Source organism: Kitasatospora sp. NPDC086801, assembly GCF_044745805.1.
In the GTDB taxonomy this organism is placed as follows: Bacteria; Actinomycetota; Actinomycetes; order Streptomycetales; family Streptomycetaceae; genus Kitasatospora.
Window position 1 is genome coordinate 1 of record NZ_JBIVAX010000013.1, and the last position, 47,860, is coordinate 47,860.

General features: G+C 70.8%; 35 protein-coding genes and 3 pseudogenes. 10 read left to right on the forward strand and 28 right to left on the reverse strand.

Annotation, left to right across the window (positions count from 1 at the left end; all coding sequences use genetic code 11):
* On the reverse strand, nt 1-1,220 hold a 1,220-nt coding region (locus ACIPLC_RS16775; RefSeq protein ID WP_400473727.1), incomplete at its 3' end, for a type I polyketide synthase.
* 232 nt (nt 1,221-1,452) lie between these two features.
* On the opposite strand from ACIPLC_RS16775, the gene ACIPLC_RS16780 reads away from it, so the two are divergent.
* Complete coding sequence (locus ACIPLC_RS16780; protein WP_400473728.1) at nt 1,453-1,896, forward strand: SRPBCC family protein; 444 nt, start codon at nt 1,453-1,455, stop codon at nt 1,894-1,896.
* A 172-nt stretch (nt 1,897-2,068) separates the two neighbouring features.
* Here the strand turns inward: ACIPLC_RS16780 and ACIPLC_RS16785 are convergent, their stop codons facing one another.
* From ACIPLC_RS16785 to ACIPLC_RS16795, 3 genes are read right to left on the reverse strand one after another with little or no spacing between them, the layout of a single operon-like run.
* Nucleotides 2,069-3,466 carry an NAD(P)/FAD-dependent oxidoreductase gene (locus ACIPLC_RS16785; RefSeq protein WP_400473729.1) on the reverse strand — a complete coding sequence of 466 codons (1,398 nt, stop codon included), beginning with the start codon at nt 3,464-3,466 and terminating at the stop codon, nt 2,069-2,071.
* Nucleotides 3,463-4,272, reverse strand: coding sequence for a glucose 1-dehydrogenase (locus ACIPLC_RS16790; protein WP_400473730.1), 810 nt, complete (start codon nt 4,270-4,272; stop codon nt 3,463-3,465). The genes ACIPLC_RS16785 and ACIPLC_RS16790 overlap by 4 nt, the downstream gene beginning before the upstream one ends.
* Nucleotides 4,273-4,310: 38 nt before the next feature.
* On the reverse strand, nt 4,311-5,513 hold the full coding sequence (locus tag ACIPLC_RS16795) for a cytochrome P450 (RefSeq protein ID WP_400473731.1): 1,203 nt from the start codon (nt 5,511-5,513) through the stop codon (nt 4,311-4,313).
* Between the two features lie 406 nt (nt 5,514-5,919).
* Between ACIPLC_RS16795 and ACIPLC_RS16800 the strand changes: the two genes are divergently transcribed.
* Nucleotides 5,920-7,494 carry an MFS transporter gene (locus ACIPLC_RS16800; RefSeq protein WP_400473732.1) on the forward strand — a complete coding sequence of 525 codons (1,575 nt, stop codon included), beginning with the start codon at nt 5,920-5,922 and terminating at the stop codon, nt 7,492-7,494.
* Between the two features lie 146 nt (nt 7,495-7,640).
* Here the strand turns inward: ACIPLC_RS16800 and ACIPLC_RS16805 are convergent.
* Nucleotides 7,641-7,808: pseudogene (locus tag ACIPLC_RS16805) on the reverse strand (IS701 family transposase); the annotation flags it as partial.
* Nucleotides 7,809-7,955: 147 nt separating this feature from the next.
* On the opposite strand from ACIPLC_RS16805, the pseudogene ACIPLC_RS16810 reads away from it, so the two are divergent.
* Together ACIPLC_RS16810 and ACIPLC_RS16815 are read left to right on the forward strand one after the other, a co-directional pair.
* Nucleotides 7,956-8,165, forward strand: a pseudogene (locus tag ACIPLC_RS16810) (IS5/IS1182 family transposase); the annotation flags it as partial.
* 39 nt (nt 8,166-8,204) lie between these two features.
* The gene (locus ACIPLC_RS16815) at nt 8,205-8,816 is read left to right on the forward strand and encodes a TetR/AcrR family transcriptional regulator (RefSeq protein ID WP_400473733.1); all 612 of its coding nucleotides are present in this window, start codon (nt 8,205-8,207) and stop codon (nt 8,814-8,816) included.
* Nucleotides 8,817-8,884: 68 nt separating this feature from the next.
* On the opposite strand, the gene ACIPLC_RS16820 is transcribed toward ACIPLC_RS16815, so the two are convergent.
* A complete protein-coding gene (locus ACIPLC_RS16820; RefSeq protein ID WP_400473734.1) occupies nt 8,885-10,138 on the reverse strand; it encodes a cytochrome P450 in 1,254 nt (417 codons plus the stop codon).
* A 307-nt stretch (nt 10,139-10,445) separates the two neighbouring features.
* Between ACIPLC_RS16820 and ACIPLC_RS16825 the strand changes: the two are divergent.
* A pseudogene (locus ACIPLC_RS16825) lies at nt 10,446-10,590 on the forward strand (transposase); the annotation flags it as partial.
* An 83-nt stretch (nt 10,591-10,673) separates the two neighbouring features.
* Here the strand turns inward: ACIPLC_RS16825 and ACIPLC_RS16830 are convergent.
* Complete coding sequence (locus ACIPLC_RS16830) at nt 10,674-13,463, reverse strand: AAA family ATPase (RefSeq protein WP_400473735.1); 2,790 nt, start codon at nt 13,461-13,463, stop codon at nt 10,674-10,676.
* 773 nt (nt 13,464-14,236) lie between these two features.
* On the opposite strand from ACIPLC_RS16830, the gene ACIPLC_RS16835 reads away from it, so the two are divergent.
* From ACIPLC_RS16835 to ACIPLC_RS16845, 3 genes are read left to right on the forward strand one after another with little or no spacing between them, the layout of a single operon-like run.
* Nucleotides 14,237-14,503, forward strand: a complete 267-nt coding sequence (locus ACIPLC_RS16835; protein ID WP_400473736.1) for a transposase — start codon at nt 14,237-14,239, stop codon at nt 14,501-14,503.
* Complete coding sequence (locus tag ACIPLC_RS16840) at nt 14,503-15,192, forward strand: DDE-type integrase/transposase/recombinase (RefSeq protein WP_400473737.1); 690 nt, start codon at nt 14,503-14,505, stop codon at nt 15,190-15,192. The genes ACIPLC_RS16835 and ACIPLC_RS16840 overlap by 1 nt, the downstream gene beginning before the upstream one ends.
* Nucleotides 15,095-15,511, forward strand: coding sequence for an RHS repeat-associated core domain-containing protein (locus ACIPLC_RS16845; protein ID WP_400473738.1), 417 nt, complete (start codon nt 15,095-15,097; stop codon nt 15,509-15,511). The genes ACIPLC_RS16840 and ACIPLC_RS16845 overlap by 98 nt, the downstream gene beginning before the upstream one ends.
* A 1,131-nt stretch (nt 15,512-16,642) precedes the next feature.
* On the opposite strand, the gene ACIPLC_RS16850 is transcribed toward ACIPLC_RS16845, so the two are convergent.
* From ACIPLC_RS16850 to ACIPLC_RS16945, 20 genes are all read right to left on the reverse strand, one after another.
* Nucleotides 16,643-18,208, reverse strand: coding sequence for an MDR family MFS transporter (locus tag ACIPLC_RS16850; RefSeq protein ID WP_400473739.1), 1,566 nt, complete (start codon nt 18,206-18,208; stop codon nt 16,643-16,645).
* 25 nt (nt 18,209-18,233) lie between these two features.
* The gene (locus tag ACIPLC_RS16855) at nt 18,234-19,604 is read right to left on the reverse strand and encodes a carboxylesterase family protein (protein ID WP_400473740.1); all 1,371 of its coding nucleotides are present in this window, start codon (nt 19,602-19,604) and stop codon (nt 18,234-18,236) included.
* A gap of 87 nt (nt 19,605-19,691) precedes the next feature.
* The gene (locus ACIPLC_RS16860) at nt 19,692-20,795 is read right to left on the reverse strand and encodes a phenazine antibiotic biosynthesis protein (RefSeq protein ID WP_400473741.1); all 1,104 of its coding nucleotides are present in this window, start codon (nt 20,793-20,795) and stop codon (nt 19,692-19,694) included.
* Nucleotides 20,785-22,221: an MmgE/PrpD family protein gene (locus ACIPLC_RS16865; protein ID WP_400473742.1), complete on the reverse strand. Its 1,437-nt coding sequence runs from the start codon at nt 22,219-22,221 to the stop codon at nt 20,785-20,787. Before ACIPLC_RS16865 ends, ACIPLC_RS16860 begins: the two co-directional genes overlap by 11 nt.
* Nucleotides 22,221-23,036 (reverse strand): cyclase family protein, encoded by an 816-nt coding sequence (locus ACIPLC_RS16870; RefSeq protein WP_400473743.1) that lies wholly within the window; start codon nt 23,034-23,036, stop codon nt 22,221-22,223. The genes ACIPLC_RS16865 and ACIPLC_RS16870 overlap by 1 nt, the downstream gene beginning before the upstream one ends.
* On the reverse strand, nt 23,033-23,911 hold the full coding sequence (locus ACIPLC_RS16875; RefSeq protein WP_400473744.1) for an HpcH/HpaI aldolase/citrate lyase family protein: 879 nt from the start codon (nt 23,909-23,911) through the stop codon (nt 23,033-23,035). The genes ACIPLC_RS16870 and ACIPLC_RS16875 overlap by 4 nt, the downstream gene beginning before the upstream one ends.
* On the reverse strand, nt 23,901-25,109 hold the full coding sequence (locus ACIPLC_RS16880; RefSeq protein ID WP_400473745.1) for a CaiB/BaiF CoA transferase family protein: 1,209 nt from the start codon (nt 25,107-25,109) through the stop codon (nt 23,901-23,903). Before ACIPLC_RS16880 ends, ACIPLC_RS16875 begins: the two co-directional genes overlap by 11 nt.
* A 675-nt stretch (nt 25,110-25,784) precedes the next feature.
* Nucleotides 25,785-27,110, reverse strand: a complete 1,326-nt coding sequence (locus ACIPLC_RS16885) for an MFS transporter (RefSeq protein ID WP_400473746.1) — start codon at nt 27,108-27,110, stop codon at nt 25,785-25,787.
* Nucleotides 27,059-29,614 carry an alpha/beta fold hydrolase gene (locus ACIPLC_RS16890; RefSeq protein ID WP_400473747.1) on the reverse strand — a complete coding sequence of 852 codons (2,556 nt, stop codon included), beginning with the start codon at nt 29,612-29,614 and terminating at the stop codon, nt 27,059-27,061. Before ACIPLC_RS16890 ends, ACIPLC_RS16885 begins: the two co-directional genes overlap by 52 nt.
* Before the next feature lie 19 nt (nt 29,615-29,633).
* A complete protein-coding gene (locus ACIPLC_RS16895; protein ID WP_400473748.1) occupies nt 29,634-30,461 on the reverse strand; it encodes an aminoacyl--tRNA ligase-related protein in 828 nt (275 codons plus the stop codon).
* A complete protein-coding gene (locus ACIPLC_RS16900; protein WP_400473749.1) occupies nt 30,458-31,669 on the reverse strand; it encodes an acyl-CoA dehydrogenase family protein in 1,212 nt (403 codons plus the stop codon). Before ACIPLC_RS16900 ends, ACIPLC_RS16895 begins: the two co-directional genes overlap by 4 nt.
* Entirely contained in the window at nt 31,666-31,941 is a 276-nt protein-coding gene (locus ACIPLC_RS16905; protein WP_400473750.1) for an acyl carrier protein, read from the reverse strand. Before ACIPLC_RS16905 ends, ACIPLC_RS16900 begins: the two co-directional genes overlap by 4 nt.
* Complete coding sequence (locus ACIPLC_RS16910; protein ID WP_400473751.1) at nt 31,938-32,837, reverse strand: hypothetical protein; 900 nt, start codon at nt 32,835-32,837, stop codon at nt 31,938-31,940. The genes ACIPLC_RS16905 and ACIPLC_RS16910 overlap by 4 nt, the downstream gene beginning before the upstream one ends.
* Complete coding sequence (locus ACIPLC_RS16915; protein ID WP_400473752.1) at nt 32,830-33,468, reverse strand: phosphopantetheine-binding protein; 639 nt, start codon at nt 33,466-33,468, stop codon at nt 32,830-32,832. The genes ACIPLC_RS16910 and ACIPLC_RS16915 overlap by 8 nt, the downstream gene beginning before the upstream one ends.
* A gap of 27 nt (nt 33,469-33,495) precedes the next feature.
* The gene (locus tag ACIPLC_RS16920; RefSeq protein WP_400473753.1) at nt 33,496-34,305 is read right to left on the reverse strand and encodes a class I SAM-dependent methyltransferase; all 810 of its coding nucleotides are present in this window, start codon (nt 34,303-34,305) and stop codon (nt 33,496-33,498) included.
* A gap of 2 nt (nt 34,306-34,307) precedes the next feature.
* Entirely contained in the window at nt 34,308-39,059 is a 4,752-nt protein-coding gene (locus ACIPLC_RS16925) for an amino acid adenylation domain-containing protein (protein ID WP_400473754.1), read from the reverse strand.
* Nucleotides 39,049-40,032 carry a TauD/TfdA family dioxygenase gene (locus tag ACIPLC_RS16930; protein ID WP_400473755.1) on the reverse strand — a complete coding sequence of 328 codons (984 nt, stop codon included), beginning with the start codon at nt 40,030-40,032 and terminating at the stop codon, nt 39,049-39,051. The genes ACIPLC_RS16925 and ACIPLC_RS16930 overlap by 11 nt, the downstream gene beginning before the upstream one ends.
* Nucleotides 40,025-40,246, reverse strand: a complete 222-nt coding sequence (locus tag ACIPLC_RS16935) for an MbtH family protein (RefSeq protein ID WP_400473756.1) — start codon at nt 40,244-40,246, stop codon at nt 40,025-40,027. Before ACIPLC_RS16935 ends, ACIPLC_RS16930 begins: the two co-directional genes overlap by 8 nt.
* Nucleotides 40,247-40,294: 48 nt before the next feature.
* Nucleotides 40,295-43,666 carry an amino acid adenylation domain-containing protein gene (locus tag ACIPLC_RS16940; RefSeq protein ID WP_400473757.1) on the reverse strand — a complete coding sequence of 1,124 codons (3,372 nt, stop codon included), beginning with the start codon at nt 43,664-43,666 and terminating at the stop codon, nt 40,295-40,297.
* The gene (locus ACIPLC_RS16945) at nt 43,663-44,484 is read right to left on the reverse strand and encodes a phytanoyl-CoA dioxygenase family protein (RefSeq protein WP_400473758.1); all 822 of its coding nucleotides are present in this window, start codon (nt 44,482-44,484) and stop codon (nt 43,663-43,665) included. Before ACIPLC_RS16945 ends, ACIPLC_RS16940 begins: the two co-directional genes overlap by 4 nt.
* Nucleotides 44,485-44,804: 320 nt before the next feature.
* Here ACIPLC_RS16945 and ACIPLC_RS16950 point away from each other — a divergent pair, with 320 nt between their 5' ends.
* Together ACIPLC_RS16950 and ACIPLC_RS16955 are read left to right on the forward strand one after the other, a co-directional pair.
* The gene (locus ACIPLC_RS16950) at nt 44,805-45,047 is read left to right on the forward strand and encodes a helix-turn-helix transcriptional regulator (RefSeq protein WP_400473759.1); all 243 of its coding nucleotides are present in this window, start codon (nt 44,805-44,807) and stop codon (nt 45,045-45,047) included.
* The gene (locus ACIPLC_RS16955; protein WP_400473760.1) at nt 45,047-45,688 is read left to right on the forward strand and encodes a hypothetical protein; all 642 of its coding nucleotides are present in this window, start codon (nt 45,047-45,049) and stop codon (nt 45,686-45,688) included. The genes ACIPLC_RS16950 and ACIPLC_RS16955 overlap by 1 nt, the downstream gene beginning before the upstream one ends.
* A gap of 63 nt (nt 45,689-45,751) precedes the next feature.
* On the opposite strand, the gene ACIPLC_RS16960 is transcribed toward ACIPLC_RS16955, so the two are convergent.
* On the reverse strand, nt 45,752-47,581 hold the full coding sequence (locus ACIPLC_RS16960; RefSeq protein WP_400473761.1) for a glycoside hydrolase family 15 protein: 1,830 nt from the start codon (nt 47,579-47,581) through the stop codon (nt 45,752-45,754).
* Nucleotides 47,582-47,860 lie beyond the last annotated feature (279 nt).

Sequence of the window (47,860 nt, forward strand, 5' to 3'; positions counted from 1 at the left end):
CAGTCGACGTTAGGACTCGGCTCATCCACGTGCAGCGTCATGGGCAGCACCCCGTGCCGCATCGCCATGACCATCTTGATGATCCCACCGACACCCGCCGCCGCCTGCGTGTGGCCGATGTTCGACTTCAACGACCCCAACCACAACGGGCGCCCGTCGAGCCGCTCCTGACCATAAGTCGCCAGCAACGCCTGCGCCTCGATCGGATCACCCAACGTCGTGCCCGTCCCATGGGCCTCCACAACGTCCACCTGGGCAGCCGTCACCTGCGCATTGGCCAGAGCCTGCCGGATCACCCGCTGCTGCGACGGACCATTCGGCGCAGTCAGGCCACTACTCGCGCCGTCTTGGTTGATGGCGGACCCTCGAACCAGCGCAAGTACCGGGTGTCCCGCGCGCCTGGCGTCGGAGAGGCGTTCGAGCAGCAGCAGGCCGGCACCCTCACCCCAGCCGGTGCCGTCGGCGGCCTCCGCGAACGACTTGCATCGGCCATCCGGTGCCAGCCCTCGCTGCTGGCTGAAGTCGACGAACGTCTCGGTGGTGCCCATCACGGTAACCCCACCGGCCAGCGCCAGCGAACACTCGCCCAAACGCAGGGACTGAGCAGCCAGGTGCAACGCCACCAGTGACGACGAGCACGCCGTGTCCACGGTGACAGCAGGCCCCTCCAGACCCAGCGTGTACGCGACACGGCCGGAGGCGACGCTAGCCATGCCACCGGCACCGTTGTTCATCGCGTAGTCGTGGTAGACCACCCCGGCGAACACGCCGGTCTGACTGCCTCGCAACGAACCCGGGTCGATAGCCGCGCGTTCGAGGGCCTCCCACGCCGTCTCCAGCAACAACCGTTGCTGCGGGTCCATGGTGAGGGCTTCTCGTGGGCTGATGCCGAAGAAACCGGGGTCGAACTCACCGGCGTCGTGCAGGAAGCCGCCCTCGCGCGAGTACGTCTTGCCCGGGGCGGCCGGCTCCGGGGCGAAGACGCCATCGGTGTCCCAGCCCCGGTTTTCCGGGAAGCTGGAGATGCCGTCCCGCCCCTCGGCCACGAGATCCCAGAGGTCCTCCGGCGAGCGGACCTCGCCGGGGTACCGGCAGGCCATACCGACGATCGCGATCGGCTCGTGCTCACGCCGTTGGTATTCGGCCACACGCTTCCGGGCTTCGCGCAGATCAGTGGTCGCTCGCCTGAGATAGTCGACCAGCTTTTCCTCGTTTCCCACCCAGGCCACCCCAAAGAGTAGTGTTCCACGCCCGCCCCACAACAGGGCTCAACACGCGTACGCTACGGGTCGGTGCGCGTCCTAAACACCCCTATCAGCCCCTAGGTCGAACATTTGCGAAGCCTGATTTTCCATCACGACTTCAGGAGCCTATCCTGCTTGCGTGTCTTTGGCGGCCTCGGTACGGTACAGGCGCGGCATCAACCCTTCCAACAATTCCTGGGAGTTCATTATGTGGGAGTACGAGCACATCATCACCACGACCGCGTCTCCGGCGCAGGTCTGGGCCTACTACCTGGACACCAATGCATGGCCCGAGTGGAACGTCACCATGGAGAAAATGCAGCTCGACGGCGCCTTCAAGGCGGGAACCACTGGGGTCATCCTGGCTAAGGAGATGGGCGGCCACTCTGCCGACCCCGCCCCGTTCAAGCTGCTCGAGGTGGCCGAGAACGAGGGTTTCACCCAGGAGACCGAAATTACGGCCCAGGTCAAGATGCATTCGACTTCGAAAATCACCCCGTTGTCCGACGGTGGTAGCGAAATCCAGCAGAAGATGGTGTTCATCGGCGAGGGCAGCGAGGCGATGGGCGCCGACCTCGGCGAGCTGCTCAAGCAGAATCTCATTACCGGCCTTGAGGCGTTCAAGAAGGCCGTCGAGACTCGCTCCTCCTGACGTTGCCGAATGCGAAGAGCCAGCTTCATCCACCACTGGTGGGAGCTGGCTCTTCGCATTTTCGTTTTCCTGACTCCACTCCGGGACATTAACGCGTTCGAGCAGGTGGACAGGTTGACAGCGGGGCCCCGGAGCGTCTGGGGTGGCTCCGGGGCCCCGCTTGTCAGTAACGTCAGGACACGGTCGAGATCGGCTTGCGCACGTCCCCCAGTTCCGGGTACTGCGCCAACGCCTGCTCGGTGGTCAGCGGGGGCAGCTTCGAGCCGCGCAACGCGCTGAGCAACACCGACGGCTTGGACAGCTGGGCCGGTGACGCGCTCAGCGTGGTCACGTCGAACAGGGTCCGCGAAAGAGCCGCATCACAGGTCGCGGTCCGCGCGATCCGAGCGCTGAACCGCTGAGCCATCGGGCCGCCGGCGCGTCCGTGGTTCGCCTTCACATCCGGGAACCACCGATCAGTGGTGGTCGCCATCGTCCACGCGGGCGTGCCCACCCGAACGATCCCGGCTTGCAGTCTCCGGGTCGACGCCGCAGCCAGCCCCCTCTTGCGCAACCGCCTGTCCAGGTGGAACGCGCAATGGGCGGCCACGGACATGCCGTGCCCGTAAATCGGGTTCAGCGCTGTGACTGCGTCGCCGACCGCGAGGAAGCCCTCCGGCACCGGCAGCTTGTCATAGCGCCGCCGGCGATTGGCCGTGGCCCGGTAGCCCCGGATCTCGCCGATGGGCTCGGCCGAGGCGATGATCTCGGCGACGATCGGGTTCCGGGTGGTTCTGGCGAACGCAAGGAAATCCTCGTCGCTGGTAGGCGGCTGAGCGCCACGCGTACCGTACAGCGCCACGATCCAGCGCCCGTCCTCGATCGGGAACACCGACGCGCCATGACCCGGCTCGCCGGTGCCCGCCTTCGGCTGCACCATCACGGCCGGGAACTGCTCGTGCACGCCGCCGGGGGCCTGGTAGAGCCGCGTCGCATAGGCCAGCCCCGGATCGACGATCTCCTCGCGCACCGTGGGCAGGCCCAGGGAGGCCAGCCACTGCGGCGCCTTCGACAGGCGCCCCGTCGCGTCTATAACGAGGTTCGCGGGCAGGGTCCGCTCTTCACCGTCCTGTTCGACCCGCACCCCGGAGATCCGCGCCGAGGTGCCGGCCAGGCCGACCACCTGGGTCTTCTGCAGCACCTTGATTCCGGCGGCGGCGGCGAACACCTGCTGCCGCACGACGTGGTCGAGCAGGTCCCGGCTGCAGGAGATCAGATGGGCATCGGAGTCCCGATGCCGTCGGTACCAGCCCTCGGCCGAGTAGGTGACGATGCCCCAAGGCATGCCCCGGCGGTGCGCACCGGCAGCGTACAACGCATCGGTGGTACCAGGCAGCAGCGCGTCCATGGCGCGCGCCCCACCCGCCATCAGCATGTGGCTGTGCCGACTCTGCGGCAGTCCCTTGCGCGGCTGCGGCGAGTCGGGCAGTGTGTCGCTCTCGACCACCGTCACCTCGGCGGCGTACCGGGACAGCGCGGTAGCAGCAAGAAGCCCGGAAAGCCCGCCACCGAGCACGACGACGCGGCTCACCGGGTCCCCGCTTCCTCGATGACGTCCTCGGGCGGGTTGGCAATGCCACTGCCGCCAGGCGGCATCAGCCCGATCTCACCCGCGGTCCAGCCACCGTCAACGGCGAGTTCCGCACCAGTGATGTAGTAGGAGGCATCGGAGATCAGGAATGCGACCGCCTCGGCGACCTCGTCGGTTGTGCCGACACGGCCCAGTGCGGAGGACGGGAAGGTACCCTCGCCCAGCTGCGCACCAAGCGGGGCGGTCATGTTCGTGTAGATCCAGCCTGGGTGCACCGAGTTGACTCGGATCTTGTCGTGCGCCAGCTCCACCGCGGCGATCTTGGTGATGCCCCGCACGCCCCACTTGGCCGCGCTGTAGGACGCGGTCGCCGGGACACCGGTAAGCGCGGTGGCCGAGGACAGGTTGACGATTGATCCGCCACCGGAGGCGCGCATCGCCCGGATCACGGACTTCATGCCGAGGAAGACACTGCCGAGGTTAACCTCGACAACCTTCATGAAGGTTTCGTAACTCTCCTGCTCGATGAACGAGTTGGTGTTGATTCCGGCGTTGTTCACAAGCCCGTCGATCCGGCCGTAGTCGGCGACCACTCGAGCCAACACCTCGCTCCACGACGCCTCGTCGGAGACGTCATGCCGTAGGAAGATGCCACCGATGTCCGCGGCCGTCTTCTCGCCGTCCTCTTCGAGCAGGTCGGTGACGATCACCTTCGCGCCGGCCTTGGCGATCCGGGCGGCGGTCGCCGCCCCGATACCCCGGGCCCCACCGGTGACAACGACAACCTTGTTCTTCAACCCAGTCATATTCGGAGTCCTTCGTTGGTGCGGGAAGAGGAACGGGGTTACCAGCGCACCGGCAGGCCGACCGGACCGCGCTGGAAGAGGCCGATCTTCCAGACCACCTCGTCGGCGGGAACCGCCAGCGAGAGCCCTGGGTAGCGCTTCAGCAGCGAACTCAGCGCCAGCTGCAGTTCCAGCCTGCCCAGTTGAGCTCCAAGACAGAAGTGCGCTCCGTGGCCGAACGCGAGGTGCGGGTTCTGCTCACGGGCTAGATCGACCTTGTCGGCATTCGGAAAAACGTCCTCGTCACGGTTGGCCGAACTGTGGCTGGCGAATACCGCGTCACCAGCCTTGATCCGCACCCCACTCAGTTCGAGGTCCTCGTTGGCTACAGCGGAGAACGTCCCCTCGGAAGCCAGCGGGATGTAGCGCAGCAGCTCTTCCACGGCGCTCGGCACCAGTTCCGGATCGGCCAACAGCCGCTCCCAGTGCTCCCGCTGAGTCATCAGCACGTAAATGAAATTCGCGATCTGATTTGACGTCGACTCGTAACCGGCGAACAGCAACGTCGCCGCAAAGTTGATCAGCTCTTCCTCGCTGAGCCGGTCGCCCTCATCCCTGGCCTCGATCAGCGCGCCCAGCAGATCGTCGGACGGCTCGGCGCGGCGCCGGCCGATGAGCTCGACGAGGTAGCCGAGGGCGATGTTGCGGGCTTCGACGATCTGCTCGCGACTGTGGGCGCCAGTGGACAGCGCGGTGTCGGTGAACCGGCGAAACCTCGGCTCCGCCTCGACCGGCACGCCGAGCAGTCGACAGATCACCGACAGCGGCAGCGGCTGGGCGAGGTGAGTGACGATGTCGCCGGGCCGGCCATCCTTCTCCATCTGATCGAGCAGGGCGTCGATGGTGCCCTGAATGTCCGAACGCATCTTTTCGACGCTGCGTGCTGCGAAGGCCTTGGTGGTCAGGCGGCGCAGGCGGGTATGCTCCGGCGCATCCATCGCGAGGATGTTGCCGCTGGGCATCGGTTCCGGCGTCACGCGGGGCATGTCCTCACGTCCGAACGCCTTGGCACGGCAGAACCTCGGGTCGGAAAGAACCGCCTTGACGTCCTCGTGGCGGGTTACCAGCCAGCCTTCGCCACCGAACGGCAGAGCAATCCGGACCACGGGTTCGTCTCGGCGCAGCGCCGCATAGCGCGGTTCCTCGTCCAGGGCCATGGGCAGATCGAAGGGAAACTGCCGTGCCTGATCCTGGCTGGTCAATGTCACTCCTCAAGAACTTGATGGGCTGAATGATCCGAGGATCCGAACCTGAAGCACCGGAGCCGCGTCCGCACTCAGCAGAACTTGGCCAAATGCCCTGCAAAGCAAGAGGTTTGCAGCGGATGCTACCGACAGCGGATAGACCGGAGCACCTCCTAGCAGCCCCTAAAAGGCGCGCCCCGCCCACAGTGGCCGGAGGCGGCTGAGGCGGCGGGAGCACCACTCTCCCCAGCCCGAGGATGGAGGCTGACGCTCCATCAGGAGGTGCCGCCCGCCCCGTAGGGGGCGCGGCGACCCCTCCAAGCCCCTCCCTGCCCACCGGCAGCCCCACGGCGGCACCGTCAGCACACAACTTCCAAACAACCGTCTAGATCTAAGGTCTAAGACCAGCGTATAGTTCGGCGCTATGAGCCAACCGACCTCGTCGGCGAGCGCCAAGCCCTGGATCGGTCTCGCCGTCCTAGTGCTCCCTGCTCTGCTGATCTCGACGGACCTGACTGTCCTGAACTTTGCTCTGCCTTCCATTGCCGAGGATCTACACCCCACGGCCACCACGCAGCTGTGGATGATCGACATCTACGGATTCGCGCTGTCTGGGCTGCTCGTGACGATGGGGGCGCTGGGTGACCGGATCGGCCGCCGACGGCTGCTGCTGACTGGCGTGCTGCTGTTCAGCCTCGCCTCGGTCCTCGCCGCCTATTCGCATGACATCCATATGCTCATCGCCGCCCGCGCGCTGCAGGGCATCGGCGGCGCGACCGTGATGCCTTCCAGCCTCGCCCTGATCCGCAACCTGTTCCAGAACGAAAAGCAGCGCGGCACAGCCATCGTGGTGTGGAGCATCGCCCTCACCACCGGTGTGGCGATCGGCCCGTTGCTGGGCGGATTGCTGCTGAGCAGTTTCTGGTGGGGCTCGGTGTTCCTGATCAACGTGCCGTTCATGCTGCTACTGCTGGTCATCGGTCCCCTGCTGCTGCCCGAGTTCCGCGACCCGAACGGGGGACGGCTCGACCTGTTCAGCGTCGCGCTCTCACTAGCCGCCGTGTTCCCGGTGATCTACGGGCTCAAGCGCATCGCGGTGGAGGGGTTCAGCGTCACTCACCTGGTCGTCATGGCGATCGGCCTGGCGCTTGGGGTGTTGTTCCTGATCAGGCAGGCCAGACTGCAGGTGCGGCTGATCGATATCAAGCTGTTCCGCAACGCCGCGTTCACTGGGTCCGTCGGATCCAACCTCGTGGCCTACCTGGTGTTGATCGGATTCTCCCTGTTCGGCACCCAGTACCTCCAGTTGGTGCTGGGCATGAGCCCGCTGCGCTCGGCCCTGTGGACACTGCCCGGCGCGCTCGCCGCCAGCATCGGATCTCCTATCGCGATCGCCCTGGCCCGCTCGGTTCGCCGCGGATACGTAATCAGCGCCGGCTTCCTCGTCTCGGTCGTCGGCTTCGTCCTGCTCGGCCGGCTGTCGACGGAGCGCGACATGCTGATCTACGTCACGGCCGGGGTCATCATGACCGTCGGGCTGAGCGCTGTACTGACCCTCATCACCGACATGGCGATTGGCGCGGTCCCAGCAGAGAAGGCTGGCGCAGCCGCCGGCCTGGTCGAGACCGGCCAGGAGTTCGGCGGCGCGATCGGCATCGCCCTGCTGGGCAGCATCGGTGCTTCGGTCTACCACCAGAAGATGGCCGGTATGACCGTGCCCGGACTCCCCGTCGACAGCGCCGATGCCGCGCACCAGAGCATTGGTGGCGCATTCAGTGTGGCCTCAAGGCTGCCGGCGTCAGCTGGGTCGTCACTGACCGCCAAGGCAAGCGAGTCGTTCGTCGATGGCCTTCATACGGCGGCCTACGCCGCTGGCGGTATCGCCTTGCTGGCCGCCGTAGTCTTCGCTGTGCTGCTCAGGCGGATCGGCCCGACTCCGCCGAACGAGAGTGACGAGGGGGAGGCCACCGCCGCGGCGGTGAGCAACGCGGCCGTGTGAGGTGTACGGGCCCGCTCCGAACGGTCAATTCGCCGCCGTCCCAAGGAAGGTGTTTCCCACGTAGTGCTTTGTCAGGTCGGGGCTGGTCTTGGCCTGGTGATCGCTCGGTGGCAGGTCGGGGCATGTCCCGCTCCAGGTGGCCAGGAGGTGCTGGAGGGCTCTGACGGTCTGGTGGAGGAACATGCCCGAGCAGGCACTTTTGGGCGGCTCCGGGTGAGGGTCACGAAGAGGTGAGCGGCGGTGACGAGGGAGACGTGGCGGTGCCAGCCGGTCCAGGAGTGGCCCTCGAAGTGGTCCAGGCCCAGGGCTCGCCGGCCAGACGGTCGCGCGAGCCGCCCCGCCAGGTCACCGTGTGGGCCGCCGGGTACCCGGCGGCCCACACGTGCTCAGCCACCGCATCGACTTCGCCGCCCGTCCAGTAACAGGCCACGAAGGTAGCTCAGGCCCTCCTGAAGAAGGTCGACCAGGCGGCCAGCCGTCGCAAGCGCGGCAGCGCCGGCGGTCGGCCACCCCACTTTGACACTGAACGGCACAAGAAGCGCAACACCGTCGAGCGGGTGATCAACCACCTGAAGAACTTCCGTGCGGTCGCGACCAGATACGACAAGCGCGCCTACGTCTTCCTCGGCACCGTCACCGCAGCATCCCTCGTGATCTGGCTCAGCTCGTGATCGCCAGGACAGTGCCTAGCAGAGTAGTAGGATTGCTTTATGGGGCATCGGGAAGATCTGCTAATTGGGGCAAAGCGCTGTCTTCAGGAGCGAGGCTATGCACACACCACGGCTCGCGATATCGTGGCCGTATCTGGAACAAACCTGGCTTCCATCGGCTATCACTTCGGGTCGAAGGAGGCGCTCCTCAACGCCGCAATGATGTCGACGTTCGAGGACTGGGCCAACGAATTGGAACGCGCACTCAGCGCCAGTATCCACCACGGTGAGACTCCGTTCGAGCGTTTCGAGTCGATGGTGGCCGAGGTGATCGAGTCAGTGAAGTCCAACCGGGCCATGTGGGCGGCAAGCGTCGACTCGTTCCCGGAGGCGGAGCGCTCGCCAGAGCTGCGTAGACAGTTGGCTACTGCGCATACGGCAGCCCGGCGCGGTGCTGTCGCGCTGATCTACGAGCTGAGCGAGAACCTGATCGATGATGAGCGCGTTCGTACGGTTGGCTCGCTCTACCTCACCATGGTCTCCGGGTTGATGCTCCAGTGGCTGACCGACCCGCAGAACGCGCCGGAAGCCACCGATCTCACTGCGGCCATGCGCGCCCTGACAGCGCCCATGCTGTCGGCAAAGCCGGAAGCCACCCCGGCGCCCGAATGAGTCCCGTCCCGTTCGCACACGATGGCCGGTGATCCTCCGAACCGCGGATCACCGGCCATCGTTTTAGTTCACCAGGTAACGGGCAGCGAATAAAGCCCGTAGATAATCACGTCGTTCTTGAACGGCAGCTCCTCGAGGGGAACGGCCAATCGGATTCCCGGAATCCGCTGCAGCAGCGTCGTGAACACGATCTCGAGTTCGATGCGCGCAAGTGTCTGACCGAGGCATTGGTGCACGCTGTGTCCGAACGCGATGTGCTCACTCGTGTCCCGTTGGACGTCGAACTGGTCGGGCTCGGCGAACACCGAATCATCCCGATTCGCCGCGCCGTTGGCCGCGATGACACCCTCGCCCGCCCGAACGAGCACGTCACCGATCTGGATGTCCTCCATCGCCACCCGCACTGTGGCGGAGTCGGAGATGCTGAGGTAGCGCAGCAGTTCCTCCACCGCATTGGGCACCAGCGTAGGGTCGCGCCTGATCTGCTCCAGCTGTTCGGGGTGCCGCAGCAGCGTCGCGATGCCCAGGGAGATCATGTTGGCCGTGGTGTCGAAACCGCCCACGAGCAGGACGCTGATCATGCTGATCAGGTCCTTCTGCGGCAGCATCGGCCCCTCCTGGTTACGCGCAATGAGCCTGCTGATCAAGTCGGCGCCAGGCGCCGCCTCCTTGGCAGCAACGAGCTGGTGCAGGTACGCCTGCATGCGGTACTCGTTGGCTCCGCGTTCCTCGGGAGTCGCGTCCCGGTTCAGCGTCATCACGGCGTAGTCCTGGAACAGCTGTGCGTCCTCCGAGGGCACGCCGAGCAGTTCGCAGAACACCTTGGAGGGCACCGGTAGCGCGAGCAGCTGTACGAGGTCTACCTGGCCGTTCTTTCCCTCCTCGAGCATCGCGTCGACGTGTTCGTCGGCGAGCTTCTGGATCAGCGGCCGCAGCGCCTGCATCTGCTTGAAGGTGAACTCCGGCAGCAGCAGCTTGCGCCGCACGGTGAGGTCCGGCGGGTCCATCGAGACCATCGGCAGTTCCATCTGCGCCAGGATCTCTTCCGGGATCGGCATCTGCAACGGATACGCAGGGTGCTTGATGTTGGAGCTGACCGCCGGGTGGCTGAGCAGAGCGCGTACGTCCTCGTAACGGGTGAGCAACCACGCCTCGCGACCGGTCGCGCGCAGCTTGACCTTCGACACGGGCTCTTCGGCCCGCAGTCGCGCGTAGTCGAGCGGTGGGTCGAGCGGACATCGCCGCGCCATCGGGAACAGCGGCGGCTCGATGCCAACGGGGGTGTCTGCGGTCGCGGCTTCCGCGCCGGCGAATTCGTTCATCGGCTTACGCCCTCTCAGATAGCCAGAGGAATTCTGCGCCGACGGCACGTACCAGTCGCGGCGACAGAATAACGGAGTGCAGGCGCAGGCTACCTCTGCCGATTCGCAGTCCCTAGCCCCTAAGTCCCCCACATCTGGGCCGCGAGCGCAGGGAAACCCCTGCTCCGATTGTCAACCGTGAGCTGCCCACGGCTCCACGAAGTCCGCAAGCGTCTGATCAAACAGTCCGTGAGTCTGCTCTCCTGTCGCACTCAGTGTGCCTTCTCGCACTTGTCCGCGGCCTCCGAAGTCGGTCGCGGTGACGGGGCTCGACTCCGTCGCCGAGATGCTCGGCAAGCAGTTCCCCAAGGTCAGGCAGATGCTGCTGGAGGCCACGGAACGACCTGACCGCCTTCGCGGCTTTCCCGGAGCGACATGGGAAGAAGATCCAGTCCACGAACCCTCTGGCAAGGAAAGCATGTCCGGGAGATCCTCGTCCGGCGACCAGTTCAAACAACGGGAATGATCACCTGACATTGAACAACAAACCAAAGGCTCAGGTGATGTCGACGAGGCTGCTGTCACTGAGCTTCGACGGCAGGTCACGACGCCGCTTGACGTTCAGCTTCCGGTAGATGCGGGTCAGATGCTGTTCCACCGTACTTACCGTGATATAGAGTTCGGTGGCGATCTCCCGGTTGGTGTGCCCGTTCGCGGCGAGGCCGGCCACCCGCAACTCGGCCTCAGTGAGGGCCTCATCCTCCTGAGCCAGGTCCACATCATGCCCGTTGTCCACTTTGACGTCTGCATCGCCCGGCATCAGCTGCTGGCACAGCGGCCCCGCGCCGCACGCCTTTGCGACATACCACGCCTTACGTACCAGCAGCCGGGCCTGGTTGAGCTCTCCCAGTGAGCGGTAGCCATTGCCCAGTTCGCCCAGAGCCGCAGCCAGCTGCAGCCGGTCGTCGCTGTTCTCCAAAATCTCCACGGACTCCTTGAGCAGCTCCAACCCGCGCTCGACCTTGACCGTCCGGGCGAGCGTGAGTAGCTGGGCGCCGCGGGTGCGGCCGGGGGTCGAGTCCCCACTCCACGGCTGCCGCTCGGCAAGGCGCCTAGCCCGCTCCGGTTCGCCGAGGGCCAGCCATGCCTCGGCGGCGTCGATACGCCACGGCACCAGCCCGGGGGCATCCACGCCCCACTCTTCCATGAGTTTCCCGCAGGCCAGGAAGTCCTCCAGGGCGGCGTGATAGCGGCCGGTCGCCAGATGGCAGCGCCCCCTGGCCCGTACGTAGTGCAGACCGAGCAGCGTGTCGAACAGGGCGTCAGGAACACGCTGTTCCAGAAGAGCTGTCGCCTCGCTATACCTGCCCATGCCAATCTCGGCCTGGATCAACACGCTGAGCGGGAGGGCAATGCCCACCCCCCAGCTCTTCGGCGAGATGAGCGACATGGCGGAGCGGACGTGGTGCGCTGCACCGGGCAGGTCCCCCTGGCGTAGCGCGATGTCGGCCCGTACGCCGGCCAGCAGCGCACGCCACCCGGGCACGCGCCGGGTCGAGCATTCACCCAGCAACCGCTCACACCAGACCAGGGCAAGGTCGACTCGATCCACATAGACCAAGGCCAGAAGGGCGAAGATCAAAGGCTGCAGGGTGCTGTCGCTGAGGCGGTAGCCCTGCAGTATCCGTTGGGCCTCGACAACCGCGGTATCGCCAAGGCCATTGGTCAGGGCCGCGAAAATGGCCGACGCGGCCTGGGTATGGGCATCGCCAACGGTGCCGCACGCATCATTCGATGCCGTGGTACGGCTGATCCCGGACGATGGGAAGGCACTCTCGAGTGACGGGCTGACCATCACGAGCCAGCGACGGCCCGCTTCCAGTGCGGCTTTCTCGTACCCCGGCAACCCTTCGATGGTCAAGGCGAGGGTACTCACTATTTTGCTCGCCTGCTCCAGCCGCCCCGACCAGGCCAAATACGACACGAACATCGCCAGGTCACGACAGGACAGCCCACCGAGCTCCAGCTCGGCCGTCAACCGTGGCAGGTGGGCTTCGGCAGCAGCGGGATTCAACCGCCAGACGAGGCTGACCAGCCGCGCCTTGATCGCGGCACGGTCCGTGCTGTCTTCCGAGGCACGGTGGGCAAGTTCGAGGCAACGCAGCGCAAGATCGGTGTCGTCGTCGACAAGCGCGTGCTCCGCCGCCTCCTGGAGGACGGGCGCCATGGCGGGCCCGACGTCCTGGTGGCCGGAGAGCAGGTGCCGTGTCACGTCGAGCGCCGGGGCGCCGTACTGGTGCAGCAACTGGGCAGCCCGCCGGTGCAGCTCCGACAGGGTAGCTGGCGGTGTGGCCTCCAGCACAGCAGCCCGTGCCGAGCGGGCACGGAACGTGCCGTTGTCCAGCACGGCACACCCCACAAGATCCTGAATGCCTTGCTCCACTGCCTCGGTCCGGACATCCAGCACCCGACCGAGCAGGGCAGTCGAGCTAGCGTCGCCGAGCACGGCAATCCCCCTGGCAACAGTCAGCATGTCGGGCTCGCCTCGGTGCAGGCAGTCCCGTATGGCCTGGGAGAATCTTTCAGCGGGGGCGACGTGCTGGAAGGGCTCGCCACGGTCAACACTGGCTTGGCAATCCTCGAGCAGTGCCTGGAGCAACAGCGGGTTGCCGCCGGTGATCTGGTGGGATTCGGAGGCCAGCCGTACAGCTAGCGAGGATGTGAAGTGGTCAGCGAGCACCATCGCAGCGCCCTGGGCCGAGAGCATGTCGACGTGGATGCGGCTGCAGTGCGGCTGGCGCAACAGCTCTGCGTGGAACGCCAACTGCTCCTGGTGCAACCGTGCGGACTCGGTCATGACGATCAGGATGCGTGCCTGTCGTACCCGTCGGACCAGATACAGAAGGAACTGCAAAGAATGCTCGTCACTGCAGTGAACGTCATCGACAGCGACGAAGACCGGGCGCTCCTGGGCAAGCTGCAGCAGCGCCGTGGCGACATAAGGCATGGGCCGCATGCAGGCCTGCAAGCTCGACTCTGCGGCCACCTCGTCCATCAGCCGCAACGCCTCGGAGTGGACGTCGGGCGCGATCGACGTATGATCGAGCAGCTTCTTGAGGATACCGAAGGGCAATGAACGCTCGACGCGCGAAGCGGTGGCGTCGAGCAGTATGACACCTTCACCAATCGCTTGCTCGGTAAAGACCTCAAGAAGTTGGGTTTTCCCACTGGCCACCGCACCGCTGACCAGACCGACACGCCCCCGGCCATTCTTTACACAGTGCAGCATCTCGCCCAACGCGGCCAGATGGACATCACGCTCAACTAACTTCGAGTACAAAGTCATCTTTAGGTTCCCCCGAACCAATGGGCGCCCACCCTTCAGAGCAAGGCGCCATGACAGTTCGCATGAATCACAACCGAGTGAGTGCCTGTCAGCAGAGCTTCTCAAATCAGGCCGTGAAGACCTGATCTCATCCGGAAGTAGCAGGCACACGACTACGCCGTCAGACTCGAAGCCCCGACCGCAGGGCATCGGACAGGATCCCTGCAATCTGCGGCTGATGACCAGCCAGGAAGAAATGACCGACCTCACAGTCACCATTGAGGTTTCGCGCCCTGGGTCGGCCCCGTCCCCCCACGAACATCTGCGCTGGCTCCTGTATATCAGAACGTTTGATCTAGGGGACACCCCTTGCCCGACGTAGGGGCTACCCCCTACGTTCCCCAGGGTTCACCCCTGCCCCTCGGCCAGCCATCCGACGCTGCTCCCGCGTCAGAGCCCGTTCCGGGTTCGGATCATCGTTACGCGGCTTGCCCACGCAAGGCGGTCGCGCGACCAGGCAGGAGTTCGGCATGCGAACTCCGCGCCCTGCTCACCTCCACGCGCCCGGCCGACAGCTACACTGCGACGCACATGAGTTGGCACTTCTCGCCGGGAACGACGCGGCGATTTGCTGACGGTCCACCAGTGTTCACTTCGCACACAAGCGTCCGTTTTGACTCATCGGCGCCCATGGGCGGCCATCGGGCGTGACCCCAAAGCGGTCCCCAGGACGGCCGCTCCGCCGTAGCCACTGTCGGCGACCGAGATCTGTCGGCCCTTCAGCAAGAACCATCGTGCGAGCCCGCCGGCCGCTGCGCAGACGCTCGTCGCCGCACCGGAACGTCACCGAGATCGCCAGGGAGCTGGGGGTCAGTCCGGAGGGGCTGCGGGGCTGGGTCAAGCAGGACCGCACGGACCGTGGCGAGGGCAGGCCGGGCGAGCTGACCAGTGCGGAGCGCGAGGAGCTCACCCGGCTGCGGCGGCAGACGGTCGAGCAGCAGAAGACGATCGAGATCCTGCGCAAGGCAGCCGCCTATTTCGCGGCCGAGACGACACGGTGATGATCCGCTTCCGTTTCGTTGAGGATCACCACGGCGCCTGGGGCGTCAAGCGGATCCGCCGTGTCCTGGGCATCGCCCGGTCCTCGTTCTGCGACTGGCGGGCCGGCGAGGCCGCCCGTCGCGCCCGCAAGCCGGTGTTCGTCCCGGACCTGATCGGGCGCGACTTCACCGCACCCCGCCCCGGGACGGGGCTGGTCGGCGACATGACTTTCCTGCCGGCCGAGGAGGGCTGGCTCTACCTGGCCACCTGCATCGACCTGGCCACCCGCGAAGTCGTCGGCTACGCGATGGCCGACCACCACCGCGCCGAGCTGCCGATGGCCGCGCTGCGGATGGCCGCCGGCCGCGGCGGTCTGGAACGCGGCTGCATCTTCCACTCGGACCGCGGCAGCGAATACGCGTCGAATGAATTCCGCAGTGAGATAGGCAAGTTGGACATGAGGCAGTCGATGGGACGAGTCGACTCCTGTTACGATAACGCCGCCGCCGAGCATCTCCCGGTACCTGTACGACGCCGGCGGCAACCTGCTCATCCAACGCGGCCCCGACGGCACCGTCCTCTACCTGTTCGGCGGCGCCGAACAACTCACCGTGTCAGCCGACGGCGCCGCGGTCACCGGCAAGCGCTACTACCGCCAGCCCGACGGAACCAGCATCGTCCGCTCCAGCACCGGAGGCCTCACCTATGAGCTGACCAACCCCCAGAACACCTCCACCCTCCAGATCGACGCAGCCAGCAAGGCCATCACCCGGCTCGATCCCTACGGAAGCCCCTGCGGAACCGTCCCGGCCTCGTGGGCGGACAACCACGGCTACCTCGGCAAGCCCGTGGACACGAACAGCGGTCTCAACCTTCTCGGCGCCCGCAACTACGACCCCACGCTCGGCCGTTTCCTCACGGCGGACCCGCTCCTGGAGCCTGGCAACCCCAGCCAGACGGGCGGATACACCTATGCCAACGACAATCCGGTCACCCTCAGCGACCCCAGCGGCCTGTGGCCTGGATGACTCAAGGCCACGGAAAAGTTTGTTGCAGGCGCAGTCGACAGCGTGGCCGGCTGGCTCGCCCAGTACAGCCCGTACACGGCGGGAAACAACACCCTGGCCGGGATCAACGGAGAGGTCGCCAAGCAAACCGGTGGTTATTCGGTGTTCCCCGGCATCACTCCCATTGAGCCCTCCGAGCACCCGGTGGCGGACCCTCGATTACCGTGAAATCCGCGAATCGGACAGTGACGACTGACGCATTCCCCGATTACGTAGAGCCACCGTGGGGTGGATTCGAGAGTCTCAACCTTCCCCGTATCGTCAGGGCTCCCGGAGAGGAGCATTCGCGCAGGACTTCACGCTTCCGAACTCCAAGGCGTCCCTAGATTACATCGATGGCTTGCTTGAAAAACAAAGTTACATGTTCGGCGAGTGGAACAAAGCGAATAATAGCTGCATTACGCACTGTACTGATATTCTTAGGGCGGGTGGCCTCGAGGAGTTCCTCCCGGGCGAGCCAGGAACGCCCTTGCTCCGCAGCCACATCCCGCCAGAGTTGCACGGCAAGAAAGGGGGATAATCAGCTTGGATGCATATGTGAACCCATATCAATTGTTTATCAATGTGCTATCCCATCGCCATTCGGGTGCACATCGGCGAGCCCTGACCGGACATTTGATCGCCGCCTTTGCGGAAGTAAGCCACCTCCTGGAACGCACTAAAGGAAATCTGACAGGGACGGCTTGGTCGGACTGTGCCGCCGAACTTGAGAGGTGCATGGGTCTCCATGAGACCGCATGGCTGCGGTTTGTCGCAGAGATTGGCGATGGCCTTTCGGATGGTGACGTGCATGTCACGCCGATTCCATCACTAGGGCCGGATACGACGCAGGCATTCCAGGCAGCTGTAGACGGGCCGAGGTCAGCGCTTGACGCCATGAGGAGGGAATCCCGCCTTATTGGCTGTGAGAGCTGGGTTCGCTAGCCTTTCCATTCTCATTGAGCCACTTCCCGCGCCAGCATTTCGACTTCGGCGATAACTGACCCACGGGACGTGCCGTGGCACGGGCGCCCGGGTTGCGGCCAGGGCGTGGGCCGGTTCGGGCTCACCGTCGCTGACCGTGGCGGCCGCGTGGGGTTCCGCTCCGGCCGGTTACCCGGTGGAGCTTTCCTGCCGCCCGGTGCGTGCGCCCAGGGACACGGGCTTCCAGCACAGTTGGAGGACCAGACCGACGAGCGCCAGCACGGACATGCACAGGAACACGGTGTCCATCGAGTCGGCGAAGCCGTGCCGGATCGGCCCGGCGGTCGCGGCGGGGAGGCGGTCCAGCACCGAGGTGTCCTCGACGAAGGTGCCGACGTCCTGCGCCTGTTGTCCTCCGGCGACGCGGAGTTCGGCGGCGATGTCGGGTGCGGCGAACGAGAAGAGCAGCGTCAGGAACAGGGCCACGCCCATGGTGCTGCCGATCTGCCGGAAGAACGTGACGGCGGCCGTAGCCACACCCATGTCGCCGGCCGGCAGGATGTTCTGCATCACCAGGTTCAGTGGCTGGTTGAACGCCCCGAGGCCGAGACCGACGATCAGCGTCAGTACCGACGCCTTCGGCAACGCCGAGTCGGTGGGCAGGAATTGCAGCATGAAGACGCCGGTCACGAACACCACGGCACCGACGATGGTGTGCGTACGGTACGTGCCGGTGCGGGAGATGATCTGTGCGGACACCATGGCTCCGATGACGGTGCCCAGCACCGTCGGCAGGATCATCAGTCCGGCCCGTGTCGGGGTCAGGCCGAGCACGACCTGGAAGTACTGGGGCAACAGTGTGATCACCCCGAGCTGCGTGGCACCGAGGACGACGGCCAGCGCCAGGCCCTGGCTGAACCGCACGTTGGCGAAGATGCGCAGCGGGATGAACGCGTGCTCCCCCATGGCCTTCTCGACGAGGACGAACACGAGCAGACCGCCGAACCCGAGGCAGTAGCACAGCACGGAGTCCGGTGCGCCCCAGCCCCAGGTACGGCCCTGGTCGGCGACGACGAGCAGCGGCACCAGTCCCACCGTGAGCAGCGAACCGCCCAGCCAGTCGATCCGCACGTCCGCACGCCGGACCGACGGCAGGGTGAGCACCCGCCACACCACCAGCAGCGACACCAGCCCGAGCGGCACGTTGACCAGGAACACCCAGCGCCAGCCGGTGACACCGGCGATGCTGCCGGTACCGGCGAGCAGACCGCCGACGACCGGCCCGAACAGGCTGGCACCGGTGTACACGGCCAGGAAGTACCCCTGGTAGCGGGCGCGTTGCCGGGGTGCGACGAGGTCGCCGAGGATGGTCAGCGTCAGCGACGCCAACCCGCCGGCCCCGATTCCCTGCACCGCGCGGAACGCGGCGAGTTGGTACATCGACGTCGAGAAGCTGCACAGCAGCGATCCCAGCACGAACACGGCGATGGCGAACATGAAGAACGGCTTGCGCCCGTAGAGGTCCGACAGTTTGCCGTACAGCGGGGTGGTGATCGTGGAGGTGGCCAGGTACGCCGTGGTCACCCAGGCCTGGAGCGTGTAGCCGTGGAAATCGTTGGCGATGGTGCGGATCGAGGTGGATATCACGCTCTGGTCCAGCACGGAGAGGAAGAGGCCGAGCAGTAACCCGGACAGGATGTAGAGCACCTGCCGGTGGCTCAGTTCGCGCTCGCTGTTGACGACGGTGGCGGCCATCGGTGGTGGGCCTTTCGGGTCAAGGTCACGGGAGCGGCCCGGTCCTTGGTTCGGGTCCGACCCAGTGCGCGACGGGTTTCCCGCTGTCGTACGGATCCCAGCCCGGGCTGCCGTCGGCGGCGAGGCGCACCAGTGCGCCTTGTTCGGCGGCGGCGACCGCGCGGTCGGTGTCGGTGCCCGAGGTCAGATCGCAGAACATCGACTCGATGTCGCAGGTGTGTATCGCGCGCCCCTTGATACGAGGGTCCGCCGCCGTCGGTGACGTGCTCGCGTGGTGGTCGAAGACCTGCGCCCAGCACGTACCGATGCCGGCGGCCGCGTCCAGCAGTCGCCGTGCGGGATCAATGAACACGTGACGGGACACGACGTCGACCTTCTCGTCGTGGGTCAAGGAGGGGTCCGCACCGGGCAGCGCCGCGTGCAGCCGGTCGATCTCGGTGTCGGAGACCAGGTCGTGCCACCGGGCCTCGTTGGAGGTCACGGACACCAGCAGCGGCACGTCGGCGATCAGGCCGTCCCGGACGGAATCCAGCGGCGCCTTCGGGATCAACTCGCCGTCGACCACCGGCCGGTAGTGGACGTGGCCCTTCCTCAGCAGCTTGCGGTGCATGTACCGGAGCTCCACGTTGGACAGGTCGGCGAGATCGGCCGGGCTGCCGGCCAGGGTCGGCGCCGTGCGCAGGAAGTCCTCGGCGAACTCGACGGCCTCGGCGGCGGTGGCGGGCTGCTCGGCGTTGCCGCTGTAGACGGCCGCCCGGTGGAAGAGGCCGCGTGCCTCGGGCACGCCGAACAGGGTGCTGACGTTGGAGGAACCGGCCGAGTTGCCGAACAGCGTGACGTTGTCCGGGTCGCCGCCGAACGCGCCGATGTTCTCGCGCACCCAGCGCAGCAGCAGCACCTGGTCGCGCACGCCAAGGTTGGTGCCGCCGGTGAACCGGTCGTCGAGCAGCCCCAGGTGCAGCCAACCCCACGGCCCGAGCCGGTAGTTGCCGCTGACCACGACGACCTCGTGCTGGGCCGCGATCGTCCAGTGGTCGATCCTGGGCTGGGCGCCGGCGCCGCACGTGTTCCGGCCGGGGTGTATCCACACCAGCACCGGTCGCGGCCGGTCGTCCCGGTAACGGCGGGACCAGACGTTGAGGTTGAGGCACTGTTCGGACTCGACGACGCCCGGGAGCAGGGTGACGAGCTTCTTCTCCAGGTACGGCGGCGCCTGCCAGCTGACCGGGCCCCAGCTCGTGGCGTCCAGATCACCGGCGGCCGTGACCGGTTCGGCGGGACGGAAGCGCCGCGGCACGACGCCGAACGGGACACCTCGCCAGTGGGCCACGCCCCGGTCGTCGAGGAAGCCCCTGACGACGCCGGACCCGGTCGGCACGCGCAGATCGGTGGACATCGGCTCAGCTCCGTTCCGGCGTGCGGCAGACCGGTAACTCGGCGGGACTGCTGCGTATGACCATGATTTCCCCACCCTGCGCGTCGGTCAGTAGATGCCTTCGACGACGGCCTCGCCGCCGAACGTCTCGACCGGCTCGGGCGCGGACACCGAGTCACCGAGGTGTCCCTCCGGGGCCGGCACCCGGATCGCCGTGTCGCGCTCCAGGTTGTTCGGCAGGAACATGACCTTGCTGACGTGGTTCATCACGACCTGGCCGCGGGCGCCGTACTCGACCTGTGCACCGGTCGCGGGGTCGACCACCCGGAAGGTCACCACGGGGCTGCGGGTGTCGTAGACGATGTCCTCGTCACGGGACACACCGGCCCGTTCCTTCGCGCCCTCCAGGATCAGGGCGCTGCTGTACCGGCTGAGCATCCGCACGCCGGGGAAGTGGTCGTACCCCAGCTCGAACCGCTCGTCGATGGTCATGTGCGCGCCGCCCCAGAAGATCAGGTCGACCTTGTCGTTGATCAACCTGGTCAGCTCGGGGCGGCGGGTGCACGCCTGCAGCAGCGGCGGGGTGATCACCAGCAGGCCGATGTCCTGGGTGGCCATGACGTGCTCGATCTGGTCCAGGACGTGCTCGACGTAGGCGGCGACCTGCTCGGTCTCACCACGGGTGATCAGCTTCTTCACCCAGCGCGGGTCCAGGTCGATGCTGAACTTGACGATGTTCTCCCGCTCGACCAGGAAGTCGTAGAACACGCCGATCTTGTGCGGGCCGGTGGGCGTGGCGACCAGGATGTGCGCCTTGCGGCGGCCCGCGAACTGCGGGCCCTTGCGCATCCGCTCGACGGCGGCCTCGATCCAGTCCGGCATCAGGATGATGCGCTTGGGGGCGCCGGTGGTGCCGCCCGTCTCGAAGACGTGCGGAGCCGGCGGGTTCGGACCGTACCCGCGCGGGATGAGGTCCTCGACCGGGACATCACGCAGCTCGTCCACCACGTTGGGGAACTTGCGCAGGTCGTCGAACGTGCTGACCTCGGTGAGGGGATCGAAGTCGAGGGTCTTGGCACGGCGCAGCCAGAACGGCGAGCCGGTGTCCTCGCCGAAGTGCCAGCGGACCGCGGTCCGCAGGTACTCGTCGGCGTCCCACGGGTCGACCGCCGGGTCGAGGATCTTCCATGCGGTGGTGTCGTCACCGGCCATCGAGGGACTCCGTCCTGGTGGTCGTCGAGGTGAGCAGGCGCAGGACCGTGCGCGCGGTCGCCGGACCCGTCAGGTTCCGGATCTCCTCGCGCAGGGCGCGCGAGGTGGCCTCGTCGCACCGGGTCCTGGTGTTGAGGTCGAACTTGAGGTCCAGATCGGCCTGGGACAGCGGCCGGAGCGGGCCGCCCCGGTTGGTCATCACGGCCACCCGCTCGGTCCGGCCGTCGCGCAGTCTCGCGGTCAGGATCGTCGGGAACTGGTGCGGGAAGTCCGCCGTGCACGCGGCGTCGGCGTGACAGCTGACCTTCGCTGCCAGCGCCAGTACCTCGGGGCGGCGGGCGGCCTCGTCGGTGAAGTCCTCCAGGTGGAGGCCGAGTCCGCCGCCTCCGACCAGTGCGGCCGCGATCGTGTACGGACCGGAGAACGCGGCCGCGTAACCGCTGTCCGGCGCAGCCTTGACGGCCGCCGGTTCGGCGATCGTGCGCAGCACCGGCTGCGGCACCCCGACCTCGATCGCGACGATGTCGGCCGGTGTCACGCCGCGCGCCCGCAGTTCCAGGGCGGCGTCGATCCCGGTGTGGGTGAAGTGGTTGCACGGATAGGGCTTGATGTGCATGGACTCCGAGTACCAGTGCGCGCCGAGGCCCCTGGTGACGGTCTCCGGTACGGCGTGGTCACCGCAGAAGGCCTGGAAGAAACCGAACCGCCCCTCCAGCACGGTCGGCGGACCGGTCAGACCGGTGGTCGCGAGCTGCGCGGCGGACACGCCGCAGTGCGCCGCCCACCCGGTGTGGATCCGCTTGACGCTGCCGCCGGTCCGGTTCGCCTCCAGCACCCCGGATCCCATGCTCGCGGCGATCGCGGCCGCGTGGGCGAGGGTGACCGCGTCGCCGCCGGACAGCATCGCGGCGGCCACGGCCGAGCCGATCGCACCGCAGATGGCGGTCGCGTGCTGGCCCCGTTCGAAGAAGATCGAGTTGCCGAACTCCTCGTCGTAGCCGGCCATGCCCAGCCGCACGCACACCTCGACCCCCACGGCGACGGCGTCGAGCAGTGCGGGCCCGCTGGCGCCGGTCTCCTCCGCGACGGCGAGCGCGGCCGGCACGACCGACGCGCTCGGGTGCAGCACCGACGGCAGGTGGGTGTCGTCGAAGTCCATGCAGTGCGCCAGCGTGCCGTTCACGAAGGCGGCGCTGCCCGGGGGAAACCGCTGCGACCGGCCGATCACGGTGGCCACGTCGGCACTGCCCCACTTGCCGACCACCTCGGTCACCAGGTCGGCGACCGGCTGGTCGGCCGCCAACACCATGACGCTGACCGTGTCCGACACCGCGCGCACCGCGCGGGAGCGCCGGTCGGCTGACAGGCCGCCACGCGCCACGGACTCGGCGTACTCGCCGACGACGTCGACCAGTCCGCGCGCCATCACACCTCGCTGACCACGGCCAGCGGCCGGACCGGCGACCCGGTCCCACCGACGATCTTCAACGGGGACAGCACGAAGGTGAACTCGGCGACGCCCCGTTCGGCGATCTCCGTCAGCCGCATGTGCTCGATGATGTGGATCCCGTGGTCCACCAACAGGATGCGGTGCACCGGCATGGTGGCGTGGCCGACCTCGGGGTGCACCTGCTCGAAGGCCGTGGTGTCGGAGCCGGCCGCGACGATCCGGTGCGAGGCGAGCCACTCGGCGGCGTCCGGTGCCAGGCCCGGCACGCCGCTGTCCCTGCCGAGGTAGGTGTCCGGAGTCGACCACCACGTGCTCCAACCGGTGTTGACCAGGCACACCCCACCCTCCGGCGGCTCCACGTCGGCGCGCCTCGCGGCGGCGGCGAGGTCGTCGGCGGTGATGCCGTGGCGGGCGGGCAGGCAGTCCACGCCGTGCAGGGCGGCGACGTCCAGCAGCACCCCGGGCACGATCATCGGCGTGATCGTGTCCACGCCGTGCACGGAGAACCTGCCGCCGGTCTGGGCGTCCATGCAGTCGACGCCCCCGTGCAGCTCGCCGTCCTGGGAGACGTGGGCCAGCGCGTCGATGTGGGTGCCGACGTGGCCGCCGGTGACGATGAGCTCGCTGGCCGCGGACCCGCCGTCGGGGCGGACGGTGTCGCCGTGCCGGCGGGCCAGCGACATCCGGAAGCCGGGGTGGTTGTCCGAGCAGGGGATCCCGTTCGCCAGCGGCTGGGCCAGGTCGTAGATCCGCAGTCCCGCGCGGACGGCGGCGAGCAGGGCGTCGGTCATGACGCCTCCGTCACCAGGTTGAGCGCGTTGGCCAGCGACAGCGTCTGCCGGGCGTTGGCGATGATCGGAGGCGCGACCAACCTGCCCTTGGCGGTGATCACGACGGATGCGTTGTTCTCGTGGGCGAGCTCGGCCGCTTCACAGATCTCCTGGGCGTCCTTGATCTCACCGGTGGTGGGCGTGTAGACGTCGTGGATGATCGGCAGTTGGGCGGGGTGGATCGCCATCCGGCCGACGAAGCCGAGGTTCTTGCCGTGCAGGCAGGAGCGCAGCAGGCCCTCGGGGTCGCGAGGCTCCGGCCACACGCTCTGGCACGGGCTGGGCAGGCCGGCCGCCCTGGAGGCGATGACCACGCGGGCCCTGCTGGCGTCCATCGTCGGGCCCTCCAGCCCGGTGCGCAGGTCCGCACGAAGGTCGGACTCGCCCAGACCGAGCATGCTCACCGCCCTCGCCGCGATGGCCAGCCCGTAGACGTTCTCCAGCGCGCGCGCCGACTCGATCAGCAGGTGGATGGTCGCCGAGCTGCCCGCCCGCTCCAGTGCCGACGCCACCCGGCGGACGTCGTCGGGGTGGCCCACCTTCGCCATCCGGACGCCTTCGAGTCCGCTGCCGACGACGGCGGCCACGTCGTCGAGACAGCGGCCGGTGCCGATCCCGTTGACCCGCACGTAGGTCGGCTTGACGGTCGGCTTGGCCGTGTAGCCCGCGACGATCTCCCGCGCGCGGTCCTTCTCCCACACCGGCACCGCGTCCTCCAGGTCCAGGATCACCGCGTCGGCCTGCGAGGCGTAGGCGCGTTCGATCCGCTCGGGCTGGTGCCCGGGAACGTAGAGGAAGCTCCGGAACACCGGACGGCGGCGCGTGTCAGGTTCCACTGGTCGTTCCCCGCTCTGCGGACAGACGCGCGAGCAGTTCGTCGGTGTGCGCCCCCAACGGGGGGCCGGCCCACCGGACCCGGCCGGGCGTCTCCGACAGCCGGAACGGCACGTTCTGCATCAGCACCGTGCCCAGTTCCCCGTCGGGGACGCGGACCGCGACCTCCCGGGCCCGGAAGTGCGGATCGTCCAGCACGTCGTCGACCTCGTAGATCGGGGCGACGGCCGCATCGGCGCGTTCGAACGCCGCGACGACCTCGTCCCGGTCACGGTCGGCGATCCAGCCGCCGACGAGTCCGTCGATCAGTGCCCGGTACCGGACCCGGCCGGCACCGGTGGCGAACCACGGTTCGTCGACCAGATCCGGCCGGCCGACGAGAGTGATCACCCGCTCCGCGACGGACTGCGCAGGCGCCGACACCGCCACCCACGTGCCGTCGGCGCAGCGGTAGACGTTGCGCGGAGCGTTGTTGGTGGAGCCGTTGCCGACCCTGACCGGCTTGGCCCGTGCCGTGTCGTAGCCGGTGATCTGGGCACCGAGCGCGCCGATCACGGCCTCGGTGATCGCCACGTCGGCGATCTGGCCGCGGCCGGTCCTCCCCCGCGCGTGCAGGGCGATCATGCTGGCCAGCGCCGCGTGCAGCCCGGCGAGGGCGTCACCGAGCGGAAACGACGGCAGCAGCGGAGCGCCGTCGGGCTCACCGGACATCGACGCGAGCCCGCTCATCGCCTCCGCGATCGTGCCGAACCCCGGCCGGTCGGCGTACGGACCGTCCTGGCCGAACGCCGTCACCCTGGTGACCACCAGCGCGGGATTGACCTCGCGCAGCACATCGGGGCCGAGCCCCCAGCGTTCCAGTGTGCCGGGGCGGAAGTTCTCGATCAGGACGTCGGCGTCGCGGACCACCGCGAGGAACCGGTCCTTGTCCTCGGCCCGCTTGAGGTCGAGCGTCACACACTTCTTGTTGCGGTTGAGCACCTTCCACAGCAGCGGGACGCCGTCGTGGGACTGGCCGAAGCGGCGCAGCGGGTCACCCGAGGGGTGCTCGACCTTGGTCACCTCGGCACCGAAGTCGGCGAGCAGCTGCGCCGCGTACGGACCGGCGAACAGCGTGGAGACGTCCACCACCGTGACGCCGGCGAGCGGCATCCGCGCGCAGACCGAGTCGTCTTGTCGTTCGCCCAATGGGATCACCATGCTTTCCCGTCAACGCGACTCTCGATTTCACGCAGAACGTGTAACCGACGAAAGCCACTCACGGATCTTCCCGGCCTCGGCGACTCCTGTGCGCGGCGCATATCAGCGGAATCGCCAGAACCACTGTCGGCGGTCCCACCGATTCGGTCAAGCCGATTATTTCGATGCATGTGATCGCATTGTGCAATCCAGCCACCCCGTCGGTGTGGCTGCACCACCGCGTTGCACTACCGCCCCGATGATGCCGATCCGCCCCACGCGCCGCCACCGCCAGCCGCACCTCATGGCGGTTGCTTCCGCACCCGCCCTGTCCGCCACGTGATCACGCAGGCGGCCCGAAAATTTCGGCACAATAGTGGCCTGGCCGGCCGTGAATACCGGGTCCGCCGGATCGCATCGGGCGATTCGATCAATCTGCATCATCAGCTCGACCGTATCGAGACGGCCCCCGACAGTCGTTCTGACGATTCCGCGTCGCCGCCGTTGACTGTGCTGGAATTCCGGACGACACCGCGACGGCAGAAGCGCAGCCGTATTCCGCCGCTCCGGAGATCCATGGAATGGAGACCGCCGTCGACGAAATTATCCGACCCGGCGGTCCGGAGCCGCCCCGCATGACGAACAATCACCTCACCTGCCGTACCGAGGTCCGCGACGTCCCGGTCACCAGGCCGGTCAGGCGGCGGGCTGCGGGTCGGCCTCCTCCGCGGTGGCCGGGGGCCGCGCCGCCGGGTCGGGCTCGTTGCGGCGGGACCAGGGCAGCGACAGCAGGGCGGTCAGGCCCAGCAGTACGGCCGCGCACCACAGCGGGGCGCGCAGGCCCAGGTGGGCGGCCAGCAGACCGCCGCCGAGTGAGCCCACCAGCAGGCCGAGCAGGCTGAAGGAGCGGGTGGCCCCGGTGACCCGGCCGATCAGTTCACCCGGGATCAGGCTCTGGCGCAGTGAGGACACCGTGATCGTCCACACGGTGGTGTAGAAGAAGTAGACCGCCAGCATCGCGGTCACCACCAGGGCCGAGCTGGTGACGGCCATCACCAGGTAGGCCGCGGCGCCCAGCAGCAGGGTCGCGCCGATGGTGCGCCCGGTGCCGAGCAGTCGGCGCACCGCCGGGGCGGCGAAGCTGCCGACCAGGCTGCCCGCCGCCGAGACGGTCAGTGCCAGGCCGTACTCGGCCGGGCTCAGCCCCAGGGTGTCGGTGGCGAACAGCACCAGCACCGAGAACGGCAGCATGTACGCCAGGTTGGTGACCACCGACATCAGCGCCAGGGTGCGCAGCAGCCGGTGCCCGGCCAGGTAGCGCAGGCCCTCGCCGATCTGCCGCAGCGCGTTCGGCCGCGGCGCGTTCGGCCGCGGCTCCGCCGGGCCGTCGGCGACCGGTCCGGGGGTGAAGTCGCCCTTCAGCCACCAGAAGCAGCACGCGGCGAGCACGAAGGACGAGGCGTCCAGCAGCACCGGCAGGATCGCGGCGACGCCGAACAGCAGGCCGCCCAGCGGCGGCCCGGCGATCTCGTCGCAGACGGTCTGCGCGGCCGCCAGCCGTCCGTTGGCACGGTCCAGGTGCCGGGGGGCGACCACGGTGGGCAGCACCGAGAAGGACGAGACGTCGGCGAGCGTCTCGAACAGGCCGAGCACGACGAAGACCCCGTACAGCGCCCAGATCGAGGCCAGGCCCAGCCAGACCAGCAGCCCGAGCGCCCCGAGCACCGCGCCACGGACCAGGTTGACACCGATCAGCAGCCGGCGGCGGTCGAAGCGGTCCACGGCCACGCCGCTCAGTACCGCCACCAGCAGCCGTGGCACCGCGTAGGCGGTGGACAGCCCGGCCACCAGCTCCGGGCGGTCGGTCAGGGACGAGGCGAGCAGCGGGACGGCGACGAAGCTCGCCCCGTCGCCGAGGTTGGAGACGGCGCTGCCCAGCCACAGTTTGCCGAACTCCGGCCCCAGCCCCTTCACCGCGCGCCCGCGGAGTCCGCGCCGTGCGCCGGACGCCGTTTCCACCATGTGTCGATCTCCTCCGCGATTCGCCGGACCCGGGGCCGGGTCATGACGCTGAAGTGGTCCCCCGGAACCCGACGGACGGTCAGCCCGCCGGACAGGGCAGTCTCCCAGGGCGCCCAGCGGCGGTCGGCGGCGTCCTGCTCGGCGGCGAGGTAGAGCACCTCGCCGTCGTACCCGGGAACCCCGGGGCGGGCCAGCAGGCCGACGTTGGTCCGGAACACCTCGGCCATCGCGCCGAAGCGGCGTTCGTCCAGCTCCGGGCCGATGATGCCGTGCTGCTGCGCCCAGGCCCACAGCGCCCCGTCGTCGGGGCACTCGGCCGTGGTGGTGCCCGCCGGACCGGTGCGGCCCCCGGCCGCGGCCAGGTAGCGGCTGAACTCCGCGGTCAGGTCCGCGTCCTCGTCTCCGGGGCCGGGCATCGGGGTGTCGATCAGCACGACCTCGGGCCGCCGGCCGGTGGCGGCCAGCCGGTGCGCCATCTCCACGGCGACCACCCCGCCCATCGACCAGCCGACCAGGGTGACCGGTCCGGCGACGCCCTCGGCCGCCAGCAGGCCGAGGAAGTGCTCGGCCAGTTCGGCGGCGGTGCGCAGCGGTGCGCGGTCGTCGTGCAGGCCCGGGACGGCGGCCGCGTACACCGGCCGGTCGTCGTCGAGCGCGCCGGCCAGCGCGGCGTAGCACAGGATGTCCCCGCCGATCGGCGGCAGGCACAGCACCGCCGGGCCGCTGCCGGGCCGGATGGTGCGCAGGGCCCCGGGGTCGGCGCCGGTCCCGGGGCCGGTGCTCTCGCCGAGCAGCCGGGCGAAGGACTCGACGGTGGGGGCCTCGAAGAGTTCGACCGGGTGGAGGTCGGTGCCGCAGATCTCGTTGAGCCGGGCGACGGCCTGGAGGGCGACCAGCGAGCGGCCGCCGAGCTCGAAGAAGTCGTCGTCCAGGTACACCTCGGGGCGCTCCAGCAGGGTGGCCCAGGTGTCCGCGACGGTGTGCTCCAGCGCGGTCAGCGGGGGCCGGCCGGTGCGGCTCCCGGACGCCGCGTCCGCTGCCCCGAGTACGTCCGCCGCCTCGGGCACGGCCGCCGCCTCGGGGAGCGCTTCGCGCAGCCGGGGGGCCAGCGACTCGACGGTCGCGGACGGGTCGTCCGCCGCCGCGCCCAGCAGCCGGACCAGGTCGTCGGCCAGGCGCTCGGCGGTGGCCGGGGCGAAGCGGTCGGCCGCGTAGGTCAGGTCGATCCGCAGGCCGCCGTCGCGGCGCTCGCCGATCCAGAGGCTCAGGTCGAACCAGGCGGTGGCCGAGTGAGCCTCGATGTCCTCGCCCGCCAACCCGCCCAGCCGGACGGGCCGTTCGGAGAAGCCCTCCACCGACAGGAAGGCCGAGAACAGCGGGTTGCGCCCGGACTCCCGGCGCACCCCCAGCCGGTCCACCAGCCAGTCGAAGGGCACTTCCTGGTGCGCGTAGGCCCGCAGCGTCGTGGCGCGCACCGCCGACAGCAACTCGCGGAAGGAGGCGCCGCCGTCCGGCCGGACCCGGAACACCGTGGTGTTGACGAACAGGCCGACCACTTCGGCCCACTCGACCTGCGCGCGCCCGGAGACCGGGCTGCCGACCACCAGGTCCGCCCGGCCGGTGTGTCGGCGCAGGACCGCCGTGTAGGCGCCGAGCAGCACCATGAACAGCGTCGCGCCCTCGGCCCGGCCGAGTTCGCGCAGCGCGCCGGTCACCGCCCCGGACAGCTCCCGGGAGACCACCGCGCCCTCGCCGGGGCGGCGTGCCGGGTCCACCGGGTCGGCGGGCAGGCCCAAGCCGGCCGGGGCGGAGGCGAGTTCGGTGCGCCAGAAGGCCAGGCTGCGCTCCGCCTCCGGACCGTCCAGCCAGTCCCGTTGGCGGGCCGCGTACCCGGGGTAACCGGCGGCCGGCGGCGGTGCGGGGACCGGTTCGCCGGCCAGGTGGGCGTCGTAGCGGGACTCCAGCTCGCCGTAGAGGAGGTCCAGGGACCAGCCGTCGGCGATGCTGTGGTGCAGGTTGAGCAGGAGGACGTGGTCGTCCTGGGCCAGCCGGAGCACGGAGGCCCGCGCCAGCGGGCCTCCGGCCAGCAGGAACGGGGTGCGCGCGTCCACCTCGGTGTACCGGAGCAGTTCGGCCTCGCGGTCGGCGGCGGCCAGCCCGCTCAGGTCGACCAGCGGGCACTCCAGCGGCGCTCCGGAGGGCAGTTGCAGCGGTTCGCCCAGCACCTCGACGTAGCGCATCCGCAGCATCTCGTGCCGCTGCGCCAGCTCGGCCAGGGCCCGGCGCAGCGCGGGCACGCTGAACCGCCCGCGGAAGCGGTGCGCCGACGGCAGGTTGTAGAGCGCGCCGCCGTCGGTGAGGCGTTCCAGGAACCAGAGACGCCGCTGGGCCTCCGAGAGCCGGAGCCGGGCGGCGGCCGCGGGGTTCGCCGCGGCGCGTGCCAGGAAGGTCTGCCGCTGCTGCGCGGTCAGCTGGGTGAAGCGTTCGAACCCGCCGGTTGCCATGCCGTTCCTCAAGACGTCGTCATACTGCGGTCGGGGCGTCCGGCGCGGTGATCCGGGGCCAGTTGCGCCGGTCCTCACCGTGCGCGTGGACCAGGGCGAGGGTGATCCGCTCCAGGCCGAAGGCGACGCAGGAGCTGTGCGCGACGTCCTCGCCGTGGTGGATGTCGAACCGGCGGCCCAGGTGGTCCCGGTGCCGGTTGGCCGAGGCGATGGCCGTCCCCGGGTCGTCGGCGGTGAGCTTGGCGACGAACTCGTACTTGAGCCCCTGTTCGAGCTGGGTGGAGCGCATCAGCCGCCCGCCCGGGCCGAAGAACGGGTCGGTCGCGGAGACCACCTCGACGTCCAGGCCGAGCCCGCCGAGGAACGCCTCGCAGCGCGGTATCCAGGCGTCCCGCCAGTCGGCCGACTGCTCGGGCGGGCCGAGGGCGACGAACTCGCGCATCCGGAAGCTGCGGAAGCGGCCGGTCTCGCTGGTCGCCTCGTGCCGGTAGCAGTAGCCGGCCGCGTCGAGGACGACCTGTTCCTCCAGGCGCTGCCCGGCCAGTTCGGCGTAGACGTTGTAGCAGACCGCCGGGGCGAGCACGACGTCGGTGGCCGGGCGGGCGCCGACCGGCTCGCCGCGCTGGGCGGACCGCTCGGGCGCGTAGGCGTGCACGGTGCCGAGCAGGTGCGGGAAGGACTCCGCGTACTCGGCCTGCTCGATCCGTGCGGCGCTCATCAACGGCGGGTACCAGGTCGGGCCGGGGCCGGTCCCGGCCGTCGCGGTGAGTGCGGCCTGGAGCTCGGCGACGGTCCGCTCGAACGCGGGCCCGAGCGCGGGCGCTCCGGGGATTCCGGTTTCCTTCACAGCTGAAACGCCCTTTCGCCGAGGAGCAGCAGGTCGGTGGTGGCCAGGTCGATCTGCCGGTTGGGGATCATCAGCCGGGCCGAGTGGAGGTCGCGGATGTGCCGGGCGACGGAGTAGGGGCCGTCCTCGGTGTAGCCGGCCATGCCGCAGATCTCCAGGGCGGCCTCGGCGATCCGCGAGGCCTCGACGGAGACCGAGGTCTTCAGGGCGTTGGCCCGGGTGGTGACGGTGTGCTCGCCGTCCGCGCCGCCGCCCCAGCGGGCGTAGTCGGCGGCGAAGCTGCGGACCGCGCCCTGCAGCAGGGCCAGCCGGGCGTGCACCTCGCCGAGGCGCTCGTCGGCGAAGGTGCCGCCGCTGCCGAGCGCGGCCCGCGCCCGGGCGCGGGTGAAGCGCGCGGCGCGGCGCACGGCGTCGCCCGCCACGCCCGTCCAGACCCCGGCCCACAGCACGTGCGAGAGCGGCACCATGCAGCGGGTGGCGGTGGTGCCGAAGGGCTCGGCGAGCACCTGGTCGGCCGGGACCGCGGCGCGGACCACGAACGGCGGGCTGACGGTGCCGCGCATGCCGAGGGTGTTCCACCCGCCGGTCTGCTCCAGCTCCAGCTGGTCGCGCCGGGCCAGCACCAGGACCTGGTCGGACGCGGCGGCCTGCTCGCCCCGGCGGGCGGTGATCAGGAAGGCGTCCGCGACCGGCCCGTACGAGACGGTGGTGGCCCGCTTCTCCAGGCGCACCAGCCCGCCGTCCGGGACGAGGGCCGCCCGGCTGGTGCGCAGGTTGCCGCCGATGCCCGCCTCGGAGGTGACCGAGGCGATCAGGTGCTGCTCGCGGGCCGCCTCGGCCAGGTACCCGGCGATCGCCGGGGAGCCGGCGGCGGAGCGGGCCAGGCAGGCGACCTGGAGCTGGTGCATCGCCCAGATCATCGCGGTCGCGGCGCAGTGCCCGCCCAGCCGGGAGCCGATCCGGGTGAGCTGTTCGACGCCCAGGCCGGGGCCGCCGTACTCGACGGGCACCGCCGCGGCCCACAGGCCGGCCTCGCGCAGGGCCGCGATGCTCGCGGCCGGGACGGTGGCGGTGCGGTCGGCGCGGACGGCCTCGCGTTCGAGCAGTTCGGCGCACTCCTGGATCGCGGCGAGCGCCGACTCCTCGGTCAGCGGAGCCGCTCCGGCCGTCCGGGCGGGTGCCGGGGCGGGCATGAGGTCGGTGGTCACCGCGCGGCCCCCTCGGTCTCCAGCAGGTCGACGCAGGCGTCGGTGAGCCGCTCGATGCTGGCGAACAGGGCGCGACCGAGGATCCGCTCCGGGAACTCGATCTCCAGCTCGCCCTCCACGGCCAGCATCACCCGGGCGGAGGCGAGCGAGGTCAGGCCGTGCTCGTACAGGTCGTCGGTGACGGCCAGCCGGTCGGCGGAGGGCTCCACCTCGGCGTTGCGGGCCAGCGCGTGCCGGACGGCGCGCTCGCAGCGCTCTCGGGTGGTGGTCATTGGTCCTCCTCGTGGTTCCGGTGGATCGCCGTGAGCAGCTCGGCCGCGGCCCGGCGCTGCTGCTGGTCGCGCTCGCCGAGGTCGCGGACCAGCCGCAGCTGGCGCTGCGGCGGGACACCGCCGGACTCCAGCCCGATGGTGTGGGCCAGGTACCAGCGGCGTTCCAGCGCGGCCAGACCCTCGGCGACCGGCCGCAGTTCGGGCAGCGGGCCGGCCAGCCCGGCCAGGAACCGGGCGAGGTACATCCGCTCGGCGGCCACTCCGCTGACGTCCGGGGCCACGGTGGTGTCCCCGGCCAGGTAGTCGGCGAGCGCGGCGGCGTCCTGCTCGTCGTGCGCGCGCAGCTGTTCGCCGAGGTCGCGGGCCAGCGCGGCCGGGCCGGGGCGCCGGGTGGGCGCCGAGCGGACCAGCAGCAGCCGGGCGTCCTGGGCGCTCGGCCCGGAACGCAGCCGTGCCCAGTCGGCCGGGCGGTAGCGGACCGGCTCGGGGTTGTTCATCGGGTCGACGACGACCACACCGTCGGCGTCCGCCGCGACCACGATCACGCAGTGGGTGAAGTGCCGCTCGCCCCCGAACGGGGAGGGCAGGTGGAAGGCGTCCACGGCGGCGGCCACCGGCACGCCGGCCACCAGGCTCTCCCGTTCGTACCCGGCCGCCCGCGCCGGGTCGGCGAAGCGCAGGTCCGCCACGTCGAGGCCGTACCCGGCGCCGGCCGCCGCGAGCCAGCGGCCGCTGCCGTCCAGGGCCGCGCCGCCGGGCCGGGTGAAACCCCAGCTCATGCCGACGGCCTCCTCGGCGGCGGGCACGCCCTGCCAGTCGAGCAGGTTGGCCACGCACTGCTGGTAGCAACTGCCGTACAGCGCCAGGCCGGTGAAGCGCGGGGCGAGGTCAGGCACGGGCGGCCGCCGGTTCGTCCGCGTCCTGCGCGTACACCTCGGCGGCGACGGCGACGATCTCGGCGAAGCCGGGCACCCGGTCGGCCTGGTCCCGGACCAGCGCGGCCAGGCCGCCGAGCGTCGAGTCCTCGAACAGCCGGGCCAGCCGCAGTTCGACGCCGATCACCGCCTCGATCCGGGACAGCACCCGCACCGCACGCAGCGAACTGCCGCCCAGGGCGAAGAAGTCCGCCTCGACGGCGCCGACCGGCCGCTCCAGCACGTCGGCCCAGAGCCCGGCCAGCCAGCGCTCGACGTCGTCGGCGGGTGCGGTGCCGGGCCCGGCCGGGGTGTCGGGCGCGGTCGGGGCGGGGGCGGCGGCCGGCAGGGCCCGGCGGTCGAGCTTTCCGTTGGCGAGCCGGGGCAGTTCGGCCACGGCCGTGAAGCGGACCGGCACGTGCGAGGCGGGCAGCAGCGCGGCGGCGTGGGCGCGCAGTTCGGCGGCGGCCGGTGCCGGGGCGCCGGCGGCCGGGACGTAGTAGGCGACCAGCTCGTGCGGCTCCGCCTCCCGGTCGGCCGCCCCGGTCGGGGACAGCAGCCGTTCCAGCTCGGTCAACTGGGCCTCGGTCAGGTCGTCAAGGCTGGGCAGCATGGGGGTGTCTTCCTCTCTCTCGCCGGGTCAGCGGGTTGCCGTGACGACCGTCATGCGGTCGGTCCACCAGTACTGGCAGTCCGCGGGCGGGACGAGCCCGTCCACGACCTCCACCGCGAACGAACTGAAGTACCGCAGCAGGCTGCGCTGGTGGCGGCGGCTGAGCGAGTCCCGCTCGTTGGTGTAGTAGGTGAACACCCCGCCGGGCCGCAGGTGGGCGGCGGCCTCGGAGAAGAACGCCTCGGCCACCGTGCTGTCCCGCAGCACGTACTGGTCGAACTCGTCCTCGCTGGTCGGGAAGGCGTCCCAGAAGATCCCGTCGAAGTCGCCGAGGGTGGGCATGACGGACTGCCAGTTGCCCTGGATCAGCTCGATGTCGGAGTCCGGGCGCCGGGCCCGCCAGGCCTTGGCCACCTCCAGCACCTGGTCGTTGAACTCCACGATGGTGTGCGAGCGGACGCCCTGCTCCTCGATGAAGGTCGCGGACAGGCCGAGGCCGAAGCCGATCTCCAGGATGTCGCCGTGGCCGGCGCCGACCCGTTCGGCCATCCGGCGCATCAACGCGGCCTCCCAGTCCTGCATGACCTGCTGGCCCTCGATGATCAGCGAGCCGTCGTGGTAGTCGGCCTCGCTGCCGTGCCATTCGGCGTTGATCTCGCCGCGGGTGGTGCCGTCCACGAACTCCGGGGCGATCACGTCGAGGTGGCGCAACTGCTCGGCCAGCTCGTCCACGGCCCGGTGCACGACCCAGCGCTGCTGCTCGGCCCGCGGGGCGGCGATGAACGAGCCGCGGTGCAGCCCCACGTCGATGGAGAAGTCCTTGTAGCGACGCAGCATGGTCAGTGCTCCGGATCTGTGGTGGTGGTCGGGGCGAGGGAGGCCCGGGTGACGCGGTGCCAGGCGGCGGCGGCCAGTTCGGCCGGCGCGGCGGCGAGCAGGTCGGCGACCCGCTCCCTGGTCCGGTCGGCGGCGCCGGCGGCGGCGGCGGCGGCGGGCGCCGCGAGGACGGCGGCCTCGGCGATCCCGGGGTGGGTCTCCAGGGCGGCGGCGACTTCGGCGGGTTCGACCCGGACGCCGCGGATCTTGATCTGCTCGTCGGCGCGGCCCCGGAACTCCACCTCGCCGTCGGGCCGCATCCGGGCCAGGTCGCCGGTGCGGTAGAGCCGGGTGCCGGGGAGGGCGCCGGCGAAGCGGTTCTCCACGAAGCGGCGCCGGGTCTCGCCGGCGTTGGCGAGGTAGCCGAGGCCGACGCAGTCGCCGGCCAGGTACAACTCGCCCACCACGTTGATCGGGACGAGTTGGCGGCGTTCGTCCAGGACGACCGCGCCGGTGCCGTCGATCGGCCGGCCGATCAGCACCCGGCCCCGGTCGCCGCCGGTGACCCGGTGGAACATCGAGCCGATGCTGGCCTCGGTCGGGCCGTACAGGTTGTAGAGCCGGGCGGGCAGGCCGAGTTCCTCGAACCGACGGGCCACCCCCCGGCCGAGCTCCTCGCCGCCGACGATGGCGACCCGCAGCGAGTCCAGCGCCTCGACCGCCTCCGGGCGGCCGGCCGCGTGCCGGACCAGGCCGTCCAGCATGGCCGGGACGAGGTCGATGGTCCGCACCCGGTGGGCGGCGATCACCTCCAGCAGCCGCTCCGGCGAGGCCTGCAGGGTGGGCCCGGACAGCACCGCGCGCCCGCCGAGGGTGAGCGGCCAGAGGTACTCCCACACGCAGCTGTCGTACACCGGCGGGGTGGTCTGGAGCACGGTGTCGGCCGCCTCGGTGCCGAACTCGCGGTTCATCCAGGCGATCCGGTTGGCGACGCCGAGGTGGTGGACCACCGCGCCCTTGGGGCGGCCGGTGGATCCCGAGGTGTAGATCGCGTACATCGGCCGGTCGCCGTGCTCCGGACCGAGCTGCCACGAGGTCGGGGCGTGCTCGCCGACCGGCGCCGAGGGCGCCCGCACCGTCCGGACGGACCGGACGGCGGGCGGCTCCGCGCCGTCCTCGGCGACCACCGCGAGCGGGCTGCCCAGCTCGGCGAGGAGGTCCGCGACGCGCTGCGCGGGCCAGTCCGGGTCGACCGGCACGAAGGCCGCGCCGAGGCTGTTGACCGCGACCATGGCGGCCAGCATCGCCGCCCCGCCGGGCAGCACCAGCGGGACGAACTCCGGCACCGGTCCGGCCGCGAGCAGCCGGCCGCGGATGTCGTCGACCAGGCCCAGCAGCTCCTGGTAGGTCAGGCTCGCGCCGTCGGCGAGCACGGCGGTGCGCTCGGGGTGCCGGCGGGCGGTCTCGGCGATCTGCAGGGCGAGCGGGGTGCGGGGGCCGGCGGCGGGCTCGCCGACGGCCAGCGCCCGGGCCCCGGCCGGGACGAAGGGGATGTCCTTGACCTTCAGGTCGGGGTCGGCGACGACCCGGTCGACCAGGGCGAGGAAGGTCGCGACCAGGCGGTCCGCGCTCTCCTCGTCGAACAGGTCGGCGGAGTACCAGAGCCGCCCCTCCAGCCGCCCGTCGTACTCGCCGAGGATCAGCGTCAGGTCGAGCGTCGAGGTCCGGGCCGGCAACTCCAGGGTGGTGACCCGGGCGCCCACCAGATCGAGGCCGATCCGCTCCTCGTCCATCAGGAACATGGCCCGGAAGATCGGGTTCTCGCCGGGGGTGCCGGGCCGGCCGGCGGCCCGCGCGATCTCGTCCAGCGGCAGGTCGGCGGCGCCCTGGGCGGCCAGCGTGCTGTGGCTGAGCCGCTGGACGGCCTCGGCGAAGCGCGGGTTGTCCGCCAGGTCGGCCCGCACCGGCAGGGTGTTGACGAACAGTCCGATCAGCCGCTCCAGCTCCTCCGAGCCGCGGTTGGCGGTGGGCACGCCGATCGCCAGGTCGTACTGGTCGCCGTGGCGGGCCAGGAACACCGCGTACAGGGTGAGCAGCGCGTGGTAGCGGGTGACCCCCTCGCGCTGGGCGAGCGCGGTGAGCGCGGCGGTCTGCCGGGGGCCGAGGGTGAAGGCCCGGGCCCCGCCGGCGCCGCTGGGCTCGCGCGGCGCCTCCCGGTCGGCCGGCAGCGCAAGGCTCTGCGGCAGCCCGTCCAGGTACTCCCGCCAGAAGCCGTGCAGGCCCTCGGTGTGCGCCCGGAACTCGGCGCCGGCCTGCCAGCCGCTGAAGTCGAGGTAGCGGGCGGCGAGCGGGGGCAGGGCCGGCTCGGCGCCGCGGGCGGTGGCCGCGTAGGCGGCGCCCAGCTCGGCGACGAACAGCCCCGAGGACCACTCGTCGAATGCGGCGTGGTGCACCGCGAAGGCCAGCAGCCGGTTCCCGTCCGCGCAGTCCAGCAGCGCCGCGCGCAGCAGCGCGCCGCCGGCCAGGTCGAACGGGCGGGCCACGAAGGCGGCCAGCAGCCCGTCGGCGGCGCGCAGTTCCTCCGCCGCGGTGGCGCCGGTGGTGGCGGTCTCGATCCGGACGGCGGCCGGGCGGACGGACTGCACCAGGCCGCCGTCCTCGAAGCGGATCGCGGTGCGGAGCGGCTCGTGCCGCTCCACCACGGTGTGCAGCGCGCGCTCCAGGGCGCCGAGGTCGAGCGGGCCGGACACCTCGAAGACCAGCGGCAGGTTGTAGGCGGCCGAGTCGGGGGCCAGACGGTTCAGGAACCACATCCGCTCCTGGCCGGACCAGGCCGGGCCCTGCGCGGCCCCGGTGCGCGGCAGTTCGCGCGGGGTGAGCACGGCCGGGCCGCTGCCCTCGGCCACCGGAGCGTCGGCGGCGACCACGGCGGCGACCACCGCGGCCACGGTCGGCGCGGCGAAGAACTCGGCGAAGCCCAGCTCCACCCCGAGCCGGCTGCGCAGGCGGGTGAGCAGCTGGGTGACCATCAGCGAGTTGCCGCCGAGGTCGAGGAAGCTGTCGTGCGGGCCGATCTCCTGGGCGCCGAGCAGCTCCTGCCACAGCGCGGTGACGGCCGCGACGGCGGCGGGGTGGCCGGGGTCCTCCGGCACGGGCCCGGCCGCGGCGCGGGCGGCGGCCGGGCGCAGGGTGCGCGGCGCCTCCGCGTCGTCGGTGTGGACGGTGTAGCGCTGCGGCTGCGCGGGGGCGGGCAGTCGCTCGGCGGTCGCGATGGTGAGGGCGCTGACCAGCCGCTCGGCCTCGCCGCCGGGGACGGTCGCGAACACCTCGGCGGCCACCCGGTCCCGGCCGTCCGGGCCCGGCTCGGCCGTGACCACGGCCTTGGCCACGCCGGGCACGCCCAGCAGGACCAGCTCGACCTCGCGCGGCTGCACGGTGAAGCCGCGGATCTTCAGCCGGTCGTCGATGCGGCCGGCGAAGCGGAAGCTTCCGTCGGTGAGGGCCACGGCGCGGTCACCGGTGGCGTACATCCGGGCGCCGGGCTCCTCGGCGAACGGGTCGGGCCGGAACCGGGCGGCGGTACGGGCGGGCTGCCCGGTGTAGCCGCGGCCGACGGCCAGGCCTCCGACGTACAGCTCGCCGGGCACCCCGGGCGGGACCGGCCGCAGGTCGCCGTCCAGGACGTAGGCGCGGACGCCGGGCAGCGGGGTGCCGATGACACCGGTGCCGATCGGGTCGCCCGGGGCGATCGGGCCGGCCACGATCGAGGTGATCGCCTGCTCGGTGGAGCCGTACATGTTGTAGACCGCGCCGTGCGGGCCGGCCACCGCGTGCCAGCGGGCGATCTCGTCGGAGCCGACCTCCTCGCTGCCGACCGCGATCACCCGCGCGGTGGCGGGCGGCGGCGGGACGTCCCCGGCCTCGACGGCGGCGAGCCAGGTCGACCAGAAGGAGGTGGGCAGGTCGAGCGCGCTGACCCGGTGCTCGGCCAGGAAGGCGGTGAAGGCGGCGAGGTCGGCAGCGACGGCCGGGTCCATCAGGACCAGCGCCGCCCCGGCCACCCAGGCCGAGAACGCCTCCTCCAGGGTGATGTCCACGCCGAGCGAGGTGAACTGGAGCACCCGGTCGTCCTCGGTCAGGCCCCAGCGCGCGGCGATGCCCGCGCAGTTGTTGAGCAGCGCGGCGTGCTCGGTCAGCACGCCCTTGGGCCGACCGGTCGATCCGGAGGTGAAGACCACGTAGGCGAGGTCGGCACCGGTGCCGTCCCAGCGCAGGGCGGGCGCGGGCGGCCCGGCGGCGGCGAGCACCTCCTCGACGTCGACGACGTCGGCCAGGCCGGCCGCGGCCGCCACGGCCGCGTGCGCCCCGTCGACGAACACCCGGGCCAGCCCGGACTCCTCGGCCACCTCGGCGATCCGCGCCGCGGGCCAGGCCGGGTCCAGCGGCACGTAGGCCGCGCCGCTGCCCAGCACTCCCAGCACCACGGCCAGGAAGCTCTGGTCGCGGGCGCCCAGGTAGCCGACCCGGGCCTCCCGGCCGGCGGGCACCGCGGCGGCCACCCGATCGGCCAGCAGGCCGAGTTGCTCGTACGACCAGTCGCCGTGACCGCCGGTCACCGCGGGGGCGTGCGGCCGTTCGGCCCGCCGCGCCGCGAATGCCTCGATCACCGATGTCCAGCCCGTGGGCACCGTCACCGTCGTCTCCCCGTTCACCATCGTCCCCGTGCTCGCCGTCTCGGTGGGCGCCGTGCCAGCGGCGGCCGTCTCAGTGGTCATTGCCGTCCAGAATCTGTCGTGTGCCGGTGGTCCGGGCGGGCCAGCTGCGGCGGAGGTCCCGGCTCACCGACATCCGCTTGAGCCAGCGGTCGCGGCCGTCGTAGTTCGCCTGGAAGGGCTTGCGCCCGTGCACGGCGCGGTGGTTGTCGACGACCAGGATGTCGCCGGGCGCCAGCACCACCTGCTGGAGCGCCGCGTCCACCACGGCGTAGAAGTCGCGCAGGACGGCCGCCACGGCCGGGGCGGCCGGCTGCTCCAGGAAGTACGGGTCCACGCAGACGAAGGGACGGGCCCGGTCGCCGGTGAGCAGCGCGCGGGGCTTGACCGGCTCGGCGGCGTCGGCGTGCGACTCGTCCGGGCGGTGCCGGAACCGCTCCTCGAAGAGCAGGTCGTACTTCGGGTCCGACAGGTCCCAGTCGGCGGCGCAGCTGACCGTGGTGGCCGCCCGCTGCGGATTGCGCAGGCACAGCAGCCCGACGTAGTCCGGGCGGTGGCTGTGGAACGCGTCCTCGGTGTGCCACCAGATCGGTTCCTGGCTGGCGAAGTTGATCTGGGTGTTCTCGAACTCGCGCATCGGCAGCACGTCGTGGATCACGGCGCCGCCCTGCTGGGTGTTCCAGCCGAACAGCTCGCCGAACACCGATCCCACCAGGGCGAGTTGGCTCTCGTACCGGTCGGTGCGGCGGATCGCCGCCGGGTCGCGCCAGGTGTCCGGGGTGGCGCCGATCGCCTCGTCGTCCACCGGCAGGCCGGTCACCAGGGCGAAGGCGGCGTCCTCGTGCTGGCGCATGCCGGTCAGCGCGGCGCGCAGCCGGTGCGGCAGGTGCTGGGCCAGGACGGGCGCCTCGCGGAAGAAGGCGTGCGCCTGCAGCCCGGTCGCGGCCTCGGCGTGCGCGGCGGCCAGCTCGGTCAGCTGCCGGCGTTCCTCCGGCTCCAGTTCCAGGGTGAGGCCGGGGCTGAGGGGTTCAGCCATCGAGCCCTCCGGCGGTGTCGGCGCGGCGGGCGGCGAGCGGGCGCAGGTCGGTCCAGTGCTCGGCGATGTACGCCAGGCACTCCTCCTCGCTCGCGGGGCGGCCGAGCGCCGCCCAACCGAGCGGGGGCTGCCGGTCGGCGGGCCAGAGCGAGTACTGCTGCTGCTCGTTGACCACGACGGTGTGCGAGCCGGTCGCGGCGGGTGCTGAGCTCATGGGTGGTTCTTCCTTCCGTGGGGCTGCGCGGTCAGGGCCGGACAGGACCTAGTGCGCCGGGCCCAGCAGGTCGTCGAAGAGGTCGTCGAGGTGTTGGCGCGCCCGCTGCTCGGCCGCGGCGGTTTCGGCCGCGCCCTCGTCGGCGGCGGCGCCGGCGTCCGGCCGGGAGGCCGGGTCGGCGCCGCGCACCAGCTCGGCCAGCCCGGCGACGGTGGGCTGCCGGTAGAAGTCGGCGAGCGGGAACTCGACGTGGTGGCGGGCCTGGACGGCCCACAGCAGCTTGGTGGCGAGCAGGGAGTGGCCGCCGAGTTGGAAGAAGTCGTCGTCCCGGCCGACCCGTTCGGCGCCGAGCAGTCCGGCGAGCTCGGCGGCCAGGTCCCGTTCCAGCGCGTCCCTCGGTTCGGCGCCGGGCCCCGTTCCGGTGGTGAACTCCGGTGCTGGCAGGCGGCGTTGGTCCACCTTGCCGTTGACGGTGAGCGGGAAGCGGTCGAGCGCGACGAACGCGGCCGGGACCATGTACTCGGGCAGCCTGCGGCGGAGGAAGTCCCGCAGCTCGGCCGGTCCGGGCGCCGACCCGTCCTGCGGGACGACGTAGGCGATCAGGCGGCGCTCCGCCGAGCCCTGCCCGTCCACCTTGACGAAGGCCGAGCGCACCGCCGGGTGGGCGTCCAAGCCGGCCTGGACCTCGCCCAGCTCGACCCGAAAGCCGCGGATCTTGACCTGGCCGTCCGCGCGGCCGAGGAACTCCAGCTCGCCTTCGGGCAGGTGGCGGGCGATGTCGCCGGTCCGGTAGAGCCGGGCACCGGGCCGGTCGGAGAACGGGTCGGGCACGAAGGCGAGGGCGGTCAGCTCCGGCCGTCCCAGGTAGCCGTGGGCGAGCCCCGCTCCGCCGATGTACACCTCGCCGCGCGCGCCCACCGGCACCGGTCGGCGCGCGGCGTCGAGCACGTACACCCGGGAGTTGGCGATCGGACGCCCGATCGGCGCCCAACCCGGCCACTCGGCCGGGTCGGCGGGCAGGTGGTGGGCGGTGGTGACGTGGGTCTCGGACGGCCCGTACTCGTTGTGCAGCCGCCCGTTCGGCAGGTCGGCGAAGAGCCGGCGCAGGTCGTCGGTGACCACCAGTTGCTCGGACCCGGCGATCACCGTCTCCAGCGTGTGCGGCAGCCGGCCGCCCTGGCGGTAACCCTCGGCCACCTGCTGGAGCGCCACGGCCGGGATGAACAGCCGCTGGACCCGGTGCCGGTTCAGCAGGTCGACCAGGCCGTGCACGTCGCGCCGCTCGTCCTCGGTGATCAGCACCAGGGTGCCGCCCGCGCCGAGGGTGGAGAAGATCTCCTGGAACGAGACGTCGAAGCTGAGCGAGGCGAACTGCAGGGTCCGGTGGCCGGGTTGCCGGAGCCGGTAGCGCTCCAGCTGCCAGGCGACCAGGTTGCCGACCGCCCGGTGCGGCATCAGGATGCCCTTCGGGCGCCCGGTGGAGCCGGAGGTGTACGTCACGTACGCGACCGACTCCGGGTCGGCGGGGGCCGTCGGCCGGGCCGGGCCGTCCGCCACGGGCCCGGCGGGCAGCGCGCCGACATCAATCAGCCGGGCCCCGGTCGCGGGCAGCCGGTCGGCCGTCCCCTCGGCCACCAGGACGACCGGCGGGTCGGTGTCCTCCAGCAGCAGCGCGATCCGCTCCGGCGGGTGGCTCAGGTCCAGCGGCACGTACGCCGCACCGGTCCTGAGGGTGCCCAGGACGGCGGCCAGCATCGCAACCGATCGGCGCACGGCGATGCCGACGAACCCGCCCGCGCCCGCCCCGGCCTCCGCCAGCGCCCGGGCCACCGCCTCGGCCCGCCGGTCGAGTTCGCCGTAGGAGACCCGCTCGTCCCCGGCCTCGACCGCGATCGCGTCCGGGGTCCGGGCGGCCTGCCGCTCGAACCAGTGGTGGGCCAGCGGCTCGGCGCCCAGCTCGGCGGCGGTGTCGTTCCAGGTCCGCAGGACCAGCTCGCGCTCGGCGGGGTCCAGCAGCTCGTGGTCGGACAGCGGGCGGTCCGGGGCGTCGGCGAGCGCGCGGACCAGCCGGGCCAGCTGCCGGCCGAGCTGCTCCACCGTCGCGTGGTCGAACAGCACGCTGTCGTATTCCAGGACGAGCTCGGTGCCGGCGGGCCGCCGGGCGGCGAACAGGACCAGGTCGAACTTGGCCCGGCCGCCGTCGGCCTCCAGCGGGGTGCAGACCGTCCCGGGCAGGTCCAGCCCGGCGGCGCCGACCTCGTCGGCGGCGAACCAGACCTGGAACAGCGGGTGCCGGCTGCCCGAGCGGCTGGGCCGCAGCGCCTCCACCACCTCGTCGAAGGGCACCTCGGCCCGTTCGTACGCCTCGGTGACGGCGGTCCGCATCCGGCCGAGCAGGGCCCGGAAGGACGGCGTCCCGGTGAGGTCGGCACGCAGCGCGAGGGTGTTGAGGAAGAAGCCGATCAGCTCGTGCGTCCAGGCCGGGCCGCGCTGGGCGTACGGCGTGCCGATCACCAGGTCGTCCTGCCCGCCGACCCGGTGCAGCAGGGCCGCCCAGGCCGCCAGCAGCACGGTGACCGACGTGCAGCCCTCGGCGCGGCCGAGCTCCTCCAGCCGGGCCAGGTCCGCCGGGTCGGCCGGCACGGTGAGCTGCCGGGCCGGGCCGGGCCCGGACTCCCGCCCGGGGTGCGCGGGGAGGTCCACGGTGGTCGGCGCGCCCTCCAGCCGTTCGCGCCAGTGGGCGAGCTGTTCGGCGCGGCCCTCGGTCCGCTCGTGCTGTCGGACCGCCCAGTCGAGGTACTGCGCGCTCGGCGGCGCGAGCTCCCCGCCGCCACCGGTGGCTCGGCGGTAGAGCGCGGCCAGGTCGTGCTGGAGCACGCCGGAGGACCAGTCGTCGAACAGGATGTGGTGAACGGTCAGGGTGAGCGTCCACCGCCGGTCGCCGTGCCGGTGCAGGCGCAGCCGCACCGGCGGCTGTGCCCCGGCGAGGTCGAGGGGCCCGTCCGCCTCGGCCCGGACCGCCGCCTCGACGGCGGCCTCGCGCTCGGCGTCGGGCAGCGCGCCGTGGTCCACGATCTCGACGGCGGGCGCCGCCGCGAGCACGGTCTGGCCGGGCTCGCCCTGGGCGTCCACCGTGATCCGGGTGCGCAGCGCGGAGTGCCGCAGGCACAGTGCGCGCACGCTCTCCACCAGCGCGGCCTCGTCGAGGTCGCCCTCGATCCGCCAGGCCATCGGGACGTTGTACTCGGCGCTGCCCGGGTGCAGGCGGTCGAGCAGCCACAGCCGCCGCTGGCCCGGGGAGAGCGGCCCCTCGGTGCGTCCGTGCGGGCCGCCGGGGCCGCCGGGGCCGGCCGGGGCGGGGGCGCGCAGGCCACGCTGCGCCAGCAGTTCCTCGATCCGCCGCTCGCGGTCGCCGGTCACGCCTGCCCCGCAGCGGCGCGCGGGAGGGTGAGCAGGGCGTCGTCGGCGACCGTGGTGACCGGAGTGAAGTCGCGGGAGGCGAGGAACTCCGGCCGGGGTGCGGGCACGTCGACCAGCCGGTTGCGGACGCCGTTGTAGCTGATCAGCACCAGAGCGCGGTTGTTGGGCGACATGTTGGGCACCGAGCCGTGCAGGATGTTGCCGTGGAACAGCAGGACGCCGCCCGCCTCGCCCTTGGGCGCGACGATGCCGCGCTCGCGGGTGGCCCGGCCGAGGGTCTCGGCGGTCAGGGAGTACTTCATCTTCGCGGAAAGCGTCCGGCTCCAGTCCGCGTCCTCCTGCACGGTGGTCTCGTACACGCCGTCCAGGTGCGAGCCGGGGACGAGCATGAGCGGGCCGTTGAACTCGTCGACCCGGTCCAGGAAGACGGCCGCGCTCAGCGCGTTCGGCGCGGGCATCCCGTCCTCGTCGCGCCAGAAGCGGTAGTCCTGGTGCCATTCCCAGACCTCGCCGACCAGGGCCTGCTTGGCATTGATCTTGAACTGGTGGACGTAGACCTCGTCGTCCAGCAATTGCCGGGCCGGCTCCACCAGCCGGGGCAGCCGGGTCAGCGCGCCGAACAGCGGGTGGGTCGTGTGCACGCCGTGCACCCCGCGCACCACCCCGGTGCCGGCCTCCAGCACGCGGTGGGGGCCGGGTTCGGCGAATACCTCGGAAAGGCCGCCGCGGAGCGCCGCCAGCTCCGCGGGATCGAAGAAGTCAGGAATCAGGATGAACCCGTCCTGGCCGAATAGCCGGATTTGTTCTTCGGTCAGCATGTCGTCGATCAGTCCTCTCCGGTGGGACCGCGGCCGGGCCGATGTCCGAGGCATTCGACCGCCACCCTCACTCAGCCCCGGGCCTCGGGCGAGTCACCGCAACTGGTGACTTGACATGTTCACCGGTCTGTGGTGCGAGCCGCCGAGGCCTGTGGTTGACAGGATCTGGCGATACTCTCCGGATGCTCTCCGACCTGCTCGTCAAGCCTGTGGCCCGGAAAAACCCGGTGGTAGCCTGACTGCTCGGTGACGGGTGGGGCCATGCGGCCGACGCCCGTCGCCGCGCAATGGTCGATAGTTCAGACGGGGGTCGGGTCGGCATGAGCCTGGATTACGTGATTGATTTCTCGCCACGCGAGCGAGAGGTGCTGCACCAGATAGCGAGCGGATGCACCTACGAGCAGACCGCCCGCCGCCTCGGAATCAGCGTCCACACGGTCAACACTTATCTCCGTCGAATCCGGGCCAAGGCGCCCGCCGGGACCCACGCCGACCTGGTCCGGCTGAGCCTGCGGGTGAACGGCCCGGCAGGCAGCGGCCGGCTCAGCAAGGCGGTCGCGTGATGGGCGGCGGGCAGACCGCGGGCGGCGCTCCCGTCAGCGCGGCCGAGGCGCTGGCCTACTACGCGAACGGCTGGTACGCCGGCGGCGACACCCGGAAGCCGCAGGCGCCCCTCACCTGGGAGAACCCCGAAGCCCGGTGCATCATCGACGTCCGGGGCACCACCTGGACCCGCTACCTGCGCCGGGCCCGCCGGGCGGTCGAGACCAGCGGCTTCGAACTGCGCTGGGACACCGCCTTCGGCGAGGTGCTCGACTCCTGCGCGGTGGGCCGCAAACCGGGCGAGGGCACCTGGATCGACTCCGCGATGTCCGCGCTCTACCGGGAGTTGCACCGGGTCGGCGCCGCCCACTCCGCCGAGGTGTGGCTGGACGGCAGGCTGGTCGGTGGCGTCATCGGGATGGGCATCGGGCGGTGGCTCTCCATGGAGACCACCTTCCACTCCGCGCCCAACGCCGGGCACGCGGCGATCGCCGCCATGGCGGAGCTGATGGAACGCCGCGGCTGCATGCTCGTCGACGTACAGGAACTCCACGCCTTCACCCGGAAGTTGGGCGGCACCGAGATACCCCGCGACAGCTACCTGCGGCTGCTGCGGGCCGCCCTCGACCCCACCTTCGCCCCGCCCACGCCGGGCGGTTGAGGCCCCGGCGGCGCCACCGCGCGGTCAGCGGCGGCGCCCCCGGGCGGCGGCCGTCGGGGCGCGTCAGCCCAGTGCGCGGTCGAGGTTGAAGGCGGCGCTGATCAGCGACAGATGGGTGAAGGCCTGGGGGAAGTTGCCGAGTTGTTCGCCGGTCGGGCCGATCTCCTCGGCGAACAGCCCGAGGTGGTTGCCGTAGGTGAGCATCTTCTCGAAGGCGAGCCGGGCCTCCTCCAGCCGGCCCGCGCGGGCCAGTGCCTCCACGTACCAGAACGAACAGATCGAGAAGGTGCCCTCCGAGCCGCGCAGGCCGTCCGGGCTGGTGAGCGGGTTGTAGCGGTGCACCAGCGAGTCGGAGACCAGGTCCGCGGTGAGCGCGTCCAGGGTGGAGAGCCACTTGGGGTCGGTGGGCGAGATGAACTTGGCCATCGGCATCATCAGCAGCGAGGCGTCCAGTTCGCCGTCGTCCAGGGACTGGACGAACGCCCCCCGCTCGGTCGACCAGCCGCGCCGCATGATCTGGTGGTAGATCGCGTCCCGGGACTCCCGCCAGCGGGGCAGGTCGGCCGGCAGGCCGCGGCGGTTGGCCATCCGGATCGCCCGCTCCAGCGCGACCCAGCACATCAGCCGCGAGTACACGTAGTTCCTGCGGCCCGCGCGGGTCTCCCAGATCCCCTCGTCGGGCTGGTCCCAGTGGTCGCAGAGCCAGTCCGCCACCATGCCGACGTCCTCCCAGCCGTCGCTGCTGATCGGCTGACCCCACTTGTCGTACAGGTAGATGGAGTCGATCATGGCGCCGTAGATGTCCAGCTGGAGTTGGCCGGTGGCGGCGTTGCCGACCCGGACCGGCGCGGAGCCCAGGTGGCCCTCCAGGTGCGGCAGCTCGTACTCGGGCAGTTCGGTGCGCCCGTCGATGCCGTACATGATCTGCAACGGACCGGTCGCAGCGGTCTCGCGCATCCGCTCGAAGAGGAACCCCATGAACGCCTCGGCCTCCGAGGTGAACCCGAGGCGCAGCATGGCGTAGACGCAGAAGGCGGCGTCGCGGACCCACATGTACCGGTAGTCCCAGTTGCGCTCGCCGCCGACCTGCTCGGGCAGACTGGTGGTCGGTGCGGCGACGATCGCGCCGGTCGGCGCGTAGGTGAGCAGCTTGAGCACCAGTGCGGAGCGGTGCACCATCTCCCTCCACCGCCCGTGGTAGCGCGACCCGGCCAGCCAGCGGCGCCAGAACCGGACGGTCGCCTCGAACTGCTCCTCCGCCTCGGCACGCGGACACGACCGGGCCGGGACGTCGTCGCCGATCTGGTCGAGGGCGAACACGACGGAGTCGCCCTCCAGGAGCTTGAAGTGCGACCACACGTCCAGTCCGTCGGTCTCCAGCGGCGCGGTGGCGGTCAGCGCGAGCGTCAGCGACGGGGAGCGGAACACCGCGACGTGGCCTTCGACGGACACGGTGTGCGCTTCGGCGCCGTAGCCGAAGCGCGGGGCGATCCGCGCCCGGAACGGGAGGATCCCCCGGACGCAGATCAGCCGGCGGATCAGCCGGTGCCGGGCCACCTCGGGCGATTCGTCGGCCACGGGCATGAAGTCCTGGATCTCCGCCACGCCGTCCGCGGCGAAGAACCGCGTGATCAGCACGTTCGTGTCGGGGAAGTAGAACTGCCGGCTGCGGGTCGGGACGTCCGCGGCCAGCTCGAACGCCCCGCCCCGGTCCGCGTCGAGGATGGCCCCGAACACGCTGGGCGCGTCGAAGCGCGGACAGCAGTACCAGTCGATGGTGCCGTTCGTGCCGACCAGGGCGGTCGTCCGGAGATCGCCGATCAGGCCGTGTTCGGAGATCGGTAGGTACCGGCTGCTCTCCGCCTGCTCGAAACCCGTCGTGTCGAACGCCATGCCGACCTCCCCGCCGCTGCGGCGCGGGTCTGGAGATGAAACCTTCCTCCCCATGGTAGATCGCCGTCGACACGGGGGCCGGACCGCGACCAGCCGGGCCTCACGGGCGCAGGCCGCTGCGGGTTCCGTGACGAGGCCGGTTCCCTCATGGGCGTGGGGCCCCCCCCCCCGGGGGGGCGGGGGGGGGCCCCCCCCGGGGGGGGGGGGGGCGCGCCCCCCCCCCCACGCGCCCCCCCCCCCGGGGCCGGCCGGGGCGGAGAAGGGCCAGGGGGGGGGGGT

Excerpts from the sequence above, each read along its gene's own strand:
- ACIPLC_RS16935 (WP_400473756.1), bottom strand. The coding sequence starts at position 40,246 with ATGAGCTCAGCACCCGCCGCGACCGGCTCGCACACCGTCGTGGTCAAC.
- ACIPLC_RS16855 (WP_400473740.1), bottom strand. The coding sequence starts at position 19,604 with ATGTCCACCGATCTGCGCGTGCCGACCGGGTCCGGCGTCGTCAGGGGC.
- ACIPLC_RS16925 (WP_400473754.1), bottom strand. The coding sequence starts at position 39,059 with ATGACCACTGAGACGGCCGCCGCTGGCACGGCGCCCACCGAGACGGCG.
- ACIPLC_RS16850 (WP_400473739.1), bottom strand. The coding sequence starts at position 18,208 with ATGGCCGCCACCGTCGTCAACAGCGAGCGCGAACTGAGCCACCGGCAG.
- ACIPLC_RS16950 (WP_400473759.1), top strand. The coding sequence starts at position 44,805 with ATGAGCCTGGATTACGTGATTGATTTCTCGCCACGCGAGCGAGAGGTG.
- ACIPLC_RS16780 (WP_400473728.1), top strand. The coding sequence starts at position 1,453 with ATGTGGGAGTACGAGCACATCATCACCACGACCGCGTCTCCGGCGCAG.
- ACIPLC_RS16885 (WP_400473746.1), bottom strand. The coding sequence starts at position 27,110 with ATGGTGGAAACGGCGTCCGGCGCACGGCGCGGACTCCGCGGGCGCGCG.
- ACIPLC_RS16880 (WP_400473745.1), bottom strand. The coding sequence starts at position 25,109 with ATGGTGATCCCATTGGGCGAACGACAAGACGACTCGGTCTGCGCGCGG.
- ACIPLC_RS16930 (WP_400473755.1), bottom strand. The coding sequence starts at position 40,032 with ATGGCTGAACCCCTCAGCCCCGGCCTCACCCTGGAACTGGAGCCGGAG.
- ACIPLC_RS16815 (WP_400473733.1), top strand. The coding sequence starts at position 8,205 with ATGGGGCATCGGGAAGATCTGCTAATTGGGGCAAAGCGCTGTCTTCAG.
- ACIPLC_RS16905 (WP_400473750.1), bottom strand. The coding sequence starts at position 31,941 with ATGACCACCACCCGAGAGCGCTGCGAGCGCGCCGTCCGGCACGCGCTG.
- ACIPLC_RS16955 (WP_400473760.1), top strand. The coding sequence starts at position 45,047 with ATGGGCGGCGGGCAGACCGCGGGCGGCGCTCCCGTCAGCGCGGCCGAG.
- ACIPLC_RS16870 (WP_400473743.1), bottom strand. The coding sequence starts at position 23,036 with ATGACCGACGCCCTGCTCGCCGCCGTCCGCGCGGGACTGCGGATCTAC.
- ACIPLC_RS16800 (WP_400473732.1), top strand. The coding sequence starts at position 5,920 with ATGAGCCAACCGACCTCGTCGGCGAGCGCCAAGCCCTGGATCGGTCTC.
- ACIPLC_RS16945 (WP_400473758.1), bottom strand. The coding sequence starts at position 44,484 with ATGCTGACCGAAGAACAAATCCGGCTATTCGGCCAGGACGGGTTCATC.
- ACIPLC_RS16820 (WP_400473734.1), bottom strand. The coding sequence starts at position 10,138 with ATGAACGAATTCGCCGGCGCGGAAGCCGCGACCGCAGACACCCCCGTT.
- ACIPLC_RS16865 (WP_400473742.1), bottom strand. The coding sequence starts at position 22,221 with ATGGCGCGCGGACTGGTCGACGTCGTCGGCGAGTACGCCGAGTCCGTG.
- ACIPLC_RS16890 (WP_400473747.1), bottom strand. The coding sequence starts at position 29,614 with ATGGCAACCGGCGGGTTCGAACGCTTCACCCAGCTGACCGCGCAGCAG.
- ACIPLC_RS16790 (WP_400473730.1), bottom strand. The coding sequence starts at position 4,272 with ATGACTGGGTTGAAGAACAAGGTTGTCGTTGTCACCGGTGGGGCCCGG.
- ACIPLC_RS16830 (WP_400473735.1), bottom strand. The coding sequence starts at position 13,463 with ATGACTTTGTACTCGAAGTTAGTTGAGCGTGATGTCCATCTGGCCGCG.
- ACIPLC_RS16960 (WP_400473761.1), bottom strand. The coding sequence starts at position 47,581 with ATGGCGTTCGACACGACGGGTTTCGAGCAGGCGGAGAGCAGCCGGTAC.
- ACIPLC_RS16840 (WP_400473737.1), top strand. The coding sequence starts at position 14,503 with ATGATCCGCTTCCGTTTCGTTGAGGATCACCACGGCGCCTGGGGCGTC.
- ACIPLC_RS16920 (WP_400473753.1), bottom strand. The coding sequence starts at position 34,305 with ATGCTGCGTCGCTACAAGGACTTCTCCATCGACGTGGGGCTGCACCGC.
- ACIPLC_RS16860 (WP_400473741.1), bottom strand. The coding sequence starts at position 20,795 with ATGGCCGGTGACGACACCACCGCATGGAAGATCCTCGACCCGGCGGTC.
- ACIPLC_RS16915 (WP_400473752.1), bottom strand. The coding sequence starts at position 33,468 with ATGCTGCCCAGCCTTGACGACCTGACCGAGGCCCAGTTGACCGAGCTG.